This window comes from Rhodococcus sp. PAE-6, from assembly GCF_025290685.1.
Classification (GTDB): domain Bacteria; phylum Actinomycetota; class Actinomycetes; order Mycobacteriales; family Mycobacteriaceae; genus Rhodococcus; species Rhodococcus pyridinivorans.
Genome location: NZ_JAOCLZ010000017.1, coordinates 1 through 53,643 on the forward strand (window position 1 = coordinate 1; position 53,643 = coordinate 53,643).

58 protein-coding genes are annotated in these 53,643 nt (G+C 66.1%); 29 read left to right on the forward strand and 29 right to left on the reverse strand.

Translation table 11 applies throughout. From position 1 onward, the window contains the following. Nucleotides 1-114: 114 nt before the first annotated feature. The 20 genes from NVV99_RS22870 to NVV99_RS22965 form a co-directional block, all read right to left on the reverse strand. On the reverse strand, nucleotides 115-474 hold the full coding sequence (locus NVV99_RS22870; protein ID WP_248957629.1) for a hypothetical protein: 360 nt from the start codon (nucleotides 472-474) through the stop codon (nucleotides 115-117). A gap of 44 nt (nucleotides 475-518) precedes the next feature. Beyond that, nucleotides 519-920, reverse strand: a complete 402-nt coding sequence (locus tag NVV99_RS22875; RefSeq protein ID WP_260783040.1) for a hypothetical protein — start codon at nucleotides 918-920, stop codon at nucleotides 519-521. Nucleotides 921-948: 28 nt separating this feature from the next. After that, nucleotides 949-1,740 carry a DUF6884 domain-containing protein gene (locus NVV99_RS22880; RefSeq protein WP_260783041.1) on the reverse strand — a complete coding sequence of 264 codons (792 nt, stop codon included), beginning with the start codon at nucleotides 1,738-1,740 and terminating at the stop codon, nucleotides 949-951. Between the two features lie 281 nt (nucleotides 1,741-2,021). Then, entirely contained in the window at nucleotides 2,022-2,369 is a 348-nt protein-coding gene (locus tag NVV99_RS22885) for a hypothetical protein (protein ID WP_012476979.1), read from the reverse strand. Further along, on the reverse strand, nucleotides 2,366-2,899 hold the full coding sequence (locus NVV99_RS22890) for a hypothetical protein (RefSeq protein ID WP_260783042.1): 534 nt from the start codon (nucleotides 2,897-2,899) through the stop codon (nucleotides 2,366-2,368). Before NVV99_RS22890 ends, NVV99_RS22885 begins: the two co-directional genes overlap by 4 nt. A 351-nt stretch (nucleotides 2,900-3,250) precedes the next feature. Beyond that, a complete protein-coding gene (locus NVV99_RS22895; protein WP_158455956.1) occupies nucleotides 3,251-3,424 on the reverse strand; it encodes a hypothetical protein in 174 nt (57 codons plus the stop codon). Nucleotides 3,425-3,547: 123 nt separating this feature from the next. Beyond that, nucleotides 3,548-4,144, reverse strand: coding sequence for a hypothetical protein (locus tag NVV99_RS22900; RefSeq protein ID WP_147430447.1), 597 nt, complete (start codon nucleotides 4,142-4,144; stop codon nucleotides 3,548-3,550). A 102-nt stretch (nucleotides 4,145-4,246) separates the two neighbouring features. Then, nucleotides 4,247-5,338 (reverse strand): ADP-ribosylglycohydrolase family protein, encoded by a 1,092-nt coding sequence (locus NVV99_RS22905; RefSeq protein WP_260783043.1) that lies wholly within the window; start codon nucleotides 5,336-5,338, stop codon nucleotides 4,247-4,249. Continuing rightward, entirely contained in the window at nucleotides 5,335-5,523 is a 189-nt protein-coding gene (locus NVV99_RS22910; protein ID WP_260783044.1) for a hypothetical protein, read from the reverse strand. Before NVV99_RS22910 ends, NVV99_RS22905 begins: the two co-directional genes overlap by 4 nt. Before the next feature lie 55 nt (nucleotides 5,524-5,578). Next, the gene (locus NVV99_RS22915; RefSeq protein ID WP_313906264.1) at nucleotides 5,579-7,582 is read right to left on the reverse strand and encodes an ADP-ribosyltransferase; all 2,004 of its coding nucleotides are present in this window, start codon (nucleotides 7,580-7,582) and stop codon (nucleotides 5,579-5,581) included. 1,007 nt (nucleotides 7,583-8,589) lie between these two features. Further along, nucleotides 8,590-10,581, reverse strand: a complete 1,992-nt coding sequence (locus NVV99_RS22920) for a cutinase family protein (RefSeq protein WP_260783080.1) — start codon at nucleotides 10,579-10,581, stop codon at nucleotides 8,590-8,592. Between the two features lie 192 nt (nucleotides 10,582-10,773). After that, the gene (locus NVV99_RS22925) at nucleotides 10,774-11,568 is read right to left on the reverse strand and encodes a hypothetical protein (RefSeq protein WP_313906265.1); all 795 of its coding nucleotides are present in this window, start codon (nucleotides 11,566-11,568) and stop codon (nucleotides 10,774-10,776) included. Next, the gene (locus NVV99_RS22930) at nucleotides 11,569-13,362 is read right to left on the reverse strand and encodes a hypothetical protein (RefSeq protein WP_260783047.1); all 1,794 of its coding nucleotides are present in this window, start codon (nucleotides 13,360-13,362) and stop codon (nucleotides 11,569-11,571) included. Further along, on the reverse strand, nucleotides 13,362-14,501 hold the full coding sequence (locus NVV99_RS22935; RefSeq protein ID WP_260783048.1) for a DUF2637 domain-containing protein: 1,140 nt from the start codon (nucleotides 14,499-14,501) through the stop codon (nucleotides 13,362-13,364). The genes NVV99_RS22930 and NVV99_RS22935 overlap by 1 nt, the downstream gene beginning before the upstream one ends. A 186-nt stretch (nucleotides 14,502-14,687) precedes the next feature. After that, nucleotides 14,688-15,080, reverse strand: coding sequence for a hypothetical protein (locus NVV99_RS22940; protein ID WP_260783049.1), 393 nt, complete (start codon nucleotides 15,078-15,080; stop codon nucleotides 14,688-14,690). Beyond that, the gene (locus tag NVV99_RS22945; RefSeq protein ID WP_024100448.1) at nucleotides 15,080-15,868 is read right to left on the reverse strand and encodes a ParA family protein; all 789 of its coding nucleotides are present in this window, start codon (nucleotides 15,866-15,868) and stop codon (nucleotides 15,080-15,082) included. Before NVV99_RS22945 ends, NVV99_RS22940 begins: the two co-directional genes overlap by 1 nt. A 346-nt stretch (nucleotides 15,869-16,214) precedes the next feature. After that, on the reverse strand, nucleotides 16,215-16,823 hold the full coding sequence (locus NVV99_RS22950) for a hypothetical protein (RefSeq protein WP_082899698.1): 609 nt from the start codon (nucleotides 16,821-16,823) through the stop codon (nucleotides 16,215-16,217). Between the two features lie 157 nt (nucleotides 16,824-16,980). Then, complete coding sequence (locus tag NVV99_RS22955; protein ID WP_260783050.1) at nucleotides 16,981-18,366, reverse strand: replication protein; 1,386 nt, start codon at nucleotides 18,364-18,366, stop codon at nucleotides 16,981-16,983. 409 nt (nucleotides 18,367-18,775) lie between these two features. Next, nucleotides 18,776-19,099: a hypothetical protein gene (locus NVV99_RS22960; RefSeq protein ID WP_260783051.1), complete on the reverse strand. Its 324-nt coding sequence runs from the start codon at nucleotides 19,097-19,099 to the stop codon at nucleotides 18,776-18,778. Next, nucleotides 19,096-19,749: a hypothetical protein gene (locus tag NVV99_RS22965; protein WP_260783052.1), complete on the reverse strand. Its 654-nt coding sequence runs from the start codon at nucleotides 19,747-19,749 to the stop codon at nucleotides 19,096-19,098. Before NVV99_RS22965 ends, NVV99_RS22960 begins: the two co-directional genes overlap by 4 nt. A gap of 411 nt (nucleotides 19,750-20,160) precedes the next feature. On the opposite strand from NVV99_RS22965, the gene NVV99_RS22970 reads away from it, so the two are divergent. From NVV99_RS22970 to fabG, 3 genes are all read left to right on the forward strand, one after another. Continuing rightward, nucleotides 20,161-20,592, forward strand: a complete 432-nt coding sequence (locus NVV99_RS22970) for a helix-turn-helix transcriptional regulator (RefSeq protein ID WP_230792454.1) — start codon at nucleotides 20,161-20,163, stop codon at nucleotides 20,590-20,592. A 299-nt stretch (nucleotides 20,593-20,891) separates the two neighbouring features. After that, nucleotides 20,892-21,851: a hypothetical protein gene (locus tag NVV99_RS22975; protein WP_260783053.1), complete on the forward strand. Its 960-nt coding sequence runs from the start codon at nucleotides 20,892-20,894 to the stop codon at nucleotides 21,849-21,851. A gap of 53 nt (nucleotides 21,852-21,904) precedes the next feature. Further along, nucleotides 21,905-22,603, forward strand: a complete 699-nt coding sequence (gene fabG, locus NVV99_RS22980) for a 3-oxoacyl-ACP reductase FabG (RefSeq protein WP_121209325.1) — start codon at nucleotides 21,905-21,907, stop codon at nucleotides 22,601-22,603. A 204-nt stretch (nucleotides 22,604-22,807) separates the two neighbouring features. Here fabG and NVV99_RS22985 read toward each other — a convergent pair whose 3' ends face one another. The 8 genes from NVV99_RS22985 to NVV99_RS23020 all read right to left on the reverse strand — a co-directional run bounded on the left by NVV99_RS22985 (nucleotide 22,808) and on the right by NVV99_RS23020 (nucleotide 32,633). Next, nucleotides 22,808-23,401: a hypothetical protein gene (locus NVV99_RS22985; protein ID WP_260783054.1), complete on the reverse strand. Its 594-nt coding sequence runs from the start codon at nucleotides 23,399-23,401 to the stop codon at nucleotides 22,808-22,810. Nucleotides 23,402-23,413: 12 nt separating this feature from the next. Continuing rightward, nucleotides 23,414-23,986: a hypothetical protein gene (locus NVV99_RS22990; RefSeq protein WP_260783055.1), complete on the reverse strand. Its 573-nt coding sequence runs from the start codon at nucleotides 23,984-23,986 to the stop codon at nucleotides 23,414-23,416. A gap of 239 nt (nucleotides 23,987-24,225) precedes the next feature. Beyond that, nucleotides 24,226-25,824, reverse strand: coding sequence for a peptidoglycan DD-metalloendopeptidase family protein (locus tag NVV99_RS22995; protein ID WP_260783056.1), 1,599 nt, complete (start codon nucleotides 25,822-25,824; stop codon nucleotides 24,226-24,228). Further along, entirely contained in the window at nucleotides 25,821-26,663 is an 843-nt protein-coding gene (locus NVV99_RS23000) for a hypothetical protein (RefSeq protein WP_260783057.1), read from the reverse strand. The genes NVV99_RS22995 and NVV99_RS23000 overlap by 4 nt, the downstream gene beginning before the upstream one ends. Beyond that, nucleotides 26,663-28,723 carry a hypothetical protein gene (locus NVV99_RS23005; RefSeq protein ID WP_260783081.1) on the reverse strand — a complete coding sequence of 687 codons (2,061 nt, stop codon included), beginning with the start codon at nucleotides 28,721-28,723 and terminating at the stop codon, nucleotides 26,663-26,665. The genes NVV99_RS23000 and NVV99_RS23005 overlap by 1 nt, the downstream gene beginning before the upstream one ends. Before the next feature lie 98 nt (nucleotides 28,724-28,821). After that, nucleotides 28,822-31,887, reverse strand: coding sequence for an ATP-binding protein (locus tag NVV99_RS23010; protein WP_260783058.1), 3,066 nt, complete (start codon nucleotides 31,885-31,887; stop codon nucleotides 28,822-28,824). Next, a complete protein-coding gene (locus tag NVV99_RS23015; protein WP_260783059.1) occupies nucleotides 31,884-32,282 on the reverse strand; it encodes a hypothetical protein in 399 nt (132 codons plus the stop codon). Before NVV99_RS23015 ends, NVV99_RS23010 begins: the two co-directional genes overlap by 4 nt. 42 nt (nucleotides 32,283-32,324) lie before the next feature. Beyond that, nucleotides 32,325-32,633: a hypothetical protein gene (locus NVV99_RS23020; RefSeq protein ID WP_260783060.1), complete on the reverse strand. Its 309-nt coding sequence runs from the start codon at nucleotides 32,631-32,633 to the stop codon at nucleotides 32,325-32,327. Between the two features lie 1,110 nt (nucleotides 32,634-33,743). Between NVV99_RS23020 and NVV99_RS23025 the strand changes: the two genes are divergently transcribed. The 6 genes from NVV99_RS23025 (at nucleotide 33,744) to NVV99_RS23050 (ending at nucleotide 40,427) form a co-directional block, all read left to right on the forward strand. Then, on the forward strand, nucleotides 33,744-35,900 hold the full coding sequence (locus NVV99_RS23025; protein ID WP_260783061.1) for a type IV secretory system conjugative DNA transfer family protein: 2,157 nt from the start codon (nucleotides 33,744-33,746) through the stop codon (nucleotides 35,898-35,900). 109 nt (nucleotides 35,901-36,009) lie between these two features. After that, on the forward strand, nucleotides 36,010-36,357 hold the full coding sequence (locus tag NVV99_RS23030) for a hypothetical protein (RefSeq protein ID WP_012476952.1): 348 nt from the start codon (nucleotides 36,010-36,012) through the stop codon (nucleotides 36,355-36,357). Between the two features lie 2 nt (nucleotides 36,358-36,359). Continuing rightward, nucleotides 36,360-37,748: a ParA family protein gene (locus NVV99_RS23035; RefSeq protein ID WP_260783062.1), complete on the forward strand. Its 1,389-nt coding sequence runs from the start codon at nucleotides 36,360-36,362 to the stop codon at nucleotides 37,746-37,748. A gap of 62 nt (nucleotides 37,749-37,810) precedes the next feature. Then, on the forward strand, nucleotides 37,811-39,124 hold the full coding sequence (locus NVV99_RS23040) for an insoluble domain protein (RefSeq protein WP_260783063.1): 1,314 nt from the start codon (nucleotides 37,811-37,813) through the stop codon (nucleotides 39,122-39,124). 24 nt (nucleotides 39,125-39,148) lie between these two features. Then, the gene (locus NVV99_RS23045) at nucleotides 39,149-39,859 is read left to right on the forward strand and encodes a hypothetical protein (protein WP_260783064.1); all 711 of its coding nucleotides are present in this window, start codon (nucleotides 39,149-39,151) and stop codon (nucleotides 39,857-39,859) included. 52 nt (nucleotides 39,860-39,911) lie between these two features. Next, nucleotides 39,912-40,427 (forward strand): hypothetical protein, encoded by a 516-nt coding sequence (locus NVV99_RS23050; RefSeq protein ID WP_260783065.1) that lies wholly within the window; start codon nucleotides 39,912-39,914, stop codon nucleotides 40,425-40,427. A gap of 211 nt (nucleotides 40,428-40,638) precedes the next feature. Here the strand turns inward: NVV99_RS23050 and NVV99_RS23055 are convergent, their stop codons facing one another. Then, a complete protein-coding gene (locus NVV99_RS23055) occupies nucleotides 40,639-40,908 on the reverse strand; it encodes an AlpA family transcriptional regulator (RefSeq protein WP_085470813.1) in 270 nt (89 codons plus the stop codon). 191 nt (nucleotides 40,909-41,099) lie between these two features. Between NVV99_RS23055 and NVV99_RS23060 the strand changes: the two genes are divergently transcribed. From NVV99_RS23060 to NVV99_RS23155, 20 genes are all read left to right on the forward strand, one after another. Then, nucleotides 41,100-41,687, forward strand: a complete 588-nt coding sequence (locus NVV99_RS23060; RefSeq protein WP_260783066.1) for a hypothetical protein — start codon at nucleotides 41,100-41,102, stop codon at nucleotides 41,685-41,687. A 54-nt stretch (nucleotides 41,688-41,741) separates the two neighbouring features. Further along, nucleotides 41,742-42,773, forward strand: coding sequence for a DUF3560 domain-containing protein (locus tag NVV99_RS23065; protein WP_260783067.1), 1,032 nt, complete (start codon nucleotides 41,742-41,744; stop codon nucleotides 42,771-42,773). A 72-nt stretch (nucleotides 42,774-42,845) separates the two neighbouring features. Further along, nucleotides 42,846-43,133: a hypothetical protein gene (locus NVV99_RS23070; RefSeq protein ID WP_106201722.1), complete on the forward strand. Its 288-nt coding sequence runs from the start codon at nucleotides 42,846-42,848 to the stop codon at nucleotides 43,131-43,133. Nucleotides 43,134-43,171: 38 nt separating this feature from the next. Beyond that, nucleotides 43,172-43,801, forward strand: a complete 630-nt coding sequence (locus tag NVV99_RS23075) for a 3'-5' exonuclease (protein ID WP_248957654.1) — start codon at nucleotides 43,172-43,174, stop codon at nucleotides 43,799-43,801. A 14-nt stretch (nucleotides 43,802-43,815) separates the two neighbouring features. Then, nucleotides 43,816-44,733 carry a hypothetical protein gene (locus NVV99_RS23080; RefSeq protein ID WP_260783068.1) on the forward strand — a complete coding sequence of 306 codons (918 nt, stop codon included), beginning with the start codon at nucleotides 43,816-43,818 and terminating at the stop codon, nucleotides 44,731-44,733. Nucleotides 44,734-45,069: 336 nt separating this feature from the next. Then, nucleotides 45,070-45,282, forward strand: coding sequence for a hypothetical protein (locus tag NVV99_RS23085; RefSeq protein ID WP_260783069.1), 213 nt, complete (start codon nucleotides 45,070-45,072; stop codon nucleotides 45,280-45,282). A 46-nt stretch (nucleotides 45,283-45,328) separates the two neighbouring features. Beyond that, nucleotides 45,329-45,799 (forward strand): hypothetical protein, encoded by a 471-nt coding sequence (locus NVV99_RS23090; protein WP_260783070.1) that lies wholly within the window; start codon nucleotides 45,329-45,331, stop codon nucleotides 45,797-45,799. Between the two features lie 100 nt (nucleotides 45,800-45,899). Then, entirely contained in the window at nucleotides 45,900-46,118 is a 219-nt protein-coding gene (locus tag NVV99_RS23095) for a hypothetical protein (protein WP_024100336.1), read from the forward strand. A gap of 98 nt (nucleotides 46,119-46,216) precedes the next feature. Beyond that, nucleotides 46,217-46,654: a helix-turn-helix domain-containing protein gene (locus NVV99_RS23100; protein WP_260783071.1), complete on the forward strand. Its 438-nt coding sequence runs from the start codon at nucleotides 46,217-46,219 to the stop codon at nucleotides 46,652-46,654. A 112-nt stretch (nucleotides 46,655-46,766) separates the two neighbouring features. Further along, on the forward strand, nucleotides 46,767-47,582 hold the full coding sequence (locus NVV99_RS23105; protein ID WP_260783072.1) for an N-formylglutamate amidohydrolase: 816 nt from the start codon (nucleotides 46,767-46,769) through the stop codon (nucleotides 47,580-47,582). After that, entirely contained in the window at nucleotides 47,575-48,699 is a 1,125-nt protein-coding gene (locus NVV99_RS23110) for a hypothetical protein (RefSeq protein ID WP_260783073.1), read from the forward strand. Before NVV99_RS23105 ends, NVV99_RS23110 begins: the two co-directional genes overlap by 8 nt. 356 nt (nucleotides 48,700-49,055) lie before the next feature. Then, nucleotides 49,056-49,496: a hypothetical protein gene (locus NVV99_RS23115; protein WP_260783074.1), complete on the forward strand. Its 441-nt coding sequence runs from the start codon at nucleotides 49,056-49,058 to the stop codon at nucleotides 49,494-49,496. Next, a complete protein-coding gene (locus tag NVV99_RS23120; protein WP_217580536.1) occupies nucleotides 49,493-49,753 on the forward strand; it encodes a hypothetical protein in 261 nt (86 codons plus the stop codon). The genes NVV99_RS23115 and NVV99_RS23120 overlap by 4 nt, the downstream gene beginning before the upstream one ends. Before the next feature lie 63 nt (nucleotides 49,754-49,816). Then, nucleotides 49,817-50,152, forward strand: a complete 336-nt coding sequence (locus tag NVV99_RS23125; RefSeq protein ID WP_217580537.1) for a hypothetical protein — start codon at nucleotides 49,817-49,819, stop codon at nucleotides 50,150-50,152. Between the two features lie 77 nt (nucleotides 50,153-50,229). Further along, nucleotides 50,230-50,883: a hypothetical protein gene (locus NVV99_RS23130; protein WP_260783075.1), complete on the forward strand. Its 654-nt coding sequence runs from the start codon at nucleotides 50,230-50,232 to the stop codon at nucleotides 50,881-50,883. Beyond that, nucleotides 50,880-51,350: a hypothetical protein gene (locus NVV99_RS23135; protein ID WP_260783076.1), complete on the forward strand. Its 471-nt coding sequence runs from the start codon at nucleotides 50,880-50,882 to the stop codon at nucleotides 51,348-51,350. The genes NVV99_RS23130 and NVV99_RS23135 overlap by 4 nt, the downstream gene beginning before the upstream one ends. Before the next feature lie 134 nt (nucleotides 51,351-51,484). Beyond that, complete coding sequence (locus tag NVV99_RS23140; protein WP_260783077.1) at nucleotides 51,485-51,631, forward strand: hypothetical protein; 147 nt, start codon at nucleotides 51,485-51,487, stop codon at nucleotides 51,629-51,631. Nucleotides 51,632-51,709: 78 nt separating this feature from the next. Then, a complete protein-coding gene (locus NVV99_RS23145) occupies nucleotides 51,710-52,048 on the forward strand; it encodes a hypothetical protein (protein WP_260783078.1) in 339 nt (112 codons plus the stop codon). A 281-nt stretch (nucleotides 52,049-52,329) separates the two neighbouring features. Continuing rightward, nucleotides 52,330-52,737, forward strand: coding sequence for a DUF3846 domain-containing protein (locus tag NVV99_RS23150; protein ID WP_260783079.1), 408 nt, complete (start codon nucleotides 52,330-52,332; stop codon nucleotides 52,735-52,737). Next, nucleotides 52,737-52,946, forward strand: a complete 210-nt coding sequence (locus NVV99_RS23155; RefSeq protein WP_012476929.1) for a hypothetical protein — start codon at nucleotides 52,737-52,739, stop codon at nucleotides 52,944-52,946. Before NVV99_RS23150 ends, NVV99_RS23155 begins: the two co-directional genes overlap by 1 nt. Nucleotides 52,947-53,643: the final 697 nt, after the last annotated feature.

Genomic DNA, 53,643 nt, shown 5'->3' on the forward strand with positions numbered 1-53,643 from the left:
CCGTTTCACGTCCAGCAGCGACACGCTGTCGGTTGTGGTGCTGGTCACCGGGTTACACCACTCTATGGGGCACTACTTGTAACCGAATCGAAGGAGACGTGTCATCTAACCTGTTCACGATGCCTTTTTGTGGCATTCCCGGTTAGCGCCGAGGCTGAGAAGATCTTCGATTCGTGCTGTCTTGCGTCCACGGTGACGTGCGCGGATCAACTGTAGGTAGATTCGCGCACCTATTCCTGCCTGCGTAAGCATGCGATGGATGCGCCATTCGGCGAGAAAGCTCGCGTCGAGTGCATCCTGATTCGCATTGGTGACCTGCTGGCTGAGCAGTTCGATAATGCTGACGAGGTCTTCTTTGTCTCGGAGGAGCCAATCCTCGCGACGAATATGACCGTTCCACCGCTTCACTCGGGGACGGTCATCCCAGTTGGGCGGGAAGTAATTGGTCAGCGGATCGGGGGTGCGGTCGGGCATCGGGTCTCCGTTCTCGGGATCGCTCGGAAGGCCGGAGTGGAAGATCAGTGGTCGGCGGCGGTGGTGATGGTCACGACGGGCTCCCCCATGTCGCCGGAGCCGATCTCGACGCCGAGGGTGAGCAGGTCTTCTCCGTCCAGGGCAGGCGCTGGGGTGAAGTTGAACAGCTGGAGCCCGGCGGCGCCGAGGCTCTGCGCGCGCAGGAGCGCTCGAGCGGCGTGGGCCAGGACGGTCCAGGCGCGGCCTGTTTCGCAGCGAAGCGCATCGTCGGCTTCCGGCCACGCGATGGCGTGCTTCCAGGCGCGATCGGTGATTGCGGTGGGCAGCAAGATCCCGAAGCGACGGGCTTCGGAGGTGACGTCACGCAAAGCACCACAGGCGAGAGCGCCGGTTCTAGTGCCCTGGGTTGATTCGACTCCGTGGCTTTCTGGCAGCAGTTCGGTCATAGATCCTCCAAGTGTGTCGGTGTGGTGATCAGTGCAGCTGGCCGCACGCGGCGATCTCTGCGAGTCGCTTCTGCTGTTCGCCGATGCCCTTCGTGCCTGCCAACGGTGTGTGTGCATGAGGCCAGACCTGCTGTGCGAGCGTGGTGTAGTCGCGACCACCGAACAGCACGACGTTGCGATGGTCGAGCAGCCCCTGGTCGGCGGCCTGCTCCCGGAGTCGTTCTGCTGTGATCGATCCGGGCTGGCCAAGGCGCAGGTTGTACGGCTCGATCAGGTGATGCAGCGGTACCAGACCGAAGCGCGCGGAGAGGATGCGTGTGGCATTCGGGCCCGCGAGCGCGGCGGCCGCACGCAGGCCGAGTCGGTGGTAGGTGCCCGTGTAGCGCTGCCCTGCCGGGATCTTGGAGGGGGTCGGGTCTTTCGTTGCTCCGCAAGGCACGATGACCAGGGGTTCGTCCGCGCTCGCGGCGGCAGCATCGTGTGCCAGATGGTCGGCGACAGTCCATCGCAGCCAGTTCCAGCCGGGACGGTCGGGCAGGTCGAAGCAGTTCTGCGAGTGGGCTGCGACGAGGAACGAGGTGCGCCACGGCCGAAGATCAGTGTTGGGCAACGTGGTTTCGACGCCGTCGTAAGGCCGGAGGAAGCGGGTGTGCAGGGGTCCGATCGAGATCGGGACTCCGATGTATCCGCCGCCGCTCTTCGGACCGATCCCCGGCAAAGACTCGACGAGTCCGATGTCTTCGATCAGGGCACGCCCAGGGGCCGGCGGAGTCAGAGTCGGGTCGTCGTAGCGGAAAGTCGGGGTGTAGATCGGCGACATTACGTTGTGCGCTGCTTTCGTCGTTGGAGTTGGGGCGACCGCTCACCAACCAAACCAACATTACATTACTTCTTTGTATTGTCTAGCACGGGTTCGATTGCGCTAGCTGATAAGTGACATCAGGAATCGACCAAGGATGGACAGATGGTTCGACGAATCGTCGCCATGTCATCCGAGACCCGCACCGAAGGGACATGCCATCTGGGCAGCTCATGGCTATTGCGGGCGGGTGCGATGATCGCGTCTCGGCCTGATGATGCGATGCTTTTCGGGCAACTCGCCTACAGTTGCGCCCCTTCGCCCGCGGGGAACACGAAGACGGAATCCACCCACAGCCACAGCTCGGCGCCGCTGCGGCCGCTGGAGGAGCGCACCGGAAGGCGCACCTGGGCAAGCCAGCGTCCGTCGCAGACCCTGATCCAGGCGTGCAGGGTCGCTCGCATTACCGATTCGAGCCGAATACCCCCGGCCCTCACACGCAGTGGCAGGCCATCGACACGAGTGAATCCTCTGCCGGCAGGTAGAGCTCGGGAGACATCGACCATCACCTCGATGGGTTCGGGTGGCCGCCGCAGGATCGGCATGCCTGGAAACTGCTCATCCCAGTCGTCGAGTCCGGGACCGGTCACTGCGCAACCTTCAGCATTCCTGGGGCCGCCGGTCGCGAAATCCATCTGAGACCGTCAGAGTGGCCGGCGAGCGTGATGTTCCCTCGTTGCGGCAGCCGTCCCCTGGCACGCGCCTCGACGGTCAGGTCCAGCCCTGTGATGCGGCCACCGTCTCCGCCGCCGAGACCCCGATAGCCGGCCACCCGAGCGTCGAGGTTCAGATCCACAGTCGGCCAACTTCCGTCGGCAACAACGAGTACCGCGCCGTTGTTGCGGGTGCGTGCGGCGATGGCACGTGCACGACTCGGAGGGATGCTGGCACCACCGAGCGAGAGAACAACCAGGTCGAGTCCGTCCAGAAGCACGGCGGCCACGGCGAGGGGGTCTGCACCAGGATCGGGAACGAGGGCACATCGAGCGAGATCCGCTCCCATTTCCACGCCGGCGAGCAATCCGAGGTTGGGGCTTCCGATCACCCCCGCCCAGCCTCCCGAGCCGGTCACCGAGGCCAGGAGCCCGAGCCGAAGAGCCGTCGCGCCGGTGACGTGCACAGTTGATCCTCGGAGCAGTCCGCCGTGCGGAAGCAGGGGCGCGAGCGGTTCGGGGACAGGGAGGACTCCCCGTGCCGCCCCGAGGGCCGGCGGCCGGGCTGTTTCGGTGTGCAGCCCGCGCGCGGTCGACGACGGACGCAGACGTGGGTCATTCGGCCGGCCGGGAATCGCGGCAATCCGGTTTCGCAGGTGCGCGATCGTGTCGACCTTCGACTCCACAGCTGATCACCCCTTAGCTCCGCCCCTTAGCGTAGAACACATGTTCGATAGATTGAGGCATATCCATATGGGAGCTAATACCCCATACGTCTGCGGGATGTGACGTCGCAGCAGGTCAAACACCTTTTCCCATCAGCGCGATGCCAGCTCCGACGTGACCCAGCGCTCAGCACGGCGCCGTGCGCCTGGACCGAAGTACATCTGCTCGATCACCGATTGCGCACTGACATGGGCATAGGGAATCACGGCCAAGATCCGGCCGGACTGCACAACCCAGCGGCCGTACTCTGCGCGAGAGAGATTCACGGTTTTCTCCTGCCGCCCGGTTCGACCGCAGACGGTAAGTCTCATCCAGGGGACATCAGACGATCGTCGACACCGAAAGGGGACGTGCCATAACCGCAGTTCAGCGGTCCATTCTTGAGTGTGTCAGGAAACAGAAACCAGCAGCTCGGAGGGTTCGCTGCGCAGACGCCACCAGCGCCACAGACCCAATGCCGCAGCTACCGGCACGAGAGCGAAGATTCCGGCGGTAATGGCGCTCGCGGCCGTCTGTGACGCCCTGTTGACTTCTTCCTGCGTCTGGAAGCCGAGCATGGCCGCGATCGCCGACGCCACCGCCATTCCGCCCACTACGACGACCAGACCTCCGAGCGCGGCAGTCCACCCGAAGATCGCCCACGGCGACCAGAAGTACCGCGGAGGGACTGCACCTCGATTTCGGCAATCACGTTGCTGCTCCCGGAACTCCGCGCGGCGAGTGCGCACGCCTTGAACGAGGAACCACACGCCGGCAGCGAGACCGATGCTGATCACGACCGAACTGACTGCGTCCTGGACCCGCGCAGGCAACCCCAGAATCGAGACGACGGGCAGCGCCCCGAACGCGGCCAGGATCAGCAACCAGGCTCGCCCGTAGAAAACGGCTGCACTGCCGTATCGAGGAGCGACGCGGGGCGCCCAGACGAACCCGCACGCTCCGCCGACGATCATCATCGCGCCCGTTGCTACTGCTTCGACCTGCAATTCGCTCCCTTTCGCTGTGATGCCTCGGGCCCACTCGAACCAAAGAGGGGATGTGCCACCTTGGCAGGACGCAGCGCATTTCACCTACTGGGTGCGCTCAGGTCAGCGCACCACCGAATCCCCGGGAAGGCAGCAGGATGCCGACTCGATCGCAGCGGCGTAGCGCGACTCGAATCTCGGGGCCAGCCCAGTGAGGCGCCAGTAATCCGGCGTCGTCTGCGCGGCACCGATAAGTGCGCCCGCAATGCAGGCGATCGAGTCCGAGTCCCCGTTGCTGGTCGCCGCCCAGGCAAGCGCCTGCGGGCCACCCCAGTTATTCCCGGAGCTGATCTGTCGGTCTTCCGGCAGCGTGGCCAGGTCTGCGACGAGGAGTCCCAGTGCGATCGCGCTGGCCGACTCCCACCCTTCGCCGATGCCCGTGCACGGGTCGCCGTACTCGGTCGTGTCCACCAACGCGAGGCGGTCCAACGTCTCCGCGGCCGCGACGAGGATGTCCACAACATCATCGTTCAACCCCTCGACCAGCACTGATGACACGTCCCCTCGGTAGGGAGCAAGGACATCGGCGAGGTAGGGATCGGTCAACCACTCGCTCACACCGTCGAAGATCCGCTCGGCCTCGGTCAGAGCGTGCTCGAGGAATCGGCCGCGGCGTTCGGGAGCGTGCCGGACCGCGTCAGCGAGCAGCAGTGCCGGCACGATCGCGCGAGGGTGCTTGTGGGTGATCACCGCCTGGAGAGCAGTCAGTCCCCGCCAGTACGGCTCGGGAGCGAACGCGGCCGGCACCAAGCGCATCACGGCCCCGCAGCCGGCAGATTCATGTGCACCGTCCTGGTCGTACCAGCGCGCACCAGCACTCAGGTTCGACAGTGATCCCATGCAGGTGCGGCCTGGGGCACGATTGTTGTCGGGGTCGAGCTTCCACAGAGTGAAGTGCCGGACGATGGCGGCGGTGACCGCCTCGATGTCGTCGAAGTCGGCGACCTCGGTGAGCGCATCGTGCAGGGCGAGGGTCATCTGGGTGTCGTCGCTGATGATCCACTCCCCCGCAGGCGCCGGCACCGGGTAGGCCGGCATCGAAGCGTAGGAGGAGAACTCGACCTGGTAGCCCCAGGCGTCGCCGGCCGCGAGACCGGTCAGTGCGTTGCTGTACCGCGCGAGCTGAACGGGACGATCGGCAGTAGGTGCGGTCAAGGCTTCTCCCCGTATTGTTGGTTCTCGTGTTCGAGTTCGTTGGCCGCGGTGCGCACGTACTCGATCTCAATGAGATCGAGGTCGGCGACACGGCCGATGTAGTTTGCGATGTCGTCCGGGCTCATCCCCTGGGCGAGGTATTCACGGATGTCGTCGAGCTGTTCGTCGGTCAATTTCGAGTTCATGATGCCTTCTCTCTCACGATGGGGGACGTGCCATCATCCCAGTTCAATGATGGTTTTACGCTACTGCCTTGAGCGGCGGATGCGTACCGCCATCGGCTTCGGCAACCAGGTCCTCAGCTACGAGCCACACCGTGGGCATGCCGTGGACACCGTGGTGATCGACGCGTACACAGCGCAGATCGGTGCCTGTGGGCACGATGACCTCGTCTTCGCCGCTGTGCAGCGAGATCGACTTGACCGGCAGCCCAGAGCGGGTACGGATGACCATCATGTACGGCGGATGTCCGGCGAATCCCTTTGCGGTTGCCTGTTTGGTCGTCGTACTGGTGACCTTGCCGATCTGCATCTTCGATCCGACCGTGAACGTGGCGTCGATGTACTCGGCGGCTGTCCCCTTCCATCCGCTCGGCACACGGGTGCCCCGCATGACGGTCATCGGCTCGATGTTCGGGTTGTGCTCGTTGAACTTGTCGAACGCCGACTCGATCCCCGACACCGTGGTCTTCGTCGACCCGGAAGGGTTCGGATCACGGCCGGTGATTGCAGCGTTGATCGCGTGGTAACTGCCGCCGGTGTAGGTCGTCAGCGCGCTGCGTTCGGACTTGTCGAGCACCTTGCTCACGAACGTGGCATTGTGAGCCGTCAGTTTGGACAGGTCGGAGGTCTTCACCTTGTCGCCGCTGACCGAGAACCCCCACGCCTTCAGATCGCCGGCACGCTGATGGATCACCGCGTAGTCGTCGGCGGTCTCTTTGCCGAAGGCCCTGATTCCACTGCGGTACAGGCTCTTGTGCTTCTCCTCCCCCAGGCTCTCCGGCGGAATCTTGTGGTCGAAGTGGGGAATCACGCCGCCACCACGAGTTTCGGTGCCCAGCGCGCGGCGATGCGCACGGACGTATGCCTGCTCGGCCTGCGCCGTGGACTTGCCAGCAGCCAGCGCCTGGGCGCGGGCCTTCTCCCCCGCTGCGATCGCAGCCTGCTCCCGCAGCCGCTTGTTGTGCCGTTTGACGCCGGCGTAGATGTCGGCACGGACCGGGCCGGCTCCGACCGAGTCGGTCAACTTCTCGACAGCGCCGCTGCAGCCGTCGTTGATGATCTTCTGCTGGATCTCGGCGGTGGGGGCTTTGCCGGCGGCCGACTGGCGCGCGACGTCGAGCAGTACGTCGCCGCGAATGGCGTGTGCCTGCCGCTGCATGTCGGTTGCGCCCTCGGGCAACGCGCCGGGGTCGACGAGGATCGGGATGCGATTGGCCTTGGCCAGGGCATCTTGTTTTCCGTTCGCGGTGGCCACCGGGTAATACGCGTCGCCCTTGCGCTGAAGGACGACGAAGTCGCTGTATCCGCGGCGAACGATAGCGGTTCCTCCGTCGAGATAGCGGCCTTCGACCTGTTCAACACCCGATCCGGTTTCCATCGGAATGGTGCCGGCCTTGTAGATGTCGGTGTCACGCGCGACGCCGGTAGGTGCCAGAACCGGTCCCTCGGCGATGGCGGCCGTTGCTTCAGCGGCGTACTTACGGTTGTACGACCGAGTGATCGCGGCGACCTCGTCGTCGGTGAGGCTTGCGTAGTACGCGTCGCGCTCTTCGTCGCTGCTCATGTCCTCCCGCATGCCGAACTTCGCGGCCGCCAGGTCGTCGCGTGATTCGGCCTGCCGCCGTTGAGCATCGACATATGCGTCCTTGGCCTTATCGAGCAGTTTCTGCTGCTCGGCGACAGCTTCGGCGGTACCTGTTCCTGCCTCCAGCTCCTTCTTCGCTTTGCGGAGTCGGGTCCGGTAGCGGTTGACCGCCTTTCGCGCTTCGTTCTCATCGTGATCGGCCGCGGCGACGTTCTCTTCGGCTGCGTCGAGAGCAGCCTGAGCCGGGGTGATCTTCGGCGCCGCGAGCTTGTCCCGCTCGGCCTTTGCCTGTGCGATCAGCAGTTTCGCGCTGGGAGGGTTAGCGTGCGTGCTCGGCATGGGCGTCTTGCCCAGGATCTCTGGGTCGATTCCGAGCCCTTCCATGAACTCTTTCAGAACACTCGGCGGCGCAGCCAGAACGGCAGCTGCGGACTCCACCAACCCTTGTTCCTTCAGATGCTCGACGACCTTCCTGCGCGCCTCGCGTGCAAGTCGGCGATTTCCGTTGGCTTTCGCAGCAGCTTTATAGCTCCCGCAACCCGGGCATCGACGGCCTGATCCATGAGATTTAGAGCGGCACATAGCCGGATCGTACTGGGGAGACGGCACGTCCCCCCTACCGGCCTGCATGCGCATTCGGCCGCAGAGGACGGGCGGAAGCCCAGGGAGGAGACGAAGGTTCACCGCGGCACGTGCGCAGCCGGCCATATCGCTCACCTCCCTCCCGTTCGCGCCGGCCTCTCGGCCCCGCGCGCTTACATGACGTCGACCGATCCACCGGTCCAACTCAACCACAACATTACAATGATTATTTGCATTGTGGCAACTCGGCACGCAGTCTTCGCGGGATCGAAAACCCCTGCATCGGCACGGCTACCCATCAATCAGACGCTCTATCGGGAAGGCCGCCAAGGTCTGCCCCATCGGTCGCGAGCGGAACGGTAATAACCCACACCGGACTCTTGTTTGTGTCCGCATGCCGGCTAGCGGCAGGAGGGAGCTCGTCGACCTCAGTCAGACCCGCGATGAGATCGCCGACGGCCGGCGCGACCTCATTTGCTCCCGCCCCCACCGCTGCTGCATGCGTTGCTTCCGCGCGAGCGGCGGTGCCGACCAGGTCGCCGAGTCCCGCGAAGACCAATGCGCTCAACCCCACGAGCACACCAACGGCCACAGCCTTGGTCACAACGTCACACGCCCCGCCGCAGCGGCCCGCACCGCTTGGGTACGCAGCAAGTCACGGTCTATCTCCCCGCTGCTCAACGCATCAGGACGGTGCCCGACGTGGAAGAGACCATCAACGTGAGGGCACGCGAACACAGCCAGACCCTTCTCCCCCCGGTGACGCCTCCGGACCGCCCGCGCGTCACCGCGGGTGAGATATCCCCGGTGAGCGCATGTAGCGCACCAGGTCCAGCGGGCAGACGGATTGTGGGCACGGGAACTCATACGGCACGTCCGATCTGAAGATTGAGCCAGTCGGAGAGCCACTGGATGGCATTTCGCCCGGCGTTGTCGACCACGAGAGTGTTGTAGTTGGTGTGAGCGCCAGAGGTGAAGAAACTCGCAGCACTGAGCCCTTCACTGACCAACGCGGCGAGATCCTGAGCACCCTGGGATTGCGAGAGCGTGACCAGAGAGTCCGACAGCTGCGGAAGATCCAGGTTCGCGGCCTGGGTGGTGATACTCGTCGATACAGCGTTCGCCTGCTTGCCCAGCAGCTCCGGCGGGGTCTTGGTGGCCTTACCCGAGAGCATGTCAACCGCAACGGATGCCAGGTCCAGCCCCACCGGCAGCAGGCCGCTCATTGCAGCTCCCGCACCGACTGGATCAGGCGCGATTCCCGGCGGCGGGAAGAGTTTTTCGAGAGCTGCCCACGCGATCTCCTGAATCTGACCAACGATGTTGGCCAGTCTGATCACATCGACGTTCGACAAGATCGACGACACGAGGGCAGCGATCTGTGTCGCTCCGGATGGGTCCGGGATGACCGCAAGGATTTGTGAGACCCACCGCATGTCGACCTCCGCCGCCATCTTCACCAACGGCGAGAACTGGTTGTTCAACTCACCTGCGATCTGGTGGGCTCCTTGCGCGTCGAGCGCAGCGACCTTCTGCGGCAGCAGGGCCAGGTTGTTGAGAATGCCGGGCAGGTCCAAGGAAGTCACGCCGGTAGCGACGTTGAGGACCTGGTTGACCACCACGGTCGGTTTGAGCACCGACAGCACACTGGTGGCCGAACTGAGCGCATCAACAGGGGTGGAAACCAGCGGTGCGACCTGGCCGGTCAGCAGGTTCGCATTGTCGGCAAGCGTTTGAATCGCGGGCGCAGAGGACGGGAGACCGGCGGAGGCATCCCCGGCCAGGGTGCTCGCAGTGTCGGCGATCTTGAGGGCCGCACTGAAGGCGCTCTCGAGGTCGGATTGCCCCGCGCGGGTGAGGACTTCACCAGCATTGTGCTCGGCAGTCCCGACCGGTGCGGCGGCGAGCTGACCGTTCGCCGCGGGGTTCGCTGCACCGGAACTGAGGAGATCCGTCAGCGGAGCGAGGGTATTCGCGATGGATCGGGCGGTATCGGCCACCTGGTCGATATCAACAGTCGGTGCCGTCAACTGCTGCCCGAGAGTGGCGACCTTGGTACCCAGGGCGGGCAGATCCGCATCAGAAAAGTCGGAGGTCAGAGCCGCGGCGAGCTGCGTGTTGCCCCCAGGCTCCGCAGTGGGGACATCACCGACGCTCGAGCTCTTGCTCAGGATCGACCCCAGTGAACCGAGCAACGGGCTCGATCCCTTCTCGATCGAGCAGTACAGATCCCCCGGGTCGCAGATCGAGGCGACGCGGCCGGACAGAGCCCCCATTCCCTGGGGTCGAGGATCAGCGATGCCTTGCCCGGAAGTGCGCGGACCTACAGTCGCTGACCCTTTCGTTCCTGCTCCAGGATCTGCCAACAGACCGACTGCGAGTACACGGCTGGCGTCGATGGGTCCTCTGCCGTTGCCGATGTCGGAGGCGATGTCGCCGGCAGCGTCCGCGCCCTGCGAGTAGCCGATCATCGTGAACTTCGTTCGGGGGCACGAGTTCGCGACGTCGGCGAGCACCTGCTTGGCCTTCGACACTGCGTCGGCCTTGCTGTCGGCGTAGGTATGACCGTTGTCGAAGGCTCTGGCCATGTACGGCAACGTGTAGACCTCGACAGCACTGCCGTGGGTGTTCTCGAGCGCGTCTGCAACCGGCTTGAGCATGCCCACCGGCTGACTGGGGTCAGCGTTCTCGTCGGTCTCCCAGGTGCCGGGAATGAAGAGGTTGAACGTCGACGCGCAATGGGTCGGAGCCGCATGTGCAATCGCGGGCGCAGTGAGTAGCACGCCCCCGCTTGCGACGGTCGCGGTGGCAACCAGCGCAACAGTGCGGCGGGACCTCCAACGTCTGACAGGCATGGGCACCTCTGATGGCCGAATGGGAATGTGCCTGCATACATTCACCCACAACCGGGATTTTCCCCAACGGGGTGAACCCTTCATCGGACCACATTTGTGCCTCTTGAACTGCGCAAATATCCAGCCTCAATGACATGCACAAAACCGCCGAGGGCCGCCTCGCATAGCGGAGCGGCCCTCAGTGACAGTGCCTCAGTGCCAGGTGACGTCGAGTTTGTCGATAGCATCGAAGTGGAAACCGAACTGATCACCGTAAGCGTCGAAACCTTTGTTCTCCGGATAGTCAAGGGTCGCATGGCGTTCGAGGATTGCCACGACACGCGCCTGATCGTCGTTGGCCAGTGCCGCAGCGAGAGCTTGAGACTCTTCGGCACTGAAGGGGACGTCGGAGTTACCGAAGTCCAGCGTGCGGGTACGGAAGTCGTATCCGGCTTCATCACCATTGCGAACATGCACGCGGCCGGTGACACGGATGGTGGCGATCTTCGCGGTTCCATCCGGCTTGAGAACGCCGGCCTGGTGCATGGTGACCTGAGCCTTTGCGGCCTTGAGCTTGGACTTTGCGTCGTTGCGCAACTCGTTGGTCTTTCCCGACATGTACTTGCGCACCGACGACGGGCTGCGACCGATCTTCTTCGCCACCTCGTTGACCCCGCCGAGCCGCGCGATTGCGGCGCGGCGCTGCGCGAGTTCGGCGATCGACGCGTGAGGAATGCGGTCCTGCTGCGCCCACCGGCGCAGAGTGCGGTCCGACGGAGGCTTGGCCCCGGCATCGATCGCGGCCTGGCGAAGACCATCGTTGCCGATCTCGCTACGCATCTGTTTGATCGGGATCTTTGCGGTCAGGCCGGCCAGTCCACTACTGGACTCCTGTGCCTTGGCCACCCCCGCCGCCGCGGCCGCGGCGACCTTGACCTTCATGCCGTCGAGACCGACGGCCTTCTGCACCACGGACTTCGATCGGGGCTTGGGAAGATGCAGTGCCATCTAGTCCTCCTCGTCCTGGGAACCGTAGGCCGCAGCGATCGTGAGGCGAACATCGTGGGTGGTCTCGGCCGCGGCGAACGACAGGATCATCTCGTCGGTCAGCTCTACATGCTTCTCCAAAGTCATCTTGCCCAAGGCGTCACTGTCGTCGGCGATATCCTGCCCCTCCCCCACCAGGTAGACCCAGGAGTCGGTCATGGTGCGGATCGGCCAGCGTCCGGTCTCGCGGGCGATGCGCATCGCGACGCGGCGGCCACGCCAGCGGCAGTGCGCCATGATCGCCGCCCGCCACAGCGGTTGATGGTGGTGCTGCATACGGGTGGCGGTCCACATGTCCGGGTTGACCATCCGGCCGACATAGCCCTTGTAGCAGGCACCGAGGAAGCGCTTCATCGCCGCATCATTGGTGTCGACGGCAACCGCGCGGGCCTCGCGGAGCACCTTGGCCCACTTGTCGAGGGCACGGCCTTGTTCTTCGTAGACCCAGGCTTCGGTGATGTCGAGATCGTCGAGGTCCAGGCCCATCCCGCCGTCCGCGATCGGTGCGCACAGCCCGTCGAGGCTGACTGTGGTGATCCAGGTCTGCACGGGCTGGTCGTCGAGCATCGCCGGATGGGGCAGCGGCAGCTTTGTCGGCAACGCGTACTGCCCCGCGGCGGGCAGGGTCACGCGCCAGATCCCGAAGGGGGGCTTGTCGGCTGCGGCCGCGGCCGCGGCGTCGGCGCCGGTGAGGTTGCGAACCCGGCCGTAGCCGAAGGACAGCATGCCAGCGGAGGCCAGGTACGCGGCGCGCTGGTCGATGGTCACCAGTGCCGTGGCACCGTCGAGATCGTCGGTGTCGGGAATGCGGGACCAGCCCGCGGCCGGCTCGAAGTCCCCACGCGGTGCACCGTCGATCGGCGGGATCGGTCCGCCGGCGGTCACGACGATGCCCTTGCCGGTGCGGAGACGTTCGCGGCGGATCTTGTCCAGGACCGCAGCGCCGGTGCGAGCGGGAGTGGGCCCGGGCAGGGTGTCGAGGTGTTTGACGGACCAGGCCAGGCGGCGGCCGAGCTCGCGGGCGGCGGGCAGGTCGTCGTCGGGCAGATAGGTGCCCACGGTGGGGTTGCCGAGGATGCCCATGTCTCCGACCCGATTGCCCCATCCGAAGTCCTTGTTCCAGTACGTCCACACGTACGGCTCGAGGATGAGGTCGACCATCTGGGTGGCGGTTCCGACCTTGCGGATCAGGTGCACAACGAATCCGGGCTCGCCCCGCAGCTCCCAGCCGGCAGCGATCAGCGGCGGCAGTGTCGCCGCGATGGCTTCGGTGAGTTCGGATGCGGCACGTTGACGGAGCTGTTCGAGGTCGTCGACATCGTCTTCACTGCCAGGATCGATGGTCCACCCGAGCTGGGCGCAGGAATCGATCCCCACGAACCACACCTGTGCGGTGAGTCCGTGCGGGGTCAGCGCTGCCCAGTGCAGCAGCTTGTCCAGCTTCTCGATCGAGTCGACCGGACCGGTCAGTCGCGCACCGGAGGGGGTGTAGGTGGCTTCGGCAGTGACGATGATTGCGTGGCCGTCGGCATCGGTGGTTACCGGCAGCGATTCCCACGGTCGCGGATTGAGTTCTGGTGCCTCGACTGTGGTGCCGGCCTCTTGTTCCGTGCCGTCTGCGTCGGGCTCGGGGCTTTCTTCCGGCGCCACCGCAGGCTGCATCGTCTCGGGCTCGGGACTCTTCGGTTCTTCGTGATCCCCTTCGTCGGGGAATCCGAAGAGGGCGAACTGTTCTTCTCCCCTGCGGTCGGTCATCAGCTGGTCACCAGCTCGCGTTCTTCGACGTGTTCGCGACCGAGGGAACCTTCGCCCAAGTCAGGCAGCGGCGGCATGGCGAAGCCAGCCTTGAGCGCTGCCTCTTCTGCCTTCTTGTAGCGACGCAATGCGGTGCTGGTTGCGACACCACCGGTTTGCTCGGCGATCGCCGCGAACGTCAAGTCCGGAGTGCTGATCTTCATCCGCGCGGTCTCGCGTACTTCGTCAGAGAGGCCGGGAACCTGGTCGATGAACTCGAGGAGCGCGCGGGTGCTCTGCTCAGGCGCCGGTGCTGTTTCGACGATCGCGGCCGTTGCGGTGTCATCCGCAACAACCATCTCGGGAGTCCGCGACGGCGTGCCTTCAGGTGCAACGGATGCAACGTGGTGCGCAACAGGTGCAACGTCGTGCGCAACAGGTGCAACGTCGTGCGCAACAGGCGTCCGCTCGGACGCAGCGGCGGCGTCGCTGCTCCACTCGTCGGTCTTCGTGACGGGTCCGGGTTCGGCGGGTTCCGTTGAAGTCCACGCAATGGTGGGGGCCGACGTTGCAGCGGCACGGGGGTCGGTGCCGGAGATGTCGTCAGGTGCCGCAACGGACGTCGACGTTGCATCGGCAGCTTTGACCAGTTCGCTGTACTCGGTGAAGGCCGATCCGATGGCCTTGATGAGGATGCCGATGCCATGTGTGAAGGCCAAGACCAGCAACGGAGGGATCACCGCGATAATCGGCGCAACCGTCGGTGCAAGGGGGTTGAACCCCAGGATGGCGCCTCCGGCGATGGTCTGTGCAGCATCCTGCGCGGCCCGATAGGCGTGATACGCATTGCCTGCAACGCTCACGAACACCACGGCGATCAGAAGGCAGAGGAAGAAGTTGCGCCCTTTTGCGCTCCCGCTGATCTTGCTCAGGACGATCACAGCAATGGTTGCACCGAGGATTCCGCCGTCAACGATCGCAGGGAAAATCCAGGCGTGCTCAGCGGGGAGCATGCCTTGCACAGCGAGGTCCTTCAGGACGGAGAACGAAAGAACGAATGCGCCGGTGGTGATCCCAGCGGCGAGCAGTGCCGCGAGGAGCACCGCTGCAAGAAGTCCGTACAGCTGAAGTCGCGCCGCGCGGAGATTAAAGTCGGTCATAGATCGGGGTTCCTTCCACGGTGGTCCCGGTCGCAGAGACCCTGCCGGGTACCAGCCGGCGGGGTCTCATTGCATAGTGGCTGCTGGAGGATTCGGGGTTGCGCAACTGCGCAACGGCGCTGGTAGAGGTGTTGCACCACGTGCAATGCCCATACTTATACCTATATCCCCTATGCCCCATATGGGCTATAGGTTGACTCCCTGCGCCGGAGGCGGGAATGCCTCGCCGTTGTTGAAGTCGGACTCCAGACGCTTGCACAGCTGCTCGATCGCAATGCGGATGAACTGCTGCTGGCTGGTGATGCCGGTGCGCGGGCGTGTGTGCTCCAGCGTTGCAACCATGCGCTCCTTCAGCTCCTCCGACACCGAAAGCAGGATGTCGGTGGTGGCGACCTTCCGCTTTTTCGGAGCGGGTGCTGCCTGTTGCGCAACGGGGGCCGGCGTTGCACCAGCCTGTTGCGCAACGGGGGCCGGCGTTGCGGAGATTGCGTCGTCGGCCGCGAGGGATTCCTTGGCTTGTGCAAACGTGTTGCGCGCCCTGCGAGGCGTCGGTCGCGTGGGTTCTGGGATGCCACTCATCAGGAAGCCACCTTCTCGAGGATCTCGGTAAATGTCGCGTGGAGGTTGCGCGCCCAGGCCGGCGACTTGGGGTGTTGATCGAATCCCATGCCGACGTTCGTGAGCTTGGAGATGTCGGCGAGTTGCGGGATGAGGTCGCCGAGAATCGCAATGCCGTCCTCGGCCGCGTACTGCTTGAGGTATTCGATCGACTTGGCATGGTCGCCGCGACGGCCGTCGACCCGGTTGACGACCACGCCTGCAAGCGGGAGCACTTTGTCCATGTACTCGGCGATGTCGTCGAGAGCGTCCCGGATTGCATCGAATCCGTCGAGAGCATCCTGCTCGGGCTGCACGACGACCAGGACGTTGTCCGCGGCGTACAACGCACTGCGCGAGACCAGATCGATCGCAGGGCGGCAGTCGATCAAGATGTGGTCGTAGTCGCCGGAGATCTTCTTCAGCGCACGAGCGAACGCCATCTCCCCGCCCGGCTTGGTGCCGAGCTGGTCGCTGACCGCCTGCAAATCGCCGAACCCGCTAGGAAGCACATGTATCGCTTCCCTGCGCGCAGGAATGATCGCCTCCCGGGCCGGAAGGTCCACATTGCGATCCAGAACATCAGCGAGCGATTTCGGTGAAGGTTCGGTCGCCGAGTACCCGGTGAGATGCTTCGTTGAGTTTCCTTGCATGTCCGCATCGATCAACAGACATGACTTTCCGGCCGCGGCCGCGGCGTGGGCCAACCCATTGGCGACGGTCGTCTTGCCCACCCCGCCCTTGAGGTTGGCGATCGCGGTGATCGTCATTCCCTCCCCTTTCGTTTCCCATATGGGTACTAATATTAACTTATATATCCTCTATGTACTAGAGGATAGCTGTACTTGTCTTAGATAAGATGATATGCCTCCAGCACAGCACAGATCACCTAGCGGAAGTTGCTATCTGGTTCGCATAGATATGGTGCGCTTAACTCATCTACCGAAGTCTGTCATTGCAGCAGCTCATGTGCGCTTTTATCTGCTCAGGCAATGGCTGATGAGGCATGATCCCCAGCACTCCGATAGCACCGGTGCGCCGACTGGCTCCGCAGCTGACAGCCCGCTCCCCTAGACCCATATGGGCTATAGGGGAGCGGGCTGTCAGCGGGGCTGGCTACGTGAGTAGGCCAGAGGAAGCGACGTGAACGTTGGCGCGAGCGGGGCCTGTGACCTTCACGCCGCGCGCAACAGCGGCGCTGGCATCTCCAGAAAGACGCACGGAGGAAGAGTCGGCCGCGGTGACTCGAGCACGATCGCTGGCGTCCACCCGTGCATGGTCGTACGCAGCGATCTCGGTGTCGTCTACCGCAACGACGACGACCGAGTCGCAGGCACTGACTGCGGCGTAATTCCACGCGTGAACGGTGCATTGATCGAATGCGTGAACAGTGGCATGGGTGTAGGCATGCACTGTTACTCGTCCAGTGACCTCTACGAAGGATCTTCCGGTCGCAACGATCTGCGCGGTGGCCGGCAGGGGAGTGGAAAGGTGGATTCGGACCTTCGACGTGCCCACGATCCGCAGCGTCCACTCATGCTTCGCCCGCAGTTCCTTTTCGGACAGGTCGATGACCCGATCGCCGCTGTCGACCACGATCAGCTGCGCGCCATTCCGAAGCCGTTCTCTCACTGAGTCCGCGTTGCGAGAGACCTTCCGCCTCTCGTCTACCGATCGGCTGACCAGGACACGGGGATGCGAACGGGGGGCCTGCTTACTGCTCATGGTCACTTCCGTCCTCCTGCTCGCTTCAGGCTCACGCGACTCGTTTCGTAGCCTATGCACTCGTTGCCTTCAGGCCAGCGCTTTGGCCCGGCGTGGCCCCATTTCCCGAACACCGTGACGCGCTGAGCAGGTTCGATGGCACGTCCCCCTTGCGTAGTCATCCGACACGTACCGAGGCCATAGCGCGGGCCGCCTTCTTCGCTGCCAGGTCAGCTGTCAATTGCTCGCGAATCGCTCGTCGATGCTCGTCAGAGGCCGGAGGTGCCAGCTTTGCCGAGACGGCCGCGCGAGTCCGTCGGTGGGCCTTGACCAGGCGGTAGGCCGCCTCGGCCGGGCATTCTCCGGCCAGTTCGCGGCCGTGGATCTTGCGCTCGGTCAGGGACGGGCTGCTCCAGTCGAGCTGGGAGAGCCGGAACGCGAGCAACCTCAGCGGGGAAGTCATCGTCTCGGCTGCCGGCCACATCCAGCCCCGGGCCGCACCATCGTGGTTCAGGGCCTGTGCGATGTCGGCACCTGTCCAGCGAGTTGTGTCGATTCCCGCTTCGACGAGCAGGTCGCAGACCGATCCGATGTGGCCTCGACGCTTCCCGGTCGCCTCATCGAGGCCGACGACGGCACGCAGTGCTGGGACGCGTTCGACCAGCTCCGCTGCTGCACGCTGGAGCGTCAGAGGACGAATCCTGGTCGGTGTTGAGTGTTCTTCGCCTGCGCGCTCGCGCGCTTGGTGATCTTTCCTAACGGAAAGACACACGAGAAAAGAACCCCTAGAAGATTGGGGTGCGGAACGCGGTGACTTGCGCGGGACCGACGAAACCGGGCGGGAAGTGGACGCTCCCGTCTTCCGCGCTCGCCGCGCCGATCGGCGCTGTGACCGCCTCTTGGGCTTCTCGGGGGCGGGCATAGCCTCCACTGCCCAGAGCGGCGCAGACAGCGCCCACACGCTCGCCGCGCCGCTCTGGAGCCGTGTCGGGGCCTGGCCGTGGGCCTGGGCGTAGAGACGCGCCGCAGCCTCTCGTTCGTGGCCGTTGAGCTTCTTCCCGCGGGCGAGTTCTACGCCGAGCTCGAGCGTCTTGAGGACACGGCGGCCGCGCTTGAGTTGGTCGGTCGACAGCTTCGACCGACTGGCGAGGGTGGCGAGGGTGGCTGCTACGTCACGGCCGGTGGGGGAGTCTGCGTACTCGGCATGAGCCGCGCAGACCTTCAGGAACGTCTCTGCGGCGATGCCGTGGCGCTTGAGAGCGGTCTTCCCGCGGTCGGTGTTGGCAGCGATCCACTCGCACAGCGTCAGCCAGTACCGGCGGCTGTGCCAGGTCGGGGTTCGAGCGCAGGCGCCTGCGGGAACAGGCAGCGTCAGTGCGGCGCGCGCGCCGGCTGGCTGGGCTTCGAGCAGGTCCTGGACGGCTGCCTCGGCAGGGTCGTCCTGGTCCTGAGCAGCTTCGATTGCAGCGACGTTCGCTACCGCGGCAGCAACGATTGCTTCCCATTCCTCGTCAGCGAAAGGCTGGGGGAGGGGGAAGTCGACATCACTGACCTCGGGCGACACGCCGGGGGTCGTAGAAAACTGAACGGTTGAGCCTGTTTCAGGGTGTGCGCTACCCTGAGACGTACCGGTCAAGGTAAGTCCCTTCGGGGAAGCAGTAACGAGTATCTGAAGCGCCAACTTCGGACACTCACCCAGAGCGTGATCGTCCTGCCAGACGATCTCCCTCAAGTGGTGAAGGATCTTCCAAATCCTTCGGCGGATCTCCTCCTGAAACCCACCCCCACCTGGGGGCTTCTCTTTTTTTGGGCTATATCACTGCACTGTTTAGTTGCTGGGCCCTTCCGTTGGATCACTCAGTCATTGGTGCACCTCCTGTGTTTTCGACCCACTACAGCACCCCACATCTCACCATGCGCAGGACTCTCCGGAGCGGAGGCACGCATGGGATTGGTGAGACGCATGTAATCGGTCATGCGCTCTGTCGACCTTGTGGCAGGAGGATCGACTGAGCGAATACGGCGACCTGCCGGATCTGTTCGATCGAGGCTGTTTCCGGATCGGACGCCACGAGGCCGACAGTGTCGGCAATCGCAGCGAACCCGCCGGTGACAGTGAGCCGAGGAGGGGACAGGACCAACGGTCCGTGCATCTCCACCAGCTCGTCGAGGTCGCAGAGGATGGCAGCTGCGCCTTCTCGGGCGAGACGGCCTTTCATCCGGCCATCAAAAGCGAAGAGCGTCCATTCACGGCCGTCTCGATCGACAGCAGCCTGATCGTTTGCTCCGGGCTTCATGCGGCAGCCGACCCGAAGAGCGTCAGCTGATCACTCGCAGCGGGCATCGGAGCAGTCGCCGTGCAACCAGCCGCGCGGCGCCGAGCACGGCTGCTCCGGCCCTTGGTCTTCACCCCGCGCCGGTCTGCGTACTTGTCGAACCCCTCGATATCGATCTCGGCGCCCTGAGTGGAGAACAGTCGGCCGGCCAGAATCTGGTCACTGATCTTCTCACCGCTGGAGAGCCTGCGTTCCAACTCCGTGGCGCACTGGGCCAGCAACGGGCACTGTGCACACGCGGCGACGGCCTGTCGCCACGGGGCGGACTCGTTGCCCGTGACAGTCCACGCAGTCCCTTTTCCGGAGCACAGGCCCTTGCCCGCCTTGATCTCACCGATGGGGGCTTTGAACCGGGTTTCGAGCTCCAGGGCGATACGGCGCGAGGTGGGGCACAGCCGCACGCTCGGGGTGTAGACGAAGCCACACCGGCGGCAGCGACCGGTGCCGCAGTGTTCTCGCTGCATCGCGCGGAGCCGGGTCGTCGAGTAGTTGCTGAGGGACTTGGTGGGCGCACTCGTCGCCATCTTGCGCAGTGCCTCGGCGACGGGCGGGCACAGCGGCTGTTCCTTGGAATAGACGAAGTGGCAGGTCGAGCACGCGGTCTCGGTCATGTTCGGCAGGTGCCGAGCAAGGATGTGGCGCGGATCTTTGCTGCTAGAAGGTGCGCTCCGGGTCCCCTGGCGAAGGGGGGCCGGGCGGGCCGTCACTAGGCGTAAGGGCCCAGTGCCAACTAACGTGTTCATCGCAGGCTCCATATCTGCAATCGAGGTCGCGGGGGGCTAACCCGCGTTCCTCTGGCTTGTCCGACTGCGTCAACAGTCGGCTTGCACTCTGAACGGTCCCTCAGCTGCGTCAACAGCTGGGGGACCGTTCCTTTTCTGTGTTCAATTCCACCACCCCCCTATCCTTATTCTATTCAGCCATAATTCTCTGCCCGTATGCGCACATCGTATCGAGAGGGTTGCACAGTGTCTAGCGATGACCACTTCACGAGGAGGACGCGCACGGTGAGCCGTCGAGTCATACGGGGGTTCAGCCCGGACGCATTGCGCCAAGCGCGGCTTGAGGCGGGTTTTGTGCAGACGGAAACTGCGCGACTGGCCAAGGTCGGCACCGAGACTCTTCGTCGATGGGAGAGCGGTGCCGCTTCTCCCCAGGTGGACCTGCTCGCACGCGTTGTCGAGGTGCTGGGCGTGACGATCGCCGACGTCGTGTTGGTCCCGGAGGACGATCGCTACCCGGGAGACTTCCGCGTGCTGCTGGGTCTGACGCAGCCTCAGCTCGGCGCCAAGGCCGGCCTCCCCACTCAGACGGTGAGTTCGGTGGAGCGTGGCGTGGTTTCGCTCTCGGATGCTGCGGCGCAAAAACTGTCCGCAGCCCTCGGGATCTCGGAAGACGAGCTGCGTGCGGCCCATGAGCGTGCTCGGAATAGGCCGCCGGGAGCGCCTGCGTAATTGCCCCGCTCGTGAAGCCGTGGCGCGTCTCTCGATCCTGGTGCTCGCTCTGTGCATGCCGTCCTCCGATTCCTGGTAGCTGGAAGCAGACCTCACGATTTTTCGTGGGCCTTCTGCTTCCAGACGGGAATCACTCACCGACTGGCGCGAGCACGAAGGAGACACTCCCCCGAGCAGAAGGGAACATACCCAGAGGAATCGGACAATGCAATACTGTGACATACGTCACTGTAACGGTCACCCGTATCAGATATATGGCGGCTGATAGCCCATATGGCGCGTCCCATAACCTGACCTGCATGGCACTTTCGGGGACATGGATTGCCGTCGACATCATCGGCAGCCAACTAGGTAACGACATCTTCGTGCACTCGGCCGCGGGGGAGCGCGTCGCTCGGCCCTTGCACAGGGCGAAATCGCTCGGCTTGGACAAGACCGGCGAAGCAGCAGTGAGGGCGGTCCTTTCCGCAGCCCTCGAAGGCCGTTCGATCCCACAAGTCGACGGCATGCACATCGAAACCCACCAGGTAGATGCCTCGGACGGAACACCGGTTGGCCTGATCGCCTGGATCGGGACCGACAAGCCCGGCCCGCGGCCGACCTACAACGCGTGGATTCTCGACATGGCGGCGATGACCACCCGGACCACTGGCGACAACCCGTCGCTCATCGGCGATGGCCGCGAAGCCAATGAGGAACGCCACGTCCAGTACCTGTTCACCTACCTGAACCCAGAAGACGCCTGGAATATGGTCGGTGGCTACTACGACGCGCTGACCGGCGAAGACGGATTGCTCATCGATTCCTACTGGAGCCTGCGGCCCGGTGGTACCTGGGTGCACTTCTGGTCCAGCTGCCGGCTGCGAGTACGTGAGAACGACCAGCGCCTCCTCTACGGCCTCACCATGCAGCTCGACAAGCGAGAGATGCTCGAAGCGAACATTTCCTCGCTCGTCCGATACAGCAATGCGACGCTGCTGCTCGTGGAAGCCCGCCACACGATCCCGATCACCACCGTCGGAAGGCACGCCCCACTGGGGGAAAGTCGCATTTCTCAGGTCCTCGAGCAGGTCGACCTTGCCGAGCTGGCCAGGCCGGACGCTCCAGAAGATGCAGAGCAGAAGATCACGATCGACGGTGTTCCGTTCCTCGCGGCATCCTTTCCGCTGCATTCGACCCGTGAGCGGCACGGCGACCCTGTGGCAATCATCCTCCTGGTCGAAGAACGGCACGCTGCTCTCGAAGAACAGCTCGCCTGACCTACCACCCACCAACCACCATCTACGAATCGTCAACTCGGAAGGAACTATCAGTGCGCGTTCTCGTCACCGGTGCAACACGCGGCATCGGCGCGGCCATTGCCAGCCAGCTCGTCAAGGAAGGACACACGGTATGGGGAACGCACCGCGGCTCATCCGTCCCTGACGGTGTACGCGGCATCGAATGCGATGTCACCGACGATGCATCGGTCGATGCGGCCTTCACACACATCGAGACTGAAGACGGCCCCGTCGAAGGTCTGGTGGCCAACGCCGGTATCAACGACGACACCCTGCTGATGCGCATGAACACCGAGAACTTCTCGCGCGTTGTCGACACCAACCTGACCGGTGTCTTTCGCGTCGTGCAGCGTTCAACCCGCAACATGCTCAAGGCACGTTCCGGACGCATCGTGATCATCGGCTCGGTCAGCGGTCTGTCCGGATCGGCGGGGCAGGTCAACTATGCCGCCGCCAAGGCCGGTGTGGTCGGTATTGCGCGCTCGGTGGCCCGCGAACTCGGCTCCCGTTCGATCACCTGCAACGTCCTTGCACCCGGATTCACCGAGACCGACATGACCGACGCTCTCGGCGAGAAGAACATCGAGCTCGCCAAGCAACACATCCCGCTGGGCCGATTCGGCAAGCCCGAAGAGATCGCAGCTACGGCGGCGTTCCTCTTCAGCCCTGGTGCCGCGTACATCACCGGAAGCGTCATCAACGTCGACGGCGGTATCGGCATGGGACATTGATGAATCGATTGGGGTCTTCTACCGGCTAGAACGCCGCGCCCCCTGCGATTCCGAACGAGGCCGACCCAGCACCTCGACCGCTCCAGAGAACGGAGAACGAGATGCCGGGCCGGCCTCGTTTATGAGACGGGGAGGGAGTAGCTGCCAGCCGCAGGGCGGCGACGAAAATTCCTCCTACCTGCGGTGACGGCACGTCCCCAACGTTTACTGCTCGCCGCGCAACTCTGCATACGCGGCCTCGGCGACAGGCTGCGCCTTGGCGTACTCCGAAATGGCAGTTTCGTCGTTCACGAAGAAACGCTCGTCTTCGATGTATCCGCGCTCATCGGACTGCTGTACCGCCAGCGCGTACGCTGCCGGGTCGCTCGGATCGGCCTTCACAGCTGCGGCGTTATCCATGAACGTGTACGTCGCGACGCGCACCGCGTCCGTGGAATCGGCACCGATGTTGTACGTGAATCGCCATCCGTAGATGTCCGCGATTGCGGTCGCAGGCGGCGGCAGGGACAACCCGGACCTCCAGCCCGTTTCGGCCTGACCGGCGAGAAGAGCAGCTATGGCCTGTTCCGGCGTGCCTCCGCGTTCCTCCACCGCGTCGATGATCGCGACGGCGTTCCGTTGATGGATCTTGAAGAGGATGTCGGTGCTGTCTTCGCCGAAGACCGATACCGCCGGTGCTGCGGTCGTGCTCGGAACCTCAGTGCCAGCAGGAGCCTGCGGCTCGTCGCTGCCGCATGACACCAGAGCGGTCGCGAAAGCGGCGGTGATCAGGGCAGCAGCAAGGTTCTTCAGCTTCACAGGTCCTCCAGGTCAGTAGCGGATCTCGTCGATGAGCCAGCGGTCGCCTTCTCGCACGATCGTGACCCACACCGTGGTGTCGGGATCGACGGTATCGGTGCCGCTGCCGGACACCGCGGTCTGCTTGATGGTGGCGACGCGATGAACGACGGTGTCGGTGTCCTCGGGGCACCCGGAGCACTCGATACTGACGTCGGCGATGACCTTCGCTTGTTCCTCGGCCCACTGAGCCCACTGCACGCTGGGCCCACGCTCGGTGCTGGCGTCGACGATCATGCGCTCGGCAAGGGAATCGGTCAGCCAGTCCCTGGCACGGCCGTAGGCATCGTTCTGGGTGCTGTCGGTGGCCGGATACCACGTGAATGCCACGGTCAGTCCCTGCTTGGCCGCATCCTCGGCTGCCCGAGCCGGGGGCGCTGGAGTCGTGATCTCCGGAGTTGTAGAAGGCCGGGGCGTCATGCTGGGCATGGTGGGCGACGACGAACTGGTCGTTGAGCCGGCGCCCGCAGATCCCTCGACCTTGTTGGGGCGAGCCGTGCACGAATACGCGGCCCAGCCGATCACTGCGAGGACCAGCAACGCCACGACAAGTTTCCGTGCCTTCAAAGGCCCTCCGATCCGTACAGAAAATGCAGATGAGCAGGATAAACGACACGTCCCCCTGCGCCGAATGGGTGAAACCCGCACGCGTCAATCGCATGTCGCGGTGACGTTCGTAGGTGTCGGGCGCCCGAGGGCGGAAGGGATTGCAGTTCCGGCCGGGGGCGCGAAGAACTTCTCCACTATCGAATATAGGTCTCTGAGCAGCAAAGATGGCACGTCCCCTACATCACTCGACGGGCTTTCATTCCTGGTTGGAGCGGTGCTTCCGTGACGACATCGCCGGTAGTGGGTGCATGGACCATCTGGCCGTTGCCCGAGTAGATCCCTACATGGCCAGGACCGGCCGGGCCCCAGCTGCCGAAGACGAGGTCACCCGGCTGCGCCTTCTCGATCGGCACCTCGACCCCGACGGTCCACTGCTGCTCGGACGTCCGGGGGAGCGAGACCTTGCCGGCACTGGCCGCATGGACCGCGAACGAGGTCAGGCCCGAGCAGTCGAACCCACCGCCGGAGGGCCCGCCAATGCCCCCGCCTCCCCAGACGTACGGCGTGCCCAGGTACTCGCGCGCCGCCACAACGACCTGCCCATTGCCGTCCGAGGCATTCGGCATGAACCGGCCCCGCGAGTTCGGGTTGGTGAAGGCCGCGCGCGCTGCGGTGATCTTGGCGACGTAGTTCTGTGTTTCCGCATAAGGCGGGATGCCTCGATGCAGCAGCACCACTCCCGGCCCTGCGTTGTAGGCCGCCAGGGTCAGCTCGATCGGATCTCCCGGTACTTCGGAAATGTCCTGGTAGAGCGCGCACATGAAGTGTGCTTGCGAGATCACGGCATCACCGATCGAGTTCGGGTCCGCTGTTCCGTCACCATCGTGGTCCTTGCCCCAGGTAGCCCAGGTGCCAGGCATGAACTGCGCGGGTCCTACCGCGCCGGCAGGTGAGACGGGAGCGTTCGGACCGTGACGGAAGTTGTTCTCCTGCTGGAGCTGCGCGGCCAGGAGAGCCGAGTCGATCTCCGGGCACACCGCGCCTGCGCGACGCAGCCACGGCTCGAACTCGGCCGGTACGGCTCCGAAGGCGAGATTGCCGCCGCCGGCCATACCGAATCCCGAACAGTCGGCGGTCGAACGGGACGCGGCGACGAGTTGCACGTCGCTGCTTCGCTCGCTGTCACTGGTGTGAGGGTCATCGGCGATCAGTGCAGCTCCGCCGTTTTGCTGCGCAATCTCGGGCAGCACGGTCACCGGGTCGATCGGTGTGCCGCCCTGCAACCGGCCGCCCTGCCAGTACTCGAAGTGCAGGTGTGGTCCGGTGCTGCTGCCAGCGTTTCCGATGTCGGCGATGTGCTCGCCCGCGGTAACTCGCTGGCCGGTGGTCACATGGATGCCGTCGGCGAACATGTGCCCGTAGACAGTGCTCACGGGGGAGCCGTCAACGTTCGAGTCGATGATCACCCAGTTCTCGAATCCGACCCCTGGCCCTTCCCCCGAGGACCCGGCGGCGACGACCACCCCGTCGAGTGCAGCGAGGATCGGCGTGCCAACCGGACCTGCCAGGTCATCGCCTTGATGCTGCCCACCCCAGCGCGGACCGAATCCGGAGGTGTGAGTGGTTGTTCCGGGACGAACGGGCAACTGGATCGAGCCGGAGACCGGCACGGACGCGCCTGGTGCAGTCTCCGCGGAATCGCTGGTATCGGTCGGCAGGACCCGGCACGGATCGCGCGGGATCACCGGCGCGCCTACCGAGCAGGCGGACGTGCCAATGACTACGGCAGCCGCCCCACCGAGCAGCAGCACCTTTCCTGCGCGGCGGACGCTCACAGCTGCCCCGGAATAGGAGTGTCGAGTTCCGGAATCGGAATCGGGCCCGGAACCGGTACGGGAGTGGGATCGACGGTGCGACTCGGTGTCACCTCGGAGTCGTCGCGATCGAGCGTCGGCTCCGAGGTCGTCGTCGGTGAGGGCGGAGAAGACTTGGTCGTAGGGGTGGGCAGTGCAGATGCGTCGTCGTCCGTCGACGTCCGGGGCGTGGGGGTTGTCGTGGCCGGTCCTGTGGCGTCTTCGACCTTGGACAGTTCCAGCGTCGGCAGCGGAGTGGTGACCGCCCACTGCTGGGTGCCATCCGACAGTTCCTCGACGACGACCGAGACCAACAGATCTCCCGCCTGCGTCGGGACGCTCACCTGTGCGGCCGGAACCTCTGAATCGCCGATCACCGAGGTGCTTGTCGTGGGGCCGGTGATGACGATCGGAGTCCGCGGCCGTGCGGCCACTGTGGCTGGACCGGGCGTATCCACGGTGTAGCGGCTCAGCGCGCGGGTCCACTCGGCGTCGGAAAGTGCCGTGTCGACGAAGACGTGCGCGTAGGCCATTGCGGTAGCGGGTGCGCTGGAAGCGACCCAGGACGCCGACTTGGCGACCACCACGGACTCGGTGACCTCGTCGAGGTTGTACTCGATTGCTTTCGTGGGCGGCGCGCTCTCAACAGCTTCTATCGCGGTGCTGTCTACGGATCGAGGCTGCGGATCTTCTCCGAAGATCATTCCGACCAGGCACAACACAGCGAGGCTAGAACCCACCGAGATCGCCAGGTTGGTACGTGAGTAGAGCACCCACCGTCGGATCGGTGCGAGCACGGGGTTGGGTCCGGACCTCGTCATCAGGCGTACCTATCCGTCGACTTGGGGCCGGACGGTTCAGGTGCATTCCGGACCCGTGCCCGGGAAGCGGTGGTCACCGTCGATCTGGCGGAGTTGAGTGCCAGGTGGCGGGGGGTTCGACTCGGCTCGCGATTGCCGGTAGGCGTGTAGACCTTCATCGGTGCGATGGCCGAGCGATCCCCGCCGTCCCAGCGCTGCCCGACGCTCGCTGTCAGCATCTCCTTGCGAGCTTGCCGATCTCGACGGCGGTTCTCGACCTCGTCCTTGTCCAGACGCTTCCACGCTGCGGCGCCGGATGCTGCGGCCCGCTCGGTGTCCTTGCGCTCCACGGGATTGTCTCCTCGGGCCAAGTCCCGGCTGGCGACAGCGGCGATGCTGGCGATACGTGCGTCGCGCTCGGCAATCCGATCGGTGCCCTGACCCAGACGTTCGATGCGGCTCTTGCGAGCGTCTGACCGTGCCTGTGTCAGCGCCTGCTGCCTGCGGTTGTTGAGGCCGCGGCCTTCGGGTCTGGCTACGAAGGCTGCCTTGGCCTCGCCGTCACCGGCGATGTCGTCTTCGTGAGCCCGTCGAGCGAAGCGTTCGCCGGCCTTGGCTGCGATTGCCCCGCCGGGCCCGCCGATTGCTGCGCCTGCTGCGGCGAATGCCTTGGTCTTGAGGGAGCGTTTCGCCTCGCGGGCCTTGCGATTGACCATGCTCGTGTTGTTTTGGGTGAAGGTCTGGGTCATTCGCTTGAACGGACGCATGATCGCCCAGCACACAACGGTCAACAGGATCATGAACCACAGTCGCCAGGACCCGTCGACCTGACCGTTGTCGACGCCGTACAGCTGCACAAGGGCCATCAGGTACAGCGCGACGATGACCGCACCGGCTACGCCCCACATGTAGGCGGTGGCGAGCATCCGCATGATGCGGGCCAGCCAGCCACCGCCGGCAAGTGCGAGCGGCACCCACAGCGGCGCGAACAGGATGGCGAAGCGGATCGCGAGCAGTGCGGTGATTTTGAGCAGTGAGGCGCCGATCCAGAGCACTGACGGCATGGCCAGTTTGAGCATGCCGATGAAACCGGTCGAGGTACGTCCGGAGTCTTTGCCCTGGAATTGGTAGTAGGACAACTGATGGTCGGATTCCAGCGATGCGACGATCTCGCGGAACTTGTCGGACTTCTGCTCGGCGAGCTCGGCCTGGGCGTCCGGATCGTTCTTGACGCGCTCCTGCTCTTCGTACGAGAAGGCCAGCGAATCGCGCAGCTTCGGCCCCAGTCCGGCAGCGTCCGTCTGGTCGTAGTTGGTTCCGAACCAGCCTTTGCGCCAATCCTCGAGAAACACCCGATCGATCAGCACATTCTTCGGATCAGTCGGGCCACTCGTGAGGGTGCCGCCGCCGGGGTCGTCGCCGAACTGGACCGAGAAGATCTGGTCCTGGGTCTCGGTGATCAGGGCGCCGAACGTCTCGTCGGCGACTTGGACCGCTTTCTGCGGTGCACCGACGAACAGCGCTCCGAGCATCAGTCCGGCCGCGGCGATCGCCGAGGTCTTCGTGACGCCGGCGGCGTCGGCCTTGAGCGACTTCCACAGCACGGTCGCGGCGACGATGGTCAGCGCGATCATCAGCCACTCCACGTAGACGCCGCGCATGCCATCCGAGATGGAATAGACGATGCGGTCGAACTGGGCCAGGGCGGGCTCAACACCCGCCTTGAGGGCGTCCTGCCCCGTCTTGGTCTGGTCGTCGAGCCAGAAGGCTGCGGCCGCGAGCGATTTGCCGATCGTCAGGAAGGTGTTGCCCAGCGTGGTGTCGGCGACCGCGCCGGGCGCCTTGACCAGATCCTCGCCGCAGCCGAGATCGTAGGTGTGCCACTTCAGTCCGGCCCACCCGTAACTCTCGTAGCCGGTGCCACCTCCCCCTTCCCGAGGTGCCCGGTGGGCGCTGGACGAGTCGAAGGTCGTCTCGATGACCTCGTTGGGGAACTCCGCGGTCGGCACCTCTGTGCAGTCGAATCCGCCCGCAGTCGCTACACCGGTGCCCGCTGCGACGAACGAGATGCCCGCGAGCATCAACACGGTCAGAAACCGCGCCAGCAGCCCCGTACGCCACCCGAAACGGCGCGGGGAAGGGCAACGGCCGGTCGAGTCGGCTCGGAACGGCTGCGGGCTCATGAGGCGCCGCCCATCGCCGCGCGGGTCGCCCGCGAGTCCAGCGCCTCGAACACGTGCGCCAGGTGGACGAAGTGGGTCCAGTCCGAGCGGATCAGTTCGATGTCGTCGGCCATCTTCACGATGAACCGGCGTGCCTGATCGAAGTGCTCGGTATTGGTGTCCGGATCGAAGGTGTCCTCGCCGCCGCCTCCGAGGTCGGCCAGCAGTGCTTCGTAGCCTTCTCCGGACGGTAGGTTCAGCAATTTCAGAGCGCCGTCGATGGCGTGAGCGTTACCGCCGAGATCGCCGATGATGACCTCGTAGGTCAGAGCCGACTTGTCGTCGCTGCCGTCGACGCCGAGATAGTCATCGGGCAGCTGGGAGCACACGAGCGCCCGGACTTTGTACTTGCGCGAGTCACGCGCGATGCGCAGGTTCAGGGTGCGGCCGGCACCGGTCTGCTCGAGGTACTTGTTCTCGTCGAGGAACAGCACCTTGCGCTCGTAGCGCGGCAGCTCGTAGACGAGCCGGTTCGCCAGCCACGCGGCCATGTGCATCAGCGGGCCGGCCATGCGTTGCTGCGGGGTCCACTGCGACGGGTCGGTACCAGTGGGAGGCAGTTGCAGTCCGGGCATCGTCAGCACCGTCAGCCGGATGTTGTCGTTGACGATGTCGTCCGCGTCTCCTGTGGTTCCGCGCTCGGGGAAGAGCACTCGGGCCTCGGCGAGATCGGCCATCATCGTCAGGTCCTGGTGCACGCTGCGCGCGCAGGTGCGCAGATCGATGTTCTCGTCGTCGTTACCGAGCGCGGCGATCGCGTCGAGGACTTCACGCAGGTTGTGGTGCCGCTGCCCGCCGACGGTGTTTGCCGCGGTCTGAAGGACGGTTTCGGTCCACTCGTGCTCGAGGCGGGCGGGGGTCAACATCATCTTGAGTACCGACACCGCCACCGAGATCCGCTCCGCTTGCGCGGCCCGTACGTCGGCTTCGTACTGCGCTCGGGCGGCAGCGACGGGATCGGCGTCGTCGGCGAAGTCGGGATTTGCCGGGTCGTAGTCGGGGTCGTCGCGGCGCGGGTCGACGATCACCCGGTACGGGTTGAGCGAACCGGGCCGGGAGGTGCGCCCGGTCAATGCTTGGACGTCGGCGATACCCCGGAACTCGGGGAGCTGCGCAAGTTTCTTGAGCGGTCCGGAGGGGTCGAGCACCACCCCGTAGGCCCCGGCGCGCACCGCTTGGTAGACGAGCATTCCGGCGAGGAAGGTCTTGCCCGAGCCGGGCACCGCGACGATCGGGGTCAGACCGGACTTGTGCTTTTTCTCGTGCGCGGCGAACAGGTCCCACACCGCCGGGCGAGGCGCGATCGAGGCGGTCTCGCCGACCACCACACCGGTGCGGTCCCCGATCCGGTCACCGACCGCGGCCATCCCGGCGGAGACGGCTTCGACACTCATGCGCCGGCAGTGCGCGATGTTGGCAAGCGGTTCGCCCGGGATGAACTCGCGCAGCAACTGGTACTGCCCGTGCTCCTGCTCGAGGCGGATGCGCGGGGCGTACATCTCCTGGAGCATCGAGACCTTTTCCTTCGCTTCGTCCGGCGTCGAGCCGACGACGAGCACCCGGTACCAGCCTTCCGTGCGCACCGACAGCCCCGAGTGGTCGTCTTCGATGTCGGAGATCACCTGCTGCGCGAGCGCGTGCTGTTCGGCGAGTTCCTGCGGTGGGACCTGGTCGTGTTCGACGGTGTAGTGGTCGAACTGCGCCTCGATGCGCGAGGTCAACCGGCGCAGCTGGTGGACGGACTGGCTCTTGGTCTTCAGACGGATGCGCTCGGACCATTCGAGCGGATCACCGGACGAGTCGCCGAGGACCTGCCAGGGCAACATCCGCTCCGGGATCGGCAGCGGCGCCATCCGCCCGACCGTGAGCACAATGGCGTAGCCGGTGTAGTCGCGGCCACCGACCTGACCGCGCACGGTGGTGTACCCGTCGCCGGGGGTCAATTCCAGATCGGTGAGGTCTTCGAGCGCAGCGACATCGGACTGTTCCCAGTCCCCGCCGCCGGAGATCACACCGTCGGCATCGAGCGGCAACCCGAGCGAGGCCGAGCGCAGCAACAGATAGTCCATCAGCGCACCCGTCGCGGGCTTGGCGCGCACCCCCTGCCCGGACAGGATGCGTTCGATCGTGGCGAGGTGATCGGCGAGCGCCTTCTGCTCGTTGAGGAATGCGGTGCGCGCCCAGGACCGAACGAGCTTCGCGACACGGCCCAGTAGTGGCACATCGATCACAGGGAGCAGCCATTCGGAGACGGTGTCGAGCCCGACCGCCAGCGCGGGCCGCGGCGGTAGCTCCACACCCCAGTAGCGGCCCTTCTGTGTCGAGTTGCCCCACAACATCGCATGCTGCTGACCGCGCAGATAGTCCGACCACGACAACGCACCGGGAACGTCGGGGATCGGTTCGGCCCACGCGTCGTGTGCTTGCGCCCATTGGCGCACCGGCCACGGGGTGCGCACCAGACGGCGGTGCAGACCGGTCACGCCGGCTTCGGCGAGGTTCGCCAGCACCAGCGCTTCGTTCTGGATGTAGCGGCGCTGGCGGGCGACCGGGCGCATGTTCCACGGCCCCGGCTCTTGGACGAACCATGCGGTCGACTGGGTGCGGGTGCGGGTGATGTTGCCTTCCACGCCGACCAGTTGCAGGCGTACCGCTTTGCGGGCGCGATCGGCACGCTTGGCGGCGGCCTTGGACTGGCGGGCGAACTCGGCGTCGGCGCCGGCGGTCTTGCCGCGCTTCGTGCGTCCACGTGTGCGCTTGCTGTCCGTCCGGTCCGCCTCGACAGCGATGGGCGGAACGCTCACATCCGCGGGGGAGGCGATGCTGCTGTCGGGGACCTGGGACCACGCCAATTCCGACTCTGCGACCCGCGCAGGTGCAGGCGACGGGGGAGCGGTTCTACTCGCTGCCATCGCTGCGGCCCAGGACGGGGGCAGCGCGCCGGGCGGCACGACTGCCGGTTCGGGCTCGTCGAAGTTCGGATCGAACAGCGACGCGATGTCGTTGTCGGGCTGCAAAGTCATCGGGAGACGTTCCCTTCGTTCGACACGGTGTCCTGCGCGCTACGCGGGGTGTGGAAGGCGGCAGGGATGCGGAGCACGACGGTCTGGCCGACCCTGGGTGGGCGCGGGGCGTTCAGGTCGTTCCATGCGGCCTTGAGTACCGACCACAGTGGGCGGTCGGCGTTGACGTATTTCGTGACCTTCGAGGTGATCACGACACCGAGCGCGAGGATGATCAGGATCGACTGGAAGTTGAGCGGGACGTGCACGATCGCGCGGGCGATGAAGAAGAGGGTGAAGATGATGGCCGCACCGATTCCGACCGCTCCGTAGCGCACCCGGAACGGCAGCGTGAAGCCGGTCGGGCCGAGATAGTGCCGGTCCACGCGGTGCAACATGTCGTCGTTTTCGATCACGGTCGTGCCCTTCAGTCGTCGGCCGGTGGTTGCAGGTAGCGGTCAGACCTGGATGCCGACCAGACCGAGGAGCCAGTTGCCGATCCCGGTCGCCGCGTTGGGGTTCGTCGCGACGCCCAGATACGCCATGCCCAACAGCGACAGGCCGCCGACGCTGACGACCTTCGACAGGTTGCCGCGCAGGCCACCCATCAGCACCACGCACGCGATGAGAACGAGGATCGTGAAGACGATGTTGTCTTCGATCCATGCGCGCACCCCGGTGGTGCTGACCTCGGTGGTCTGGGCGAGTGCGTCGCCGATGGGGATCGTTGTGATCGCCAGTTCGGCCAAGCTTGACGCGAGAGACATGAGCGCTCCATTGATGGTTCGGTCGATACACCCGAGTTGGGATGGGCGAGACCGTAAAACGGCGAGACGTTTTTCCCCAACAGGGTGACCGCACCTATCGCGTGTATCCGCAGAGGTCGACAAGCGGATCGAACGAGACGGACACGCACCGTCGAGCGCCCCCGAAATGCGGTGCAGACATGACGCATCCGACGGTGGCCGCAGCAGTGTCCACGAGCTCGCTCTCAGCGTCCACGCAACGATGCGCTCGTCGATGCCTATGGGGCGGTAGCAGTTATAGCTCTTATATGGGTACCCAGTACGCCTATCCCAGCGCCACTCTCGCGCGATGCGGCAGTGGTGGTCGCCCGGCGGTGATTGAGCGCGGGGAGAAGGGCGGCGCGGGTCAGACGTACGCGCACGAGGAAGAGCGCTCGTGTGAGCGCATGAAATCAGCGGTGGATTGGGGGATCGATTTGAGCGGTGGATTCGACCGCTCGAAAAAGCGCTTGTAGCGCCTACCCCTCCGGGGTCACTCCCCCCCGGCGTTCCTTGGGGGGGAGTGTAACTCAGAATTCCGCCGAGCGCCAACGCTATTCGCGACCGCCCACGTCGAACGCTATTTCAAGCGCTCGATGCACCGGTCGTACACACGCGCAGCGGCGGTGACGTCCAACGCTGTCGTGCCCGCTCATCGGAGCGATCGTGAAGGCGGGGCGACTCGCACAATCGAGCACTCTTCCGAGCGGTGCGCGACCGCTCCAGCGAGCGCTCGAAAGAGCGCGACGCACGTGCATCGACGACCGCCATGTCGAGCGCTCGGCACAGCGATGCGCACACAGGTTTTCGACCGCTGATTCGAGCGCTCCAAACAGCGGTGCGCAGCCGAGTGGAAGAGGGCTCGATGCAGCGATCGAACGAACAGGGGACGTACGCGCCTTGAGCGTCTGCCGAACATGTTGGACAGCACGTCAATCGGCGGCCGGCGTCCCGACACGACATGCCATCGCTCGAAGGGGCGGAAGGTGTCCACCCTGTTGGTGAAAACAGCACCCCTCTGTAACTCTGCTCGCACCCACCGAACAGCAACCACATCTTCAGCGGCGTCGACACGAGCGAAAGGCACAGGCAGTGAGCGGAACTCCAGACCCACTCAAAGACTGGTTGGTCGCTGTGTGGCGCGACACGGTCGGAGACAGTGGCGACGCTCGCGACCCCCGGATCGGCGACGATGGCCGCCCCACCGGAGTCTCGCGCTTCGTGCCGTTCTCGCCGTTCACTGCGGTACCTGCCGCAGCCGCCTTCTCCAGCCCGCACTTCATCGCTTCGGTTGCCGACAACGCCGCGGCTCTGGATGCGCTGACCCAGCTGCACGACTGCCGGTGGCCGCTGGCGGTAGCGACCGCACCGCTGATCGGTCTCGACCTTGCCCGTCACCGTGCCCGCCGGTGGTCGCAGATGCTCGAATCGATGGTCCGGCAGAGCACCGGTCACCTGCCCACGAAGGTCGCTGTTCCGCTGTCCGCTGGTCGGCGCACGATGCGCCGCGCGACGATCAAGCTGCCGCGCGGTGCGGTGATCCGACCCAAGCAGTTCGAGGAATTCTCCCGAGCGGTCGAGTCGGCATTCGGTGGCGGCGACTCGTGGGCGATGACGGTGCGGCACGACGCGCACCGCGACCGACTCGTCCTCACCCGCACATCGATCGCCCCGGACACCCGCAGCGAACGGCAGAAGGCTCTTCAGGACGCGCTCGATGCGGCGTCGATCTTCTCCGACCCCAAGGTCACCGTCGAAACGATCGATGAGAACGGCATCGAGACCGGCTATCGGATCACCTTCGACAAGTCGATGAATACCGGCTCGCCCGGCTTCCAAATGAAAGTCGAGGAAGCGCTCGCCTCGTTGGCGGGGGAGCACGAGTCCGGCCGCAATTGGACCACTGATTGGTACCCGAGCAAAGGATTCCTAGTGATGCGTTTGGTGACTGCCATGCCCACGCGTGTGGACCATCCCCTCGAATTGGTCGACGAGAACCTGCGGCACCTTCCCTATGCGACCGGCGCGGCCGATCGGATCATGTTCTGGGATGTGTCCACCAGCTCGAACAAGCCGCACTGCCTGATCGTCGGCCCGACCGGTGGTGGCAAGACCTCGGTGATCCGCACGCTGCTGACCGAGGCCGCGCGGCGCGGTATCCCGTTCGTCGGGGTCGATCCGAAGATGATCGAACTCGATGGCCTCGAGGGCTATCCGGGGTGCGGGGCGATCATCTATGACGCGCTGCGTGCGGCGATGTTCGTGCGTGCTCTGCACACCGAGATGATGGCGCGCAACGCCTACATCCATCAGATGAAGATCGAAGGTTCACAGCTGCCGCTGATGATCGCGGTGCTCGACGAGTTCTTCATCCTTTCCGGTAAGTGGCAGCGCCTGGCCAAGACCGGCGACGACGAGACCAAGGCGCAGCTCAAAGAACTCGATCCGCTCGGTGCGTGGGCGGATCTGGCGGTGCTGGCGCGTTCGGCCGGCATCCGTCTGCTGCTCGGGGTGCAGCGCCCGGATGCGTCCCTGTTCGGCGGCGCCTCGGGCAATGCGCGCGACAACTTCGGCACCCGTATTTCGCTCGGCAACCTCTCGCAGGACGGCGCGCTGATGATGTGGGGGGATTCCACCGTCGGTCGCGAGGTCGACACCTCCGTCAAGGGCCGCGGTATCGCGCTCGGGGACGACGGTAATCCGGTCGATGCGCAGATGTGGTGGACCCCGAACGTCGACAAGCATCCGAACAAGTGGAACCAGCTCTCGCAGAGCGAAAAGGCGATCATCGACGGCCTGGTGCCGGCCGAGGCGCCGCAGTTCACGTGCTACTCGCCGGAGCTGGCCGAGTTCATCGAATCCGAGCGGGCGCTGGCGAAGCGTGCGCGTAGCCACGGCAGCGTGCCCGAGCCGATCGTCATCGGGGCGGGTCGTCCCGACGATGCCGCGGTGTCGATGGTCAAGGAAGAGCCCGAGTCGGCACCGGAACCGGTGGCAGAAGACGACGACTTCGCCGATGCCATTCCGGCGTCGAGTGTGCAGGCCGGTCAGACGGTGCTTCTCGACGACTCCGGCGGCGAGCTGGTGCCGGTCACCGTCGACGACGTCGAGGTGCGCCGCAACAAGAAGGGCGAGGTCATCTCGACCGTTCTGATCGTGGGCACCGGCCGCGTCAAGACCCGCATCACCTTCGACGCAACCGGCGTCGTGGCACTGCCCGATCCCGACTCTGTAGGAGCGCACGCATGACCCTGTGACCTTGCCGCATCGAGCCGATGCCCGACCCGCACAGCGGTTCTCGTCCCGAGAGTCCGCCCGCTGCCGAATCACACCGAAATCACTCCCCGAAAGGAACACCATGACCCGCCGTATCTCCCAGTCGATCACCCCCACCGCCGAGGATGTCGCTGCGCTGCGTGGACCGTTCATCGCCAAGGGCGCCAACGACCCGGTCATCGCCGCACTGCGCGAGTACTTCAAGGCATCGGTGCCTGCGTGGCTGCCCAAGCTCGACGAGAAGCAGGAACTGACCCGCGAACGCCTCGCCGAGATCCGCGAGGCCGGCGTCAAGCGCCGCGCGGTCATCGAAGCGCTGCCCGAGGGCAAGGCCCGCGAGCAGGCGTTGGCCGAGTTGGAGCAGACCGAGGCCGTCGTCGAGGACATGGACACCGCGCTGGCCGGCGCTGGTGCCTTCGGCGGGAACTGACGATGACGCCGACCGTGGAAATCGAGGCGACCTCCGCGACGACAGCGCGCGCACAACTCGCCGGTGCCGACGTGCCGCCGATGGAACTGGCTGCGACCGAGTTCAAGAACCTGGCGGTTGTCGTGCACGAGTTCGTGCGCACGATCGCAGTGGAGCAGCAGGCGGCCGTCGAGGTCGTCTATCGGACGGGCAAGGACACTCGCTTCCTCACGGTCGGCCCCGACGGCAAGCTCACCGAGAACGCCCCGAGCGTGCCCATCCCGGTCGCGGTGACCGATCCGGAACCGGCGCCCGCGGAGCGTGTCTGCACGGCGCCGGCCGGGCCGGTGACCGTGGCCGCCGAATCGATCCCCTACGAGGCGCCCGCACAGCCTGTTCAGGCGACTGCACGGCCCGCGCGGGCAGCAGCCCCCACCACGGGGCCTGTTCGGCCCGCAGACGCGGCCACAGGCCCGATCGGGGCGTTGCCGGCACTGTCCGCACCGGGTGTGAATCCGGCGGCGAGCCTGCCCGCCCGGATCGGGATGAGGGGCCGTCTCAATGCGATGCTCGGCCTCGCGTTGGCCCCGAAGGCGGACTCGCTCGAGATGCGGCTGCGCGACGCACAGGCAACGATCGCCGGCCCGCTGCCGGAGAGCGCGGTGATCACCTTCGTCAACCTCAAGGGCGGCGTCGGCAAGACCCCGATGTCGATCGCTCTGGCCGAGACGATTGCCGAGTACCGCGGCCCTGCCACGGCCGCGTGCCTGGACCTCGGCGAGATCGGCGGCAGTTTCTCCGATCGGGTCGCGGTCCCCCCGGCCGCAGGACATGACGCGGTGAGCTTGCTCGCGGATCTCGGCCAGGCGCCGCACCAGGTGCGCCCGTCCACTCTCGCGCGCTACCTGACCCGCCAGCCGAACGGCTCATACGCCTTGGCAGGACCGGCAGGGGCCGAGGCGCCGTTGAGCTTCGACGATGCCGCCACGCTCGGGGCGATTCTCGAACGGCACTACGACCTGATGCTCGCGGACACCGGAAACTCCAGCCACTCCGGCAGCTGGCGGTGGGCGATCACCGCCGCACGCACGGTTGTTGTGCCCGTTCCGCTGCGTCGCGACGCCGCCGTGGCCGCGCAGCGCACCCTCACTGCGATCTCCGCGGTCCGCCCGGATGTGCTCGCGCGCACCGTTGTCGTCATCACCGACGGGCCGGGGGATGCGCCGATGGTCGAGACCGAGGCCGTCGAGGCGTTCACCGCGCTCGGGGTGTCGGTGTGCCGGATGCCCTTCGAGCCGGCCTTCGCGTCCGGGGAACGGATCGTGCTTTCACAGCTGCGGCGCGAGACCTGCGATGCGTTGACCGTGCTCGCGGCGACCGTCACCCGGATCGGCAGTGGTGCTGCTGGTTGAGTCGTTGCCCCCGCTGCGCGGTGGGCCCACTTTTCTTCACCTACTTTCACCGAGAGGTACAGATGAGCATCGACACCAATATCGGAAACCGCGCCGCGCGCCGCGCACAGGGGCGGCATCGCCGTCGGTCGGCAAGGACCACCGCGACGGCGCTGGCAGTGGCCTCCGCTGCGTTCGGGATGTCCGCGATGGTGGCAGGTCCGGCGTCGGCCGCGCCGATCCAGGGCGGGGTGACCGGCGGCACCACGCAGGAAGGTGTGACCAGCGGCGCGCAGACCGGCGGCACCACCGCGGCCGAGACGCCTGCGCCGAGCGCCGTGGAGCCGAAGGCCGACAGCAGCTTCTGGGTGGCGCCGCCGGCGCAGTACAACCAGGGCACGCGCGCCTACAACCCGCAGACCGGTGGCGGGGTGACCGTCGTGGACTACTCCACCGACTACTCGACCGACTACTCCACCGACTACTCCGGCGGCGGCGGATACAGCGGCTACAGCGGTTACGCCGACACGGAGGAGGCGACGCCGGCTGTGGACTGGAGCCGGCTGCACGCCCCGACCCCGGTGCTCGAACCGACCGTGCCGATCGAGGCACCCAAGGACAAGATGCGTATGGGCCGCGTGGTGTTCGAGCAGCCCAACTGGGTCTCCGACATCGATGCCGAACGCACCAACAACACCACCGCAGTGATCGAAGCTCAGGTCACCGATGCGTGGCGCTCGGTCGGTCTCGATACCACCGAAGCCGAACGCATCGCCTCGGCACAGGTCGCCGGCACTGCTCTTGGCGCCGGCGCTGGCGCGGCCGCCGGTTGCGCAGCGGTCGGTGTCCCGACCAGCCTCGTGGTCAGCACGGTCGCCGGCATCGGCGGCGCGATGGCCGGAACGATGGTGCCGCTGCCGATCCCCGGCGCTGCTCCGGTCACCAGCGGCGTCGCCGCGACGGCGGTCGGTGCGGCCGGTGGCCTGGGCGTCGGGTGCGCGATCGGCAGCGGTATCGGCGCCGGTCTCGGTGGTGCCGCCGGCCTTGCTGCCGGCACGGCCTACGGCGCCGGTGAGGACGCCACGCCGATCGAGGCGGAGGTCCCCGACGTCGAGGCCGACGCCGTCGGTGAGCAGGTCGATGCCACGCTCGAACAGTGGTCGCAGGACCCGGTCGGGGAGGTCGTCGTCGACGCTGTGCAGACGTTCACCACCGAGACGGCCCCGGCGATCGACACGCAGGTCCGCGATTTCGTGCAGGCACAGCCGGGCGGCGAGCAGATCGTCGAGCAGGTCGACCAGACCCTCGAGACGTTCTTCAACGACGCCACCCCGGGCCTGGCCGGAAACCTCATCTCCAACGCCATCGGCGACGGAATCACCCAGTTCGGTATCTGAGTCGAGAAGAAAGTGGGCAGCGTCATGAGGAAGCCGAACATCAAGCGGCGGACCCCTCGCCATCCCGCGGTGGTCGACCTTCTCGGTGGTGCGCCCACCTCATCCGCGGCGATGCCGTCGATCCTGACCGCTTCGGCGGCACCGGGACCGGCGGCGTCGCCGCGCGGCGATCGCGGCCGGTGGCGACCCGGCCGCACCGCCGCTGTCGCCGTGGCGGCCGCGGCCGTCGTGGCAGCCGGGGCGATTACCGTCGGACAGCTCACCGCAGACCACAGCGCGGCCGAGCCGGCCGCGTCGGCGGAGGCTGCGGACCCGGCCTTCGGCCCGGTCGACGACAACGGCCTGCCGGTGCTCAACCTGCCGGACGACACCGAGACTGCCGCCCCCGCCGATTCGGAGACGACCGATGAATGCCGCGCCGATCGCGGTGATCAGCGCAGTGGGGCGGGCGTGATCGCCGCGTTCAACTACGCGTACTACAACCGCCGCGATGGGGCCGCCGCCCGCGCCTTGGCTACCCCGACCTCGACGGTCACGCCCGCCCCGGAGTTGCAGACCTTCATCGACAAGCTCCCGCAGGGCACCAACTACTGCCTGCGCACCGTCGAGCTGTCGGAGGGGGTGTTCCTCGTCGACCTGTCGGTCATGCGACCCGGTGTGCCGGTCGAGCGCGGCACTCAGACCGTGACCACCGCGAAGATCGACGGCCTCTGGTACGTCGACGTGTTCAAGTGACCGGCCCCCGCCGCCGACACTGCTGCCCCGAAAGGATCACCCGGAGATGTTTGTGACCGACCAGATGCGCCGCGCGGCGCTCGCGGGGGTGGTCCTCGCGAGTGGACTTGCCGTGTTGACCGGCTGTGGCGACCAGCCGCGCGACGCTGCGGCAGTGTCCACCTCGTTCAGTGGCCGGGTCGTCACCGGTACCAGCACCGATCTGGGCAGCATCGTCCTCGGCTGGGGGGATACGCACTCGGACACCGAGATCACCACGCCTCAACCGGACGAGGTCACCGCACGCTGCACCGGCCGCGGCGATGACCTGGCAGTCGAGATCACGGCTCCGCACGGGTGGACGATCCGCGCTGCGTACGGCTCGCCGGTACTGACGGTGGGCAACACCGACCAGCAGCTCCCGGCCGCCGCGATCGACACCACCACCGCGTTGATCGCTGCGCCCGAGCCGGTGGACTGGTCCGAACCCGATCAGCTCGACATCGCCGCGGCCGTCGAAGGACCGGACGAGTGGAGCAGCGAGCACAGCGGCCGGGTGTATGTCTCGGTGCACGTGGACTGCCGCTGACCTGCATAGATGACACGTCCCGAGCCGGACATGAGTAGGTGTGTGGACCGACCGATGGAACGAGTGGAGGTACCCGTGAGCTGAGCGTGGCACCTGCCGCTCGCAGGCGTGACGATCAAGCGCCCCTACTCCGGCAATGTGGGAGTAGGGGCGCAGCGCTGTTCAAAACAGGGTCTGAGCTGGGCGGATGGCACGTCCCGGCCGTAATGGGCTAGTCGGTCGTGGTCGCCGTGTCGGAGGTTTTGGTGCGCCGGCGGGGTTGGCGTAGATCGGTGCGCGCGCCGCGTCCTGGCCGGTTGCGGGCCCATTCGACGATCTCGCTGCGCTTCCACAGGGGTGTGTTGCCGATCTTCTCGACCGGCTTGGGGGCGTGGCCTCGGTTGACGTAGGAGTGGAAGGTCACCGGCTTGATCTCGTCGCCGGTTTCTTCTTTCAGTACCTCGACGCATTGCTGTGCCGTGAGGCGGTTCGGGTTCGCCATCGCTTCTGGCCTTTCGTTTCTCGGGGCACGGTCATCGCGGGTGTGCCGGGGTCCGGTTCTCGAAACTTTACATAGCGGAATTGCTTTGTGGAAACGTGTGTGCGCCTTCCGGAGCGTATCCGGAGTTGCAACATTACAAATATGTATTGTAAAGTGAGGGCCGAAAGAACGGCCGAGGGAAGGGGAATCGGATGTCGATCATCACCGTTATGGCAGCGCTTGCGCTGGCGGCACTGCTCGTCTGGACGATCGGCGCTCCGATCGCCCGCCTCGGCGGCGCCCTGCTGACGATCGCCTCGTTGCTGTGCATCGTCTCCGGCGACCCGATCGCCACCCGCGCACCGCTGCTCCTCGGCGGTGCGGCGCTGTGGCTGGCCGGTCACTTCCTGACCGCCTACAAAACCCGGGCCTGGTCCTCGCGGCTGGCCGAGAACATCGTGACCCGCACACCGTTGCGCTATCTCGATCCGGTCCGTGGCTACGAGCACCGCCATGCACGCCGCCCTGTCCCGGGCAGCACGCCGGAGTCGACCCCCGACCGGATTCAGCCCCCGGTCGACGACTTCGCGCAGTGGGAGCGGGAACTGGCCGCCGACACCGCTCCCACCGTCCCGGCCCTGCCTGTCCGCCCCGTGGCAAAACGCGTCCCCGTCCGTCCGGCTGGACCCTCGCGCGGCGCCGTGTACGGCAAGCGCGCAGCCAAGATCGCGGGCAACCTCGCCGTCCGCAAGGTGCCCGGTGCTCGCGCCGCGCGCTCGGCCTGGCGGTTCGTGCGCTGATCCACTGCGCCCCCTCGACCTGCACACCCTCCCCTGAGAAAGGACGGACCGCCCATGTCCGCACTGACCATCACCCACACTCACGCCGAGGGCACTCTCATCGACGGCACGAGCCGTGGCGACGGCTCCGCCGAGATCCTGAAGGCTCAGCGCTGGCGCTGGTCCCGGAACCTCGGGTCCTGGTACATCCCGCAGTCGCGGGACCGCCGCGCCAAGCTGCCCCAGATCAACGCGACGGCCACCGCGCTGCGCGCAGCCGGTTTCACCGTCGAACTCGACATCGACGACACCTACCGGCCCACCGCCTGCGTCGAAGCCGACAAGATCGCCCGCCAGGTCGCCCGCGTCGATGCACTCGATGCCAAGGCCGATCGCAAGGCAGGCACTGCCGAGGCCGCGTGGGCCGCAGACCAGGCCGCACATGATGCGTTGCCCGAGGGCGGCGAACCGATCAAGGTCGGCCACCACAGCGAGACCCGGCACCGCCGCGCGGTGGAGAAGTCCTGGAACGCGCTCAGCAAGGCCGTGGCAGCCGAACGTGAGGCCGCAACCGCGCGGGGCCGTGCCGACGCCGCAGCCAAGACCACCGATCGTCGCTACGCCCCGGTCACGGTCGCGCGCCGGATCGACAAGCTCACCGCCGAGCTGCGCCGCCTCGAACGTGACCGCGACGGATACACCCGGACCCTGCACACCAACAAGCAGACCGGCCAGAAGTACGTCGAGACCCACGAGGCTGCGAGCGGGGACTACCGCGAGCGGGTACTCGCCGAGATCGAGCACACCGCCGACGAGCTCGCCTACTGGAAAGGCGTGCGCGCACACCAGATCGACGCAGGCACCGCGACCGCCTACAACCGCGACGTTGTCGCCGTGGGCGACCTGGTGCGGTACGTCGGGCACTTCCACCGTGTCCTCAAGGTCAATGCGAAGACGGTGACCATCGGCTCGATCGTCGGAGGTTCGTGGACAGATCGCGTCCCCTACACCGAGATCCGGGGCCTGCGCGACGGGCAGGGCCGCCCGGTACGTATCGACGACGGCGCGCGAGTGGTCGACCTGGACACCGGCCCTGACGCCGCCTGAACTGCTGCTTCCCGGGGCGCTCGGACAGCCCGAGCGCCCCGACCTTGCGACCTGGACACGATGGGAGAACACATGACCAAGACCCTCACCAACCGGCACGGCGACGAGATCGCCGTCGGGCAGCTGTGGACGGACGATCCGCGCCGCACCACCGTGCGGACGCTGCGCATCGACGACCTCGTTCGCGAGGGAAACCTGGGTTCGCGCGCGGTGTGCACCGTCATCCGCTCGCACGAGACCGACACCGGGCAGACCACCGAACCCGGCCGCGTCGTGTCGATCAACATCGACAGCCTGCACACCACCGCCGGTGGCCGTGGATACCGTCTCGCCGTGGATGATCCGCGTCCCTCGCGCTGAGGTCGGAGCCGTCCACCACGATCAACAGAGGAGGAACCATGTCGTTGCAGATGCTGTCCCCGCGTGAGTGGGCCACCGCCATGCTCGCCGACGGGACCGCCTGCATCCTCGACGTCGAGACTTCAGGGTTGACCGGCTCGATCCTCGAGATCGCAGTCATTGACGCCGCGACCGGCGCGGTCCTGCTCGACACGCTCGTCGACTGCCGGCCGGTGCAGATCGAACCCGGCGCCCACGCGGTGCACGGCATCGCTGCCGCCGATCTCGACGGTGCACCGTGCTGGCCGGAGGTGTTCGCGCAGCTGGCCGCTGTCACCTCCGGGCGTCAGGTCCTGGCCTACAACGCACCGTTCGATCACGGCCGGGTCCTCGCAGATTGCCACCGGGCGGGTATCGACCCCGGCGATCTCGGCGAGACCAGCCGCTGGCAGTGCGTGATGGCCCGTCGCTGCGATGCGCTCGGGCTCGGAGCGGACGGGCGAGTGCGGCTCGGTGGTGGTCACCGCGCGCTTGCCGACGTGCGCGCGACCCGCGCGCTGGTGCAGTTGCTCGCGGCGGGACTGCCCGACACGGCCGGACTCGCCGCGCTCGACGACCGGCACGACTGCGCGTCGCGCGAGAACCGGATGGACACGATCTGTACGGGTGAGGATCGAGGCAGGAAATGACTCGGGGGGCGACGATGTCACCGACCGATACCGCGGGTGCGACTGTCGTGCGGGCCGCGCGGGATCGCACGGGCTTCGCCGAACGTATGCGGGAGGCTTGCGGCATCGTGCTGGTCGCGCCTGGGACGAATCTGAAGGGCTTGTATGCCGCGTATGCGGTCGGCGCTCCGCTGAAGCTGATCGGTATGGGCGGGATGACTGTCGGAGCTGTGCTCGCTGCTGTCTGCCTGGTCGCAGATCCTGCGGGATTCGTGTCGTTTCTGGGGGAGCGGTTCACTGCGGGGTGGGGCGAGAATGCCGTTTTGTCTACCGGGGTGACGGCTTTCTTCGGCGGTGTGGGCTCCTATCTGGTGGGTGTCGGTCTCATCGGCGGTGCACGCCTTCGAGCGTGGCGAGATGGAGTGTTGATCGCCGCCGAGATGGTGTACGCACCGAAGAACATCTCGACGTCGATGACCCGTGCGTTGACCGCTGCGGAGACGATCCGCGGATCGGTGGCCTATCGCGAGGGCTGGCTGGCCGGCTTCGATCTCGACGGGGCGTTGTGGGAGCTGGCCCGGTACCTCCACAGCGGAATCCGGTTGCGCGACAGGTTGGGCACCGGTCCGTCGACGCCCGCGCTGGACGAACAGGTCGTGCAGTCCCGCGCCGCGCTGGAGAAATGTGTCGTGCGCGTGCGGGAGGGGGCCGACCGGCTCGCGTCCCTGGCGGATCGGGTCGAGGCGTTCGACCGGGAGTTGGCCGCACCCGCGCGGCGTGCCGAACTCGAGACGGCGCGCGAGTTGCGGGCACAGCGAAATGCCGAGCGGATGGGTCGATTGTCCGCTGCCACTGCCGATGTCGAGGCCATCGAGCCGGTGCTCGGTCGAGTCGCCGATCGGATGACAGGTGTGCTCGATGCGTACGACGAGGCTCCGAGAAAGCGGGATTGACCTGCGCAGATGACACGTCCCGCTGGTGTTGTGCCCGGCGCGGTGGGTGGTTGTCGGCCAGGTGATCGTCGGTCTCGTTGTCGTCGGCGTAGTTCTGCACGGCAGTCGGTGTCTGTCGGTCGATGGTGCTGGCTGTGGATCGAGGTGTGATGCGCTGATAGTGGCTCTGAGCAGCATCGATGGCACGTCCCGGTGAAGTGGGGCGTGCCATCACGCGTCTCGGGACGAACGCTTCCAGCGGGACTTCAGGGAATCGACACCGTCCCGGGGTTGCAACAATGCAAATGATGTTTGTATAGTTATCCCTGTCCGGAACACCGAACGAAGGAGAAGGAAATGTCGAATACCCCTGTTGCAGATCTCATCACCGTCACCATTACCGGAACTCCGGTGCGCACCGAGGTCGTCGAAATCCTCGACTACCGAACCGACTTCTTCGGCGGCCGGGTCGCCGACGTGCGCCTGGCCGACGGCACCATCGCCCGGCACGTCGATGCTCTCGACATCGAGGTGGGCGTCGCCGCGCGCGCCGCGCGCACCGCCGCCTGATGTGCCTGCCGATCTCGAATCCACGCCCCAGTACAGGAGAACGCCCATGACTGCACCCGTCACCGCACTGCCCACCGGGTTCGCCACCGAGGTCGACGGAGCCGCCGCGCTCATTGTCGGCGGCGTCCACAGCTTCCCGCGTCATCCGCAGCGTGGCGCGCTGGCGCAGCCGTTCGCGGGTGCGCAGAGTTCGGCTTCGGAGGTCGGGGTGATCGGCGTGCCGCTGTACGCGCTGGTCGCGGTCGACTGGGCAACCGAGGTGACCACCATCGAGCGGAACGGCCGCACTCGCACGGTGTTCACCACGGGCTGGCTGGGCACTCCGCGCGGGGTCACCTGGTATCTGCACCCGGCCGTCCATGACGCCGAGCGCGGGCTGTATCTGCTCGATGCTTCGGAGCGGTTCGCTGCATCGGCGTCGACGGCCGAGGTCCCTGCTGCGGTGGCCCGCGCGGCACGGTCCTGGGATCTGGGTGTTGTTCCGGAGCGGGTGCGTGTCCACAACTTTCCGCTGTGATGCGCGTAGGCGCAGGTCACGGGCTCGTTCACATTATCGGTTGTCAAATGACAACCGATAATGTAATATCGAGTTGTCAGATGGCAACGGAAGGTGGAGGATGGACAAGTACAAGGGGATCGACAAGGACACCCGCAAGATCCTCAAGGCGGTCGAGGAGGCAGGTTTCGTGGTTCGCCGAGCCAAGAGCCACCTGATGGTCTACAAGGACGACGCGCTGATCACGACGTTCTCGGCCACCGCGAGCGATCCGCGGGCGTTCCGAAACGGTCTCGCCCCGCTCAAGCGAGCGGGATTTCAGTGGCCACCGCGTCGCTGACGATCAAGGGCCGGGGGTGCTGATATCACCCCCGGCCCGACCCCATTGTCCACCACCGACCGAACCGACCCGCACAGCACCCGAGAGGAATACCTACCGTGACCGCACAGTCCTACAACGTCATCGCCGAACTCGACACCGAGTTCGGACCGGAGAACGCCGAGCAGCTGCTCGACCCCATCGCGGACTACAGCGGCGCGGCCGGGCGCTCCGAACTCGGCCACGCCGAGGTGATCTTCACCGTCCCGGCCGACTCGGTACGTCAGGCCAACTCCACCGCGCTGGCGATCCTCGAGACCTACCCCTGGCCCCTGTGCTCGGTACGGGTGCTGCTCACCACCGATTACGACCGTCTGCTCGACGGCGTGGATCTGCCGCCGCTGCTGTCGGTGCAGGAGGCCGCCGACCAGCTCGGAATCAGTCGCCAGGCCGTGCTCAAGGCGATCACCGCCCAGCGGCTGCCCGCCATCCGTGTCGGCGGCACCTGGATCGTGCGGGAATCGTCTGTGCGCGCCCTCTCCCAGCGCAGCGCGTGAGAACCACCCTGTTGGTCGAACGTGGCCCTCTCGAGGACAATTCGCGTCCCCGGGCACGCTGTCGTGCCCGGCTCACCGCTCGACCTCCACCGCAGAACCGACAAGGACCGCCATGCCCACCTCACCGCTCGTCCTCCCGGGAGATCGCCAGTGCCCGGTGCTCATACACGTCCCGCACGCCTCCCGCGTCATTCCGGCCGAGATCCGCGCCGACCTGATCCCGACGGACGTCGAGCTGGCCGCCGAACTCGACGAATCGACCGACACCGCCACCGACGAGATCGCTGCGGCGACGCTGCGACACAGCCGCCTGCGGCCGACGACCGTGGTCAACACACTCTCGCGGCTGGTGATCGATCCGGAACGGTTCACCGACGCCGGCGAGCCGGCCAATGTCTTCGGCCGGGGTGCGGTCTACACCCGGACCTGCGCCGGCGGTCCGCTGCGCGCCGAGCCGTATCCCCGCACCGCCGAGCTGATCGATGCCTATTTCCGTCCCTACGCCGACGCGGTCACCGCCGCCGTCGACGACCGCCTGCGCACCTGCGGTCGAGCGGTGATCATCGACCTGCACTCCTACCCCGCCACCCCGTCCGGTTTCGAGGACCCGAGCGCCGCGCGCCCCGCGCTGTGTATCGGCACCGACCGGGTACACACCCCGCCCTGGCTGACCGAGGCTGTCCGTGGCGCATTCGCGTCCCTGTCCGAGACCGGCGAGATCGGCGAGAACACACCGTATGCGGGCAGTTACGTGCCGCTGCGTCACTACGGTCGCGACGAGCGCGTGATCTCGGTGATGATCGAGCTGCGCCGCGATGTCTACCTCACCGACCCGCGCACCCCCGACCCCGCGCGAGTCGACCGGCTCGGTCGCGCTCTGGCCACCGTGATCGATCAGGTCGCCGCGCAGGTGGCCGCGAATGTGTAAACCCAAGCCCGGCCCGCGCTGCACCCCGCACATGCGCGCCCGCCTCGAGCAGGCCACCGCGCGCGTCGCGACGGCCCGCGCTCGGCTGGCCGAGCATCCGACGCACACGCGGTTGCAACGCCGCCTCGCCGCCGCCGAAGCCGACTACGCGCAGACCCTGGCGCTGTACGACTCCACTCCGGGCGGCCAGGACGACCTGCGTGCCGCGATCGAGGCCGCGACCGACCCGCACGACCGACACGCGCTGACCGTACGTCTGCGGGACGCTGAAAGGCTCAGAGCCGAGCAGTCGGACGCGCTGCGCCGTGCCCGAGAAGAACACACCGATGAGGAAGGAACCGACGATGAGCAACGAGGAACCGATGACGCAGGAGCGGCGCGAAGCGTTCTGGAGGACGTTCGGCTGGAGTCCGGACCTTCCGGAAGCCGAGCGGAAGGAGATCGAGGATCGGTGGACCGATCCGAAGATCGAGGAGGCCGAAGCCCTCGGCTTCTGATCAACGGCCAGCAGATCACCCCGGTGGCCACGCACACCCTGACGGACGACGTGCGCGCGAAGCTCGAGTCCCGTGGGTTGTCTGCGCCGCCACTGCACGAGCTCGCACCGGACGATTGCGGTCTGTACCGCGAGCAGATGCTCGAGCTGACCCGCAAGAATCCGCACGCGGCGTCGGTGTACGTCTACGACGAGGACGAATACCGGGCCATGCGGCTGCTGGTGACCGACGACGGCAAGGCTGGTGTCGCCCTCAAAGGCGACGAGATCGTTTCGGTGTTCGCGCACAAGGACTGCGCACACCCGCGCGCGGCCCGCGCCATGCTCCGGCACGCCACCGCGCTCGGCGGGCACCGGCTGGACTGCTTCGACACCGTGCTGCCGGATCTGTACGCCGATGCCGGGTTCGTGCCTGTGGCACGACTGAGGTGGAACGACGACTACGCCCCCGATGGGTGGGACTACGCGACCTTCCGCGCGTTCAACGACGGCCGCCCCGATGTGGTGTTCATGGCCTACGACCCCGATCGTGTCGATGGCAAGTACACGCCCGGGGCGGGGGAGTACGTCGAGGACTACGACGACGGCATCGCTCGCGCGCAGCAGTACCGGCCGAGTTGATCGGCGCAGCGCGCTGTGGCTCGAATCCGTCCCCGCAACCGAGTGTGTCGGTTGCGGGGGCGGCTCATTTGCCGGTCCGACCTGGGCAGATGGCATGTCCCGCGGCGGGTGTGCGGACCTTCGGGGAACCGGAAACGTCGCACGGTTGACACATTGCAAAGAACCTTTGTATTGTTGGGGTGCGCCGCCCGGTGTGATAAGGGTTCGCAGGCGGGTAGTTCGCCCACCTTTGGTCGGCGCGTGAATCCCCAGATCCGAGCAGTATTTCCGCAGATTTAACTATGCAAAACACATTTGTTTTGTACTCGATCGTGACGTGACCATTTCGGCAACGTCCTGACCACGGGAGCCCGACAGTGACCCTCACACCTCCGCAGTGGACCACCCCCACCGACTACCGCAGCCTGATGCGCCTGCGCCGCGCCCTGCCCGCCCCGATCCTCCACAAAGCCCTCGGCACGCTCTTCGAGGACATCGACCTGCACACCCTCGCCGTGCGCGGAACCCACCTCGCCCGCCGCGCCCCCGCCGACACCGCCGCTGCCGCAGAGCTGGCCGCCATCGCCCGCGTCCTGGCCGAGGTGGTCGCCTCGCCGAGCGCCACCCGCGTCACAACCACCATCGCCACGCTGCGCACCCGTATCGGCCACATCCACCGCAACGGCTTCGAGCTGCTGATGTTCGCCTACCGCGACCTGCTCGACGACCCCTGCGCTCGGCACTACGGCGCCGACGCCCAGGCAGCCGCACCCGCACACCCCCACGACACCCACTGGAACGAGGCAGCCGCATCATGAGCATCGACTACGCAGCACTGCGGGCACAGGTTCTCGCCGCTGCCCGCGAAGGCCGCGCCACCTACCTGCCCGCCGGGGCGCGCGGAAACGCCACGGCACAGGTCTTCATCGACGGCGAATACATCGGCCAGGCAAGCACGGTCGCGCACTACGTCCGCACCGACCACGACAACCCGGCCTCGGTGTACGCGGAAACCGTTCTGCTGCCCGGCCGCGACCACCAGATTCCGGACCGCCTCAAGATCCCGAAGCACTGAGGCCGACGTCGAGGGCCCTCCGGCCACCGACACCACCGAATCTCCGACGAAAGGACCATCACCATGACCAACCCCACCGCCGCAGCGCCCGAGCCGTATCTCTCCGGCGGCGAACGCGCCGCCGCCCACGGCGCGCACTACATCGAAGAGACCGTGCGCGTGTACCTCATGCGCGACCTGGCCGGTACCGACACCTGGGTCATCGACCCCACCTGCTTCGGTGACGCGCTCCCCTCGGAGTACGACGAGCCGCAGAACTCCGAATGCCGGTGCGAGACACCCGACGAGTGCGCCGACATCGTCGACCGGATGGACAAGGTCGGCCTCCCGGACGGCGAGGACCTGATGTTCATGCTCGCCGCCGCGCTCGGCTACACGCTCACCAAGACCGACTCCTGAGCGGAGCAGGCCGGGCCGCGCAGCGCGGACCGGCTGTGCGGCATGTGCTCATACGACCGAAGACAAGGACCTGCCCGATGAACTCTCCCGACATGTTCTCCACCACGCGCACGATCGCCGATCTGGCCGCTGTGCGCGACGCTCACGCCCCGATTGCTCTGGACCCTGCCACCGACATGGCCCCGGACCACACGAGCGCCACACGGGCGCTTTCGGCGCTGTGGGCGCTGGTGCCGTACGCCGAGCGCACCGGAGCGACCCCGGACGACCTCGAGTCGGTCCTGGCCGACCTGACCGCTGATCTTCGTCACCTGGCAGACCGGCTCGGCACCGACTGGCACGAGATCACGCGCCGCGCGGATGGCTACTACGGCGACGAGACCGGTGGCACCGATCAGGGGCCGGCGCCCGCCCGCCGTCCGGCTGCGCCCGAGCTGGAGGTCATCGTCGTGCGCGATCCCGACGGCCCGTCCGTGATCGAGGCGTTCCTCGACGGCGTGCCCGTCCGGCCCACCGAGTACGTCATCGACGCCGGGGCAGGCTGGCACTGGAACGACTGGACCGAGGCACGCGATGCGAATCTGGCGACCGCCTCGCCCGCTACCCGCGCCGCGCTGCTGAGTCACTACGACAACCCGCCCGGTGGGCAGTACGTCGAAGACCGCGACGACGCCCCGTGGATCGATTCCGTCCCTGCGCCTGCCGCTACCGTCGACGGAGCGGCGCAGTGACCACGATGGCGTCCGGAACCCAGCGCACCGGCTCGATGCTGCGCCGCGCGTTCCCCTCGTCCGCCGATCGCTATCGAGCCCTGCTCGGCCGTCGCGCAACAGTCGCCGCAGTACCGGACTACCTGCGGATCTTCGACTCGATCGGCATCGCCACCGTGGCCGCGCGGGGAGTGCGCCTGGCGATCCGTCAGGCCCGAGGGGTCGCCGAGGAGGTGGTCACCCTCGAGATGCTCGACCGTCGCACCGGAGAGATCGTCGGGCACCGGGTAGGAGCGGAGTTGTACGCGGCGGCAACAGTGCTCGGCGAGTATCTGGCCCTGCCTGCCACCGATCAGTTCGTCGCGGACATGGCCGATGTGCTCGAACGAGAGCGGCGCTACGAGCTGCGCACCGACGTCGAAATGGTGATGCTCACCTACCGGCTGCTGCTGCTCGATCCCGGCGGGAGCGCAGAAAACATCCTGTGAACTGCGACGACGGCACGTCCCGGCAGGCACGTCCTGCGGCCGGATCGGGTGGTGCGAAAAAAGCCGCTCCCCGGGCTTGACACTATACAAATCAGATTTGTATAGTTAGGGAGTCCCCAACGAAAGGAAGAATCATGGAGAACACCATCGAGCAGGCCCGCGCCCGCTACGCCGCTGCGATCAAGGGTGGCGACGACGCCGAGTTCATCGCCGCGAAGTCCGCGCTGATCGCCGCGACCACCGGCACCGTCGTGACCGCCGAGCAGGCCGCCTACATCTAAGCGGCCCCGCGAAGAACCCCACCGGCTGATATCCGGTGGGGTTCTTCCATTTCCGACCCCTACCAGCGAAAAGGTGACGTGACACCGACACTGAGTCTCGACCACATCGACTATCCCGAGGGCGACCCGTACCGCGACCCCGCCGTGCATCGCGCCGGTGAGCGGTTCTGGTGGCACCAGGCCATCGCCGACGAGCTCCGGCGCCTGCGCGACGAGTGCACGAACCCGAAGACCGGCAGCGGTTATCCCGCCTTCAACATCCCCGGCCTGGCCGGGAACATTCCCGGCGCAAACCTGTTCGACACCGTGCGGCACTGCCGCCAGATGATCACCTGGGGTGAACTCGTCAAGGCCGAGCCGCTGTGGGACTTCGAGCCCGATCTGTGGGTGGCCCTGCGTGAGCTGCCCGCCGCCTGAAGCTCGACCGCGCACACGAGAAACCCGCCTTTACCTGCAACGATGGCACGTCCCGGCGAAAGGGCCGGCACGTCGTCTCGATGGGGCCGACCGCGCCGATGCCCGCCCTGACCTGCGTCGACGCCACGTCCCGCACGGGCGCACGGGGTCCGGGCGATGTCTGGTGTTCGCGATAGTCCCCTGGCTTGAACTATGCAAACTAGATATGTAAAGTGATGCGCGTTGGAAGTGCGACTGACCAGCCCAGATAGCCCCGCCGATCAGGTGGAGACAAGGAGTTCATGGTGGACAAGATGGTGACGGCAGTGCGAGTCGATGTGGACGGTACTGCGGCGGTGATCGAGCTGGAGGACACCGAAGAGCGTGGGGTCGGTGCGGCCCTGCGCGCGGCGCTGGATTGCCGGATGTTCGATGTGGTGCGGATCGGTCCGGGTCTGGACATGTGGATCGACGAAGAGGGCCTGTTGGTGGGGGAGCCGGTGGTCAATCGTGTGGCGACCCTGATCGCAAAGGCCCACGGCTTCGTGTGGCAGCCGTATGTGGGTGCGGTGGTGTTCACCTCGGTCGACGACGAGGGGGAGACGCAGAGCCTGCGTGAGGGGCAGGTGGAGGCGTTGTTGACGACGGCGCGTCTGGGCGGTGCGGTCGTGGTCGACGCGACGGTCGACGAGGCGGAGGTGGGCGCGTGATGCGTTCGGTGGTGATCGAGTGGACTGAAGTGTCGTCGCACCGTGCAGTGGTGAATGTGCCCGGCGATTTCGATCCGGAGGTCGTGGATCTGGGTGATGCGTTGGGTTCGCTCGAGGATGACGGTTTTCTGGGGGTGGTGCGGGAGGGGATTGTGGTGAGGTTTCTGGATGCGCCTGATCCGGCGGCTGAAGAGTTGTTCGGTTGTTGATGGGGTGGGGGGCTGGGTCGTGTGTGGCGGTCCGGCCTTCTGCCGTGTCGGCGGTGGTGGTGTCGTGGTCTGGGTGCGTCCCTCGGGGTGTGTGCCCGGTGGTGGGTGTGGGGGTTGTTGTGTGCTGTGAGCTGGGGTGATGGCATGTCCCGGTGTGGGGCCGGCGGTGGGGCCGGCGGGTGTGGGTGGGGTCGGTGTCGGGGGTGTGTGGGGTGGTGGGGGCGCGGTGGGGTGCTGTTTCCGGCCTGTTTTTGAAATGTGTTGTGGCGCAATACTTATTGTGAATCATGTTGGTGTACAGTGTTTCACTGTTGTAATGCTCATGACGGCTCTGTGATATCGGGTTATGTTCTTGGTGCGTAACGGTATTGGCGATCGGGAGTGTTTCTGTCTGTCTGGTGCCGCCTTCGGGTGTGGGGTATGATGGAAGCATGATGTCGGGACGGGGAGTCAGCAGCGCGGCGGGGGTGTGCGCGGCGCGCGCAGCGCGTCCCGGCCTGTCGATACTCTCCGGTGTGGCATGTGAGGTGACGATGAAAAACGTTGATGCACATGAAACCTCGCTTTCAAGCGGAGCGCAGCGACGCGGGCGACGGCAACGTGACTGGACTCCCGCCGAGCCGCGCAGCGGCTCCCGAGCGGGGAGCGCAGCGACCCGCCCGTTCTCCGGCGCGGAGCGCCGGAGAGAGCGCCGCGG

Excerpts from the sequence above, each read along its gene's own strand:
- NVV99_RS23010 (WP_260783058.1), bottom strand. The coding sequence starts at position 31,887 with ATGACTTTGCAGCCCGACAACGACATCGCGTCGCTGTTCGATCCGAAC.
- NVV99_RS22880 (WP_260783041.1), bottom strand. The coding sequence starts at position 1,740 with ATGTCGCCGATCTACACCCCGACTTTCCGCTACGACGACCCGACTCTG.
- NVV99_RS22910 (WP_260783044.1), bottom strand. The coding sequence starts at position 5,523 with ATGAACTCGAAATTGACCGACGAACAGCTCGACGACATCCGTGAATAC.
- NVV99_RS23000 (WP_260783057.1), bottom strand. The coding sequence starts at position 26,663 with ATGACGAGGTCCGGACCCAACCCCGTGCTCGCACCGATCCGACGGTGG.
- NVV99_RS23125 (WP_217580537.1), top strand. The coding sequence starts at position 49,817 with ATGACCAACCCCACCGCCGCAGCGCCCGAGCCGTATCTCTCCGGCGGC.
- NVV99_RS23030 (WP_012476952.1), top strand. The coding sequence starts at position 36,010 with ATGACCCGCCGTATCTCCCAGTCGATCACCCCCACCGCCGAGGATGTC.
- NVV99_RS23070 (WP_106201722.1), top strand. The coding sequence starts at position 42,846 with ATGACCAAGACCCTCACCAACCGGCACGGCGACGAGATCGCCGTCGGG.
- NVV99_RS22960 (WP_260783051.1), bottom strand. The coding sequence starts at position 19,099 with ATGAAGCCCGGAGCAAACGATCAGGCTGCTGTCGATCGAGACGGCCGT.
- NVV99_RS23155 (WP_012476929.1), top strand. The coding sequence starts at position 52,737 with ATGCGTTCGGTGGTGATCGAGTGGACTGAAGTGTCGTCGCACCGTGCA.
- NVV99_RS22950 (WP_082899698.1), bottom strand. The coding sequence starts at position 16,823 with ATGAGCAGTAAGCAGGCCCCCCGTTCGCATCCCCGTGTCCTGGTCAGC.
- NVV99_RS22935 (WP_260783048.1), bottom strand. The coding sequence starts at position 14,501 with ATGACCGACTTTAATCTCCGCGCGGCGCGACTTCAGCTGTACGGACTT.
- NVV99_RS22875 (WP_260783040.1), bottom strand. The coding sequence starts at position 920 with ATGACCGAACTGCTGCCAGAAAGCCACGGAGTCGAATCAACCCAGGGC.
- NVV99_RS22870 (WP_248957629.1), bottom strand. The coding sequence starts at position 474 with ATGCCCGACCGCACCCCCGATCCGCTGACCAATTACTTCCCGCCCAAC.
- NVV99_RS22975 (WP_260783053.1), top strand. The coding sequence starts at position 20,892 with ATGGCACTTTCGGGGACATGGATTGCCGTCGACATCATCGGCAGCCAA.
- NVV99_RS23105 (WP_260783072.1), top strand. The coding sequence starts at position 46,767 with ATGCCCACCTCACCGCTCGTCCTCCCGGGAGATCGCCAGTGCCCGGTG.
- NVV99_RS22925 (WP_313906265.1), bottom strand. The coding sequence starts at position 11,568 with ATGGCACTGCATCTTCCCAAGCCCCGATCGAAGTCCGTGGTGCAGAAG.
- NVV99_RS22965 (WP_260783052.1), bottom strand. The coding sequence starts at position 19,749 with ATGACCGAGACCGCGTGCTCGACCTGCCACTTCGTCTATTCCAAGGAA.
- NVV99_RS23095 (WP_024100336.1), top strand. The coding sequence starts at position 45,900 with ATGGACAAGTACAAGGGGATCGACAAGGACACCCGCAAGATCCTCAAG.
- NVV99_RS23060 (WP_260783066.1), top strand. The coding sequence starts at position 41,100 with ATGTCGATCATCACCGTTATGGCAGCGCTTGCGCTGGCGGCACTGCTC.
- NVV99_RS23020 (WP_260783060.1), bottom strand. The coding sequence starts at position 32,633 with ATGTCTCTCGCGTCAAGCTTGGCCGAACTGGCGATCACAACGATCCCC.
- NVV99_RS22945 (WP_024100448.1), bottom strand. The coding sequence starts at position 15,868 with ATGACGATCACCGCGATCGCCAACCTCAAGGGCGGGGTGGGCAAGACG.
- NVV99_RS23055 (WP_085470813.1), bottom strand. The coding sequence starts at position 40,908 with ATGGCGAACCCGAACCGCCTCACGGCACAGCAATGCGTCGAGGTACTG.
- NVV99_RS23150 (WP_260783079.1), top strand. The coding sequence starts at position 52,330 with ATGGTGGACAAGATGGTGACGGCAGTGCGAGTCGATGTGGACGGTACT.
- NVV99_RS23065 (WP_260783067.1), top strand. The coding sequence starts at position 41,742 with ATGTCCGCACTGACCATCACCCACACTCACGCCGAGGGCACTCTCATC.
- NVV99_RS23035 (WP_260783062.1), top strand. The coding sequence starts at position 36,360 with ATGACGCCGACCGTGGAAATCGAGGCGACCTCCGCGACGACAGCGCGC.
- NVV99_RS23075 (WP_248957654.1), top strand. The coding sequence starts at position 43,172 with ATGTCGTTGCAGATGCTGTCCCCGCGTGAGTGGGCCACCGCCATGCTC.
- NVV99_RS23120 (WP_217580536.1), top strand. The coding sequence starts at position 49,493 with ATGAGCATCGACTACGCAGCACTGCGGGCACAGGTTCTCGCCGCTGCC.
- NVV99_RS23090 (WP_260783070.1), top strand. The coding sequence starts at position 45,329 with ATGACTGCACCCGTCACCGCACTGCCCACCGGGTTCGCCACCGAGGTC.
- NVV99_RS22940 (WP_260783049.1), bottom strand. The coding sequence starts at position 15,080 with ATGAGTGGCATCCCAGAACCCACGCGACCGACGCCTCGCAGGGCGCGC.
- NVV99_RS23040 (WP_260783063.1), top strand. The coding sequence starts at position 37,811 with ATGAGCATCGACACCAATATCGGAAACCGCGCCGCGCGCCGCGCACAG.
- NVV99_RS23140 (WP_260783077.1), top strand. The coding sequence starts at position 51,485 with ATGGAGAACACCATCGAGCAGGCCCGCGCCCGCTACGCCGCTGCGATC.
- NVV99_RS23045 (WP_260783064.1), top strand. The coding sequence starts at position 39,149 with ATGAGGAAGCCGAACATCAAGCGGCGGACCCCTCGCCATCCCGCGGTG.
- NVV99_RS22920 (WP_260783080.1), bottom strand. The coding sequence starts at position 10,581 with ATGCCTGTCAGACGTTGGAGGTCCCGCCGCACTGTTGCGCTGGTTGCC.
- NVV99_RS23005 (WP_260783081.1), bottom strand. The coding sequence starts at position 28,723 with ATGCTCGCGGGCATCTCGTTCGTCGCAGCGGGCACCGGTGTAGCGACT.
- NVV99_RS23080 (WP_260783068.1), top strand. The coding sequence starts at position 43,816 with ATGTCACCGACCGATACCGCGGGTGCGACTGTCGTGCGGGCCGCGCGG.
- NVV99_RS23085 (WP_260783069.1), top strand. The coding sequence starts at position 45,070 with ATGTCGAATACCCCTGTTGCAGATCTCATCACCGTCACCATTACCGGA.
- NVV99_RS23130 (WP_260783075.1), top strand. The coding sequence starts at position 50,230 with ATGAACTCTCCCGACATGTTCTCCACCACGCGCACGATCGCCGATCTG.
- NVV99_RS22930 (WP_260783047.1), bottom strand. The coding sequence starts at position 13,362 with ATGACCGACCGCAGGGGAGAAGAACAGTTCGCCCTCTTCGGATTCCCC.
- NVV99_RS23110 (WP_260783073.1), top strand. The coding sequence starts at position 47,575 with ATGTGTAAACCCAAGCCCGGCCCGCGCTGCACCCCGCACATGCGCGCC.